The sequence below is a fragment of the Alteribacillus sp. YIM 98480 genome (assembly GCF_009765375.1).
GTDB lineage: Bacteria > Bacillota > Bacilli > Bacillales > Marinococcaceae > Alteribacillus.
Window position 1 is genome coordinate 1 of the sequence record NZ_VTOK01000023.1, and the last position, 45,001, is coordinate 45,001.

The 45,001-nt window shown below is 39.4% G+C and carries 39 protein-coding genes, 7 tRNA genes and 2 rRNA genes; 14 read left to right on the top strand and 34 right to left on the bottom strand.

The window, feature by feature from the left end; all coding sequences use genetic code 11:
- Positions 1-387: 387 nt before the first annotated feature.
- From FZF09_RS20635 to sigW, 7 genes are all read right to left on the bottom strand, one after another.
- On the bottom strand, positions 388-681 hold the full coding sequence (locus FZF09_RS20635) for a hypothetical protein (RefSeq protein ID WP_158738452.1): 294 nt from the start codon (positions 679-681) through the stop codon (positions 388-390).
- Between the two features lie 459 nt (positions 682-1,140).
- Positions 1,141-2,943, bottom strand: coding sequence for a glutamine--fructose-6-phosphate transaminase (isomerizing) (gene glmS, locus FZF09_RS20640; protein ID WP_158738483.1), 1,803 nt, complete (start codon positions 2,941-2,943; stop codon positions 1,141-1,143).
- A gap of 495 nt (positions 2,944-3,438) precedes the next feature.
- Positions 3,439-4,785 (bottom strand): phosphoglucosamine mutase, encoded by a 1,347-nt coding sequence (gene glmM / locus FZF09_RS20645; protein ID WP_158738453.1) that lies wholly within the window; start codon positions 4,783-4,785, stop codon positions 3,439-3,441.
- Between the two features lie 105 nt (positions 4,786-4,890).
- Positions 4,891-6,177, bottom strand: a complete 1,287-nt coding sequence (locus FZF09_RS20650) for a CdaR family protein (RefSeq protein WP_158738454.1) — start codon at positions 6,175-6,177, stop codon at positions 4,891-4,893.
- Positions 6,170-6,991 carry a diadenylate cyclase CdaA gene (cdaA, locus tag FZF09_RS20655; RefSeq protein ID WP_304503076.1) on the bottom strand — a complete coding sequence of 274 codons (822 nt, stop codon included), beginning with the start codon at positions 6,989-6,991 and terminating at the stop codon, positions 6,170-6,172. The genes FZF09_RS20650 and cdaA overlap by 8 nt, the downstream gene beginning before the upstream one ends.
- Positions 6,992-7,377: 386 nt before the next feature.
- Positions 7,378-8,016: an anti-sigma factor family protein gene (locus FZF09_RS20660; protein WP_158738455.1), complete on the bottom strand. Its 639-nt coding sequence runs from the start codon at positions 8,014-8,016 to the stop codon at positions 7,378-7,380.
- Positions 8,017-8,033: 17 nt separating this feature from the next.
- Positions 8,034-8,600, bottom strand: a complete 567-nt coding sequence (gene sigW / locus FZF09_RS20665; RefSeq protein WP_158738456.1) for an RNA polymerase sigma factor SigW — start codon at positions 8,598-8,600, stop codon at positions 8,034-8,036.
- Between the two features lie 326 nt (positions 8,601-8,926).
- On the opposite strand from sigW, the gene FZF09_RS20670 reads away from it, so the two are divergent.
- Together FZF09_RS20670 and FZF09_RS20675 are read left to right on the top strand one after the other, a co-directional pair.
- Positions 8,927-9,091 carry an aspartyl-phosphate phosphatase Spo0E family protein gene (locus FZF09_RS20670; RefSeq protein ID WP_158738457.1) on the top strand — a complete coding sequence of 55 codons (165 nt, stop codon included), beginning with the start codon at positions 8,927-8,929 and terminating at the stop codon, positions 9,089-9,091.
- Positions 9,092-9,201: 110 nt separating this feature from the next.
- Positions 9,202-10,221: an aromatic acid exporter family protein gene (locus tag FZF09_RS20675; protein ID WP_158738458.1), complete on the top strand. Its 1,020-nt coding sequence runs from the start codon at positions 9,202-9,204 to the stop codon at positions 10,219-10,221.
- 145 nt (positions 10,222-10,366) lie between these two features.
- Here FZF09_RS20675 and FZF09_RS20680 read toward each other — a convergent pair.
- The 9 genes from FZF09_RS20680 to FZF09_RS20720 all read right to left on the bottom strand — a co-directional run bounded on the left by FZF09_RS20680 (position 10,367) and on the right by FZF09_RS20720 (position 15,199).
- Positions 10,367-10,442, bottom strand: a tRNA-Ala gene (locus FZF09_RS20680).
- A 14-nt stretch (positions 10,443-10,456) separates the two neighbouring features.
- Positions 10,457-10,530: transfer RNA gene (locus FZF09_RS20685), tRNA-Gly, on the bottom strand.
- 4 nt (positions 10,531-10,534) lie between these two features.
- Positions 10,535-10,609: transfer RNA gene (locus tag FZF09_RS20690), tRNA-Gly, on the bottom strand.
- A gap of 36 nt (positions 10,610-10,645) precedes the next feature.
- Positions 10,646-10,721, bottom strand: a tRNA-Lys gene (locus FZF09_RS20695).
- A 184-nt stretch (positions 10,722-10,905) separates the two neighbouring features.
- Positions 10,906-10,991: transfer RNA gene (locus FZF09_RS20700), tRNA-Tyr, on the bottom strand.
- A 76-nt stretch (positions 10,992-11,067) separates the two neighbouring features.
- Positions 11,068-11,142, bottom strand: a tRNA-Glu gene (locus FZF09_RS20705).
- Between the two features lie 474 nt (positions 11,143-11,616).
- Entirely contained in the window at positions 11,617-12,819 is a 1,203-nt protein-coding gene (locus FZF09_RS20710) for a D-alanine--D-alanine ligase family protein (RefSeq protein WP_158738459.1), read from the bottom strand.
- Positions 12,820-12,839: 20 nt separating this feature from the next.
- The gene (locus FZF09_RS20715) at positions 12,840-14,426 is read right to left on the bottom strand and encodes a UDP-N-acetylmuramoyl-tripeptide--D-alanyl-D-alanine ligase (RefSeq protein WP_158738460.1); all 1,587 of its coding nucleotides are present in this window, start codon (positions 14,424-14,426) and stop codon (positions 12,840-12,842) included.
- Positions 14,423-15,199: an alpha/beta fold hydrolase gene (locus tag FZF09_RS20720; RefSeq protein WP_158738461.1), complete on the bottom strand. Its 777-nt coding sequence runs from the start codon at positions 15,197-15,199 to the stop codon at positions 14,423-14,425. Before FZF09_RS20720 ends, FZF09_RS20715 begins: the two co-directional genes overlap by 4 nt.
- Positions 15,200-15,479: 280 nt before the next feature.
- On the opposite strand from FZF09_RS20720, the gene FZF09_RS20725 reads away from it, so the two are divergent.
- From FZF09_RS20725 to FZF09_RS20735, 4 genes are all read left to right on the top strand, one after another.
- Complete coding sequence (locus tag FZF09_RS20725; protein ID WP_370514515.1) at positions 15,480-16,832, top strand: cytochrome ubiquinol oxidase subunit I; 1,353 nt, start codon at positions 15,480-15,482, stop codon at positions 16,830-16,832.
- On the top strand, positions 16,829-17,842 hold the full coding sequence (locus FZF09_RS20730) for a cytochrome d ubiquinol oxidase subunit II (protein WP_158738462.1): 1,014 nt from the start codon (positions 16,829-16,831) through the stop codon (positions 17,840-17,842). Before FZF09_RS20725 ends, FZF09_RS20730 begins: the two co-directional genes overlap by 4 nt.
- A gap of 16 nt (positions 17,843-17,858) precedes the next feature.
- Positions 17,859-17,987 carry a cytochrome bd oxidase small subunit CydS family protein gene (gene cydS, locus FZF09_RS23185; protein ID WP_255450615.1) on the top strand — a complete coding sequence of 43 codons (129 nt, stop codon included), beginning with the start codon at positions 17,859-17,861 and terminating at the stop codon, positions 17,985-17,987.
- A gap of 723 nt (positions 17,988-18,710) precedes the next feature.
- Complete coding sequence (locus tag FZF09_RS20735) at positions 18,711-20,141, top strand: MFS transporter (protein WP_233269583.1); 1,431 nt, start codon at positions 18,711-18,713, stop codon at positions 20,139-20,141.
- Between the two features lie 178 nt (positions 20,142-20,319).
- On the opposite strand, the gene FZF09_RS20740 is transcribed toward FZF09_RS20735, so the two are convergent.
- The 4 genes from FZF09_RS20740 to FZF09_RS20755 all read right to left on the bottom strand — a co-directional run bounded on the left by FZF09_RS20740 (position 20,320) and on the right by FZF09_RS20755 (position 25,809).
- Positions 20,320-21,705 (bottom strand): short-chain fatty acid transporter, encoded by a 1,386-nt coding sequence (locus FZF09_RS20740; RefSeq protein ID WP_158738463.1) that lies wholly within the window; start codon positions 21,703-21,705, stop codon positions 20,320-20,322.
- Positions 21,706-21,725: 20 nt separating this feature from the next.
- On the bottom strand, positions 21,726-22,490 hold the full coding sequence (locus FZF09_RS20745; RefSeq protein WP_158738464.1) for an SDR family NAD(P)-dependent oxidoreductase: 765 nt from the start codon (positions 22,488-22,490) through the stop codon (positions 21,726-21,728).
- 45 nt (positions 22,491-22,535) lie between these two features.
- Complete coding sequence (locus FZF09_RS20750) at positions 22,536-24,116, bottom strand: class I adenylate-forming enzyme family protein (protein WP_158738465.1); 1,581 nt, start codon at positions 24,114-24,116, stop codon at positions 22,536-22,538.
- Between the two features lie 223 nt (positions 24,117-24,339).
- Positions 24,340-25,809 carry a sigma-54 interaction domain-containing protein gene (locus FZF09_RS20755; RefSeq protein ID WP_158738466.1) on the bottom strand — a complete coding sequence of 490 codons (1,470 nt, stop codon included), beginning with the start codon at positions 25,807-25,809 and terminating at the stop codon, positions 24,340-24,342.
- Between the two features lie 100 nt (positions 25,810-25,909).
- On the opposite strand from FZF09_RS20755, the gene FZF09_RS20760 reads away from it, so the two are divergent.
- Positions 25,910-27,103 carry an acyl-CoA dehydrogenase family protein gene (locus tag FZF09_RS20760; protein WP_158738467.1) on the top strand — a complete coding sequence of 398 codons (1,194 nt, stop codon included), beginning with the start codon at positions 25,910-25,912 and terminating at the stop codon, positions 27,101-27,103.
- On the top strand, positions 27,100-28,155 hold the full coding sequence (locus FZF09_RS20765) for a phosphotransferase family protein (RefSeq protein ID WP_233269585.1): 1,056 nt from the start codon (positions 27,100-27,102) through the stop codon (positions 28,153-28,155). The genes FZF09_RS20760 and FZF09_RS20765 overlap by 4 nt, the downstream gene beginning before the upstream one ends.
- A 359-nt stretch (positions 28,156-28,514) precedes the next feature.
- On the opposite strand, the gene FZF09_RS20770 is transcribed toward FZF09_RS20765, so the two are convergent.
- From FZF09_RS20770 to FZF09_RS20780, 3 genes are all read right to left on the bottom strand, one after another.
- Positions 28,515-29,312 (bottom strand): M15 family metallopeptidase, encoded by a 798-nt coding sequence (locus FZF09_RS20770; RefSeq protein ID WP_233269586.1) that lies wholly within the window; start codon positions 29,310-29,312, stop codon positions 28,515-28,517.
- Positions 29,313-29,426: 114 nt separating this feature from the next.
- Positions 29,427-30,512: an ethanolamine utilization protein EutH gene (gene eutH, locus FZF09_RS20775; protein WP_158738469.1), complete on the bottom strand. Its 1,086-nt coding sequence runs from the start codon at positions 30,510-30,512 to the stop codon at positions 29,427-29,429.
- Between the two features lie 20 nt (positions 30,513-30,532).
- Positions 30,533-31,360 (bottom strand): MBL fold metallo-hydrolase, encoded by an 828-nt coding sequence (locus FZF09_RS20780; RefSeq protein ID WP_158738470.1) that lies wholly within the window; start codon positions 31,358-31,360, stop codon positions 30,533-30,535.
- 150 nt (positions 31,361-31,510) lie between these two features.
- On the opposite strand from FZF09_RS20780, the gene FZF09_RS20785 reads away from it, so the two are divergent.
- The 3 genes from FZF09_RS20785 to FZF09_RS20795 all read left to right on the top strand — a co-directional run bounded on the left by FZF09_RS20785 (position 31,511) and on the right by FZF09_RS20795 (position 33,980).
- The gene (locus FZF09_RS20785; RefSeq protein ID WP_233269587.1) at positions 31,511-32,359 is read left to right on the top strand and encodes a thermonuclease family protein; all 849 of its coding nucleotides are present in this window, start codon (positions 31,511-31,513) and stop codon (positions 32,357-32,359) included.
- A gap of 133 nt (positions 32,360-32,492) precedes the next feature.
- The gene (locus tag FZF09_RS20790; RefSeq protein WP_158738471.1) at positions 32,493-33,503 is read left to right on the top strand and encodes an acyltransferase family protein; all 1,011 of its coding nucleotides are present in this window, start codon (positions 32,493-32,495) and stop codon (positions 33,501-33,503) included.
- Between the two features lie 333 nt (positions 33,504-33,836).
- Positions 33,837-33,980, top strand: a complete 144-nt coding sequence (locus tag FZF09_RS20795) for a helix-turn-helix domain-containing protein (RefSeq protein WP_158738472.1) — start codon at positions 33,837-33,839, stop codon at positions 33,978-33,980.
- A gap of 710 nt (positions 33,981-34,690) precedes the next feature.
- Here FZF09_RS20795 and FZF09_RS20800 read toward each other — a convergent pair.
- The 8 genes from FZF09_RS20800 to FZF09_RS20835 all read right to left on the bottom strand — a co-directional run bounded on the left by FZF09_RS20800 (position 34,691) and on the right by FZF09_RS20835 (position 42,478).
- Positions 34,691-36,262: a BCCT family transporter gene (locus FZF09_RS20800; RefSeq protein WP_255450616.1), complete on the bottom strand. Its 1,572-nt coding sequence runs from the start codon at positions 36,260-36,262 to the stop codon at positions 34,691-34,693.
- Positions 36,263-36,418: 156 nt separating this feature from the next.
- A complete protein-coding gene (locus FZF09_RS20805) occupies positions 36,419-36,577 on the bottom strand; it encodes a hypothetical protein (protein WP_158738474.1) in 159 nt (52 codons plus the stop codon).
- A 131-nt stretch (positions 36,578-36,708) separates the two neighbouring features.
- A complete protein-coding gene (locus FZF09_RS20810; protein ID WP_158738475.1) occupies positions 36,709-37,707 on the bottom strand; it encodes a 3,4-dihydroxy-2-butanone-4-phosphate synthase in 999 nt (332 codons plus the stop codon).
- Positions 37,708-37,747: 40 nt separating this feature from the next.
- The gene (locus FZF09_RS20815) at positions 37,748-39,232 is read right to left on the bottom strand and encodes an aldehyde dehydrogenase (protein ID WP_233269588.1); all 1,485 of its coding nucleotides are present in this window, start codon (positions 39,230-39,232) and stop codon (positions 37,748-37,750) included.
- 20 nt (positions 39,233-39,252) lie between these two features.
- Complete coding sequence (locus FZF09_RS20820; RefSeq protein ID WP_158738476.1) at positions 39,253-40,047, bottom strand: alpha/beta fold hydrolase; 795 nt, start codon at positions 40,045-40,047, stop codon at positions 39,253-39,255.
- Positions 40,047-40,625 (bottom strand): amino acid synthesis family protein, encoded by a 579-nt coding sequence (locus FZF09_RS20825; protein ID WP_158738477.1) that lies wholly within the window; start codon positions 40,623-40,625, stop codon positions 40,047-40,049. Before FZF09_RS20825 ends, FZF09_RS20820 begins: the two co-directional genes overlap by 1 nt.
- Before the next feature lie 19 nt (positions 40,626-40,644).
- Positions 40,645-41,799, bottom strand: a complete 1,155-nt coding sequence (locus tag FZF09_RS20830; RefSeq protein WP_158738478.1) for an LLM class flavin-dependent oxidoreductase — start codon at positions 41,797-41,799, stop codon at positions 40,645-40,647.
- Positions 41,800-41,803: 4 nt separating this feature from the next.
- The gene (locus FZF09_RS20835) at positions 41,804-42,478 is read right to left on the bottom strand and encodes a GntR family transcriptional regulator (RefSeq protein WP_158738479.1); all 675 of its coding nucleotides are present in this window, start codon (positions 42,476-42,478) and stop codon (positions 41,804-41,806) included.
- Between the two features lie 786 nt (positions 42,479-43,264).
- Between FZF09_RS20835 and FZF09_RS20840 the strand changes: the two genes are divergently transcribed.
- The 3 genes from FZF09_RS20840 to FZF09_RS20850 are packed head-to-tail and all read left to right on the top strand — an operon-like array spanning position 43,265 to position 44,464.
- Positions 43,265-43,402, top strand: coding sequence for a hypothetical protein (locus tag FZF09_RS20840; protein ID WP_158738480.1), 138 nt, complete (start codon positions 43,265-43,267; stop codon positions 43,400-43,402).
- Positions 43,353-43,883 (top strand): tyrosine-type recombinase/integrase, encoded by a 531-nt coding sequence (locus FZF09_RS20845; protein ID WP_158738481.1) that lies wholly within the window; start codon positions 43,353-43,355, stop codon positions 43,881-43,883. Before FZF09_RS20840 ends, FZF09_RS20845 begins: the two co-directional genes overlap by 50 nt.
- Entirely contained in the window at positions 43,853-44,464 is a 612-nt protein-coding gene (locus FZF09_RS20850; RefSeq protein ID WP_158738482.1) for a site-specific integrase, read from the top strand. Before FZF09_RS20845 ends, FZF09_RS20850 begins: the two co-directional genes overlap by 31 nt.
- A 90-nt stretch (positions 44,465-44,554) precedes the next feature.
- Here FZF09_RS20850 and FZF09_RS20855 read toward each other — a convergent pair.
- The 3 genes from FZF09_RS20855 to FZF09_RS20865 all read right to left on the bottom strand — a co-directional run.
- Positions 44,555-44,630, bottom strand: a tRNA-Thr gene (locus FZF09_RS20855).
- A gap of 23 nt (positions 44,631-44,653) precedes the next feature.
- A 5S ribosomal RNA gene (rrf, locus tag FZF09_RS20860) occupies positions 44,654-44,770 on the bottom strand.
- Positions 44,771-44,896: 126 nt separating this feature from the next.
- Positions 44,897-45,001, bottom strand: a 23S ribosomal RNA gene (locus FZF09_RS20865); the annotation flags it as partial.

A 45,001-nucleotide genomic window follows, 5' to 3' on the forward strand; every position in this document is an offset into this window, starting at 1 on the left:
TTCCGATTATCAAAAAACGATAATCGGAATCTTTTTTACTATTTCGGGCTAGTTATGTCCCAGCCCCTAAAATAAAGTTGTTTAACTTTTGGTGCAATTAACGAATAACAATCCATAGATGTAACAATAAAGTCGTTTAAATTGATGGTTGTTCAACAATCGGACCATTATATAAGCGCCCGGTTGCAGAAGATTTATAAGCTCCACTCTATTTAAACTAACGCACCCGCTCGTAATATAAGATTAGCCAGATTTTTCTGGTTGACCTTATATTACGAACGGGTGCAATAGTGGAACAAGGAGTTGTCGATTCGGCAGCTCCTATTGTGTTAAAGGGCAGAATAAAGGAGAAACAAAAACCCCAACTAAGCTGAATATGAATTTTGCTTAGTTGAGGTTCTTTGGTTCTACAGGTTTGTCATCTGGCAGTGGCATGCCATCTATATTTAATTTATCTTCAGAATTTGGTAGGGGTAAAAGTGCATTAGGCTTGGCTTCCTTATCGAGGAATTTTTCCAATTCCTTTTCCTGATGTCGCTCTTCTTCTTCAGAAAGTTGGTTGTGATATATATTTCCGTCAATTCTGTTGTTCCATTTTTGACTACTGTCTTCAACATGTTCAGAAATCCCAGTAAAGGCAGTTAGAATGACGCCCAGAAAGACTAATGCCAGGTTTCTCATATTTCCACCACCCTTTTCTTAATTATCCTATGCAAAGCCAATGTATTTTTAACAGGCACTACTATACATTTTCTAGAGAAACCATTATATCCCTTTTATCATAACAGTTAACTGTTTCTCCATAAACGGGCGCAATCCTGGAGTAGGACTGCGCTCTTTCTTTATAAAGAGACAGATTGTCGGAATACTTATTGTACGTATGGGGAGGGTTGGGATGCGTTGCAAAAAAACAAAAGGTGACATATAACTGAAGTTGACCGAAAAAAGACGTCCAAAGGACAAACTCCTTTAGACGCCTTAACTGGTTGCCAACTTTTTTGTAACTGAACAAATCATAACATATTTATTAGGAAAGATCTTTTAAGTTAAAGAAAGATCTTTTGGGTAAAGGAAAGAACTTTTTCGTAAAAGAAAGATCTTTCACGTCAAATAACAATCACAAAACTCTGCTTTCTCTACTTATTCCACCGTTACACTTTTTGCTAGGTTTCTAGGCTTATCTACGTCGCAGCCTCTGTGCAGTGCTGCATAATATGCGATGAGCTGCAGCGGTACAACGGATACTAGCGGGGTCATCAGTTCATGGATGTCTGGTAATACAATCTGGTCGCCTTCTTCTTTTGTAGAATCGGTACTTATAATGCAGGCTTTCGCACCGCGGGCTACTACCTCTTGGACATTACCGCGAATATTCAAATTCACATGTTTTTGAGTCGTAACCGCGACAATTGGCGTACCATCCTCAATCAAGGCAATAGTGCCGTGCTTCAGTTCTCCACCGGCAAATCCTTCTGCCTGAATATAGGAAATTTCTTTTAACTTCAGCGCGCCTTCTTGAACTACGTGGTAATCAAGGGCACGGCCTATAAAGAAGCAATTTCTTGTTTCAAACATATAATCTCGTGCAATTTGTTCCAATTTATCTTTCTGATCGCAAAGTACTTCCATTGCATTGGCAATTAAACCAAGTTCTTGCATCGCATCAAAATCCGTGTTTATTCCTTGTGCATACGCACTATCCATCGCAAGAATAGAGAAAACAGCCATTTGTGCTGTGTAGGCTTTTGTGGAAGCCACTGCAATTTCTGGACCAGCATACGTGTGAAGGGTGAAATCTGCTTCACGAGATAAAGTGGAACCAGGAACGTTGGTAATAGTTAACGAATTATACCCCTGTTTTTTAACATTCACTAATACACCGCGGCAATCTGCGGTTTCACCGCTTTGCGAAATAAAGATAAAGAGCGGTTTCTCGGAAAGCATTGGTTCATTATATAAAAACTCGCTGGCAATATGCACTTCTACCGGTTTTTTTGCTACCTTCTCCATAAGTTCTTTTCCTACAAGACCTGCATGGTAGCTCGTTCCGGCTGCGATAACATAAACACGATCCGCATCATTAATGGCTGATCGAATATCTTGATCCAGCTTAATCTTTCCATTCGCATTTTGGTATTTTTGGATGATATTACGAATAACAAATGGCTGTTCATCAATTTCTTTTAACATAAAGTGATTGTAGGTACCTTTTTCTGTGTCACTTTCGTCAATATCAGTCGTAAACGAATCTCGAGCCACGTTTGTACCGTCGAGGTTTTTCACTTGAACACTGTCTTTTTTCACGATGACTACTTCTTGGTCCATGATTTCAATGAATTCTTTTGTAATATGAAGCATTGCCATCGCGTCGGACGCTACCACGTTAACTCCGTCTCCAATACCGACTAGAAGCGGGCTTTTGTTTTTGCCGACATATATTGTATCGTTGTCCTGATTATCTACCAAAGCGATGGCATAGGATCCGTGCAATAAAGAAAGTGTGCGGCGAAAAGCCTCTTCTGTACTTAGACCATTTTCTGCAAATGTTTCGATGAGCTGTACAATAACTTCTGTATCAGTTTCACTTACAAGCTTTACGTTCTGAAGGTGCTCACGCTTTAGCTGTTGGTAGTTTTCAATTACGCCGTTGTGAACGAGAGTAAATCGTTTGGACACACTTTGGTGCGGGTGCGCATTTTCTTTGCTAGGCGCGCCATGTGTTGCCCAGCGTGTGTGTCCAATCCCCGTCATACCAGCGGCTTCTTTTCCGATTGTCTTTTCCAGTTCAGCAATGCGGCCTTTTTCTTTATATAATTCTAATCCATTATCACCGACAAGAGCGATACCAGCAGAGTCATAGCCTCTGTACTCCAGCTTATGCAGCCCTTTGATGAGAATATCTTTTGCTTGTTCATTTCCGATATATCCTACAATTCCACACATACTGTCATGACCTCCCCAGCGGGGCCATGGCATGCTGCGGGGCATACCACGCCCCGCTCTTATCTTTATTAATTTATTAATCGAGGACGTCAATATTCAAGTTTTTGTTCACAGAGTCACCTCAATGTTTTAACCTGAATTTACGGTTGTGACGTGCAACCGGGAGGCATCCGCCGATGTATCGATGAACCTCCTCCTCGTCAACTGCTCTTTCGTTCCGTCCATAAACAAGCAGTCCGGGCGCTTTAAAGTATGAAGTTTTTGCGATCCTCCTTATCTTTCCTTTAGAATCTTGATTTATCTTACTACAGGCTGCTTCGTTAAGCAATCATTATCTGCTAAGATTTCTTTGAAGGTTTACCCTTTGTGTAACTTCTTCAAACTTCCCCTATATATTATGTTTTTATAAGGGATTTGTTCTATAAAAAATGGTTCATTATCAAACTATGCACAGCCTGCTATGACAGTGCAAGCTGTGCACATACTACATTGTATTTACTCTTTTTTCCCCATATGCTTTTCCACAACAGAAGCTATTTCCTGTACATATTTATCGCAAAGTATTTCTGACTCTGCTTCTGCCATGACACGAACAAGAGGTTCAGTACCTGAAGGACGAACCAATATACGTCCGTTCCCTCCCATATCCGCTTCTACTCTGTCGATAGCCTCTTTAACATAAGAATTGGAGGTAACTTCATACTTATCCGTTACTCGTACATTTACAAGTTTTTGCGGAAATTTCTCCATCTCTCCTGCTAATTCAGATAATGGTTTCCCTGAAGCTTTTATAATATCAACGAGCTGCAGAGCGGTAAGCATACCGTCCCCTGTTTTCACATGATCAAGAAAAATAATATGCCCTGATTGTTCACCGCCAATACTATATCCGCCTTGACGCATCTCTTCCATCACGTACCGATCGCCAACTGCTGTCTTTTTTGCAGCTATGCCGAGTCTTTCAAGAGCCTTATACAGACCAAGATTACTCATAACCGTCGTTACAACCGTATTGTGGGCAAGCATCGCTTCCTGTTTAAGATGCTTAGCGCAAATGTACATGATCTTGTCCCCATCAACATACTGACCTTTTTCGTCAACTGCAATCAATCGATCAGCATCTCCGTCAAATGCCAGCCCAACATCTGCATCTTTTTCTTTCACAAAAGCTGCCAGTGCTTCAGGATGTGTAGAACCTACCCCTGCGTTAATATTAATACCGTCAGGATTATTACCAATTGTAGAAATGTCAGCATCTAAATCTGCAAATAGATGTGGAGCTAACGAAGATGCAGCCCCATGAGCACAGTCAAGCGCAATGTGAAGACCAGAAAAGTCTTCACTTACCGTTTGTTTCAAAAAATGAAGATATTTTTGACCGCCTTCAAAATAATCATTAACAACTCCTATGTTTTTTCCAGTCGGGCGGGGCATTGTATCTTCCTGATCCAATAATGCTTCAATTTCAGCTTCCTGGTCCTCTGAGAGCTTAAATCCATCAGAACCAAAAAATTTAATACCATTATCTTCTACTGGATTATGTGAAGCAGAAATCATCACCCCAGCTTGCGCACTCATTGCCTTTGTAAGATATGACACACCTGGAGTTGATATGACTCCTAAACGCATTACTTCTGCTCCCATTGATAATAACCCGGAAATAAGAGCTCCTTCTAACATTTCTCCTGAGATTCTTGTATCCCTTCCAATAAGAATTTTCGGTTGATCGGCTTCTTTGGTTAGAATATACCCCCCGGCACGGCCGAGACGAAAAGCAAGTTCCGGTGTCAGCTCTGTATTGGCAATACCGCGCACCCCGTCCGTTCCAAAATACTTACCCATACTCCATCTCTCCTTCAGTTCAACAAGATGTACTGGCATGTTCAGAAGTTCCATCTGCTTTTAAAAAATCTTCTTTGTAAATTTCTTCAAATGTTTCTCTAAAGTTTAATCTGCCTCTTCTGTTTCTTCAACGGTGTCTGTCCCCTCATTGTCCTCCGCTTGGGACCATTCAACCTCAATTTCATGAACTTCTGGTTCAATATTGACTTCAGATGGCCCGGAGCTCAAAACAGGCAGTGTTTGCAAGTTCCCTTCTTCCTCTCCATCTTCCCAATCAGCAATTAAAGTAATGTCTTCTTTATTTATGTTCTCTAAAACAGCAGAAGATCCGTAAATCGTTACATCTGAAACACCTTGATCAGGATCTGTAATTTCAAAGGAATAATCTTCTGGAATGTTTTCTACTTCTATCGGAATTTCTTCAAAAGCGGTTTCTTCTCTCTCTCCAACCTCTACTTCCACTTCAACTGTTTCGGGTTGAATGTGTTCTACTCCTTCAGGATATATCAAATCTACTTCTATTAATCCATCACCTTCAATTTCCGATAAATCTAGAATAGCTTCAACATTACTTATGTCTTTAATATCAGGCAGCGGTCCAAAAATTGTTGTTTCTGTTGGATCCATATTAAGCGCTTCTATGCTTAGATTATCAGGCAGTGTTCCTTCCCTCGATAAATTTATCGGTACTTTTTGAAAAGGACTGGTGATTGGCACTTCTACTTCTACAGTTTCTGGATTAATGGGTACATCCAGCTCATTTCCATTTTGATCGTAAGCTACTACCTCAGATTCTGACTCAACCCGCTCATCTGCTCCTTCCGCATCGACAAAAGCTTTCAATGATGCAATTTGATCATGAACAGACGGGGAAGCCTTTACGTCCACTTCAGAAGGAGTAACTTTTGCCCCTCCCAAAGTATAACCTTCAGCTGTTTCCTCTTTATTCATCACCTCTGCCTCTACCGGGTACGAAACTGTTTCTAACTGCTGAAGTTCCACACTTACAAAACGAGGTGTAATAGAAACATCAAGATCAGCAGGAAAGTCACGATATTCCAATCGTACATTATGTACGCCGGCACCTCTGTCTTCAAGATCTACATAAACTTCATAGGCCGGTCTTGATAATTGAAACAGCATAATAGAGGTTTGAGGGCCTCTTAGCTCTACATCAACGGTTTCTTCCAGCTCAACTACTTCATAGTTCTCCTCATCATAGTAAGCATTTACTTCTACATCTTTAATAGTATATGAACTATCATCGTTGTTGTCTGGAAGCACACCTGGCTGATTGCTTATATTATTCATATTTACCATCATATAAAGCATAACCGCAATCAGCAAGGAGACAAATTTGACAAACCAGTGATTATTGAATAATTTATCCATCTTTTTTGCCTCCCCAATGCCACAGCCCCGAGGTATTTTTGACATCAGCAATTAACTCTCGTTCGAGCATAGCCCGTAACGTTTCTTCATCCAGATCTCTATGTAAATCTCCATTTTTAGTTGCAGAAATGCTGCCGGTTTCTTCAGAAACAATAATTGTTAAACAATCCGTCACTTCACTAATCCCTAGGGCAGCTCTGTGGCGTGTTCCCAGCTCTTTTGAAATAAACGGATTTTCCGATAATGGAAGATAACAGGCAGCAGCCGCAATCTCTTGATTTCGTAAAATGACAGCTCCATCATGAAGCGGCGTATTCGGTATAAACGTATTAATTAACAATTCTGATGTAACGGTAGCGTTCATTGGAATACCTGTTTCTACATAATCATTCATACCGGTTTCTCTTTCAATGGATAACAGTGCACCGATACGGCGTTTTGCCATATACTTTACTGATTTCATAATAGCTTCTACTGTTTTAACGGTATCTTCTTCTTCTGGTATAGTTGAGCGCCCAAATAGCCGTCCTCTTCCTAATTGCTCAAGAGCACGCCGTAATTCAGGCTGAAAAATGATAATGATTGCTAAAAGACCGTAAGTAACGGCTTGTGACATGATATACTGTAATGTACGCAGTCCAAAAAAGCTGCTTAAAAACCAAACAGCTAAAATGACAGTAATACCCTTTAACAGCTGTACAGCCCGCGTTCCGCGAATAACAGTTATGAGTTTATAAATAACATACGCAACCAGCGTAATATCTATAACGGTTCCTAACACGCTTAAAAATTGAAAGTCTTCTCCAGGCAACATCGCGCTTCCTCCAATTAGCTCTTGCAAGAAAAAGAAAACAATACACTCATTATAGCATATTTTATTTTCTGCTCGCTTATAGGTCAATTCTATTTATTAGTTTAATCTGATTTATACTGTTAGCGATTTCTTAACAGAAGTAAGAAAAGCGCAAGCGCCCTGGTCAGCCGCGACAGGTTCTGGAGCTTTCGCGCAGGGTCGCCTGCGGCCCGGAGTCGAAAGGGAAGAAACCCCGAGCGGCTGGGCGCTAAGCTAGACATGTAAAACGCCAAATATTTATAATTTCTTACCTTTTAAAAAAGACACCTAGGAAATAGTCGACCTAGGTATCTTCTTTGTTACACAATACCTTTTGTAAAAGTATGTGAAACCTTAATTCTGTATTATTATTCATTATTTTTTTCTTCCCCAAAAGAAAAAACATCAGAAGTTATGCGCTTAGTATGATACCATATCCATTCTAATGCCTGATCGACTTCTTCGATTTCTCCAGACACATTCCCCGCCGATGCTAAGTACTGTTCACCGTTAATGACAGTAAGGTCACCTGTAATTTCTCCTTCGACTTCTACACGCCCGTTTTTAACAAAAAGGTCCCCTTCAACGATTTCTCCTTCTGGTACAATGACCATTCCATTCTCACGATCGATTTTAACATCTTGACTACCAATCACAGTAAGTTCTTCACCTGATTGATCCACCCAAACAGATAGCAGGCTGGAAGTCATTAGAAAAACAAATAATGAAGCAGCTATCAAGATAGGATGCTGTCTCATCCACTTTTTCCAATGTTTTCTTTTCTTTTTTACAGGAAGTCTATCCATCACAGATTCTGTAAAACCTTCTGGCGCTTCAATATGGGAGGAGCTTTGCACAAGCATAACTGCTTTCTTTAATTCTTTATAATGGGCTGCACACTCCTCACATGCATCTAAGTGATTGTAGAACTCCGTACGTTCTGACTCAATCATTTCCCCATCCAAGTATTTGTGCAGTTGGGTTTCGTACTTTTTATTGCAAGCCATTTTTAATTCCTCCCTCCCTACGCATCTTTAAGCCGTTTGCGCAAGGCTTCCCGGCCTCGATGTATGTGTGTCTTAACCGTATTAGCCGGAAGATCTAATATTTCACTAATTTGTTTTATAGGCAAACCTTCTATGTATCGTAATATAATAGCCGATCGGTGCTTTGGAGGCAAGTAGGAAATTTCTCTTTGTACCCATTCCTGCATTTCCATCGTAACTACCTGTTCCTCAGGCAGCTTCTCTGAAGCTGCTACTTGCGAATATCCAGTCAGACCCTCGGTTCCTTGCAATTCGGCGTCTAATGAATAATCGGGCTTTTTTTTCCGCAGGCGGTCAATACATAAATTTGTTGTAATGCGAAATAACCAAGTAGAAAATTTTCTCTTCTCATCGTAGCTTTCTAAATTCGCATACGCTCTTAAAAAGGATTCTTGTGCCATATCCTGTGCTTCATAGCTGTTTCCTGTCATCCGGTATGCAATTTGAAAAACTTTATCTTTATATAAATCTACTAACTCTGCAAATGCATCCTGGTCCTCTTCTTTTTTAATTGCTCTTATCAGCCGTTTAACTACCGCATCCATATCTAAACCTCCACCCATTTGCGGGTATCTTTCTTACGTATTTTCCACTTCATTCGTTTCAAGTTTTAAAAAAATTTCTTTATTATTTTGCTGTTATTTCTTCATGCAAAAATGAACAACCCATTGACCGAGTCGTTCATATTTTATTAATAAATTCAATCAAACGATTGATTTACATTTTTTTCTATGATATTAATTGTAACATGAACATTCATTCATTAGGATGAGGAAATTACAATTCTGTGAAACTGACATTAATTTTGTTTTCAAATCTTTGAAATTGGATAAAAATAAAATTAAATATCATCCACTCGGGGGTGAAAAAAGTGTCTGAGCAGTCTTTGCTGCATGAAATTGAAACGAAACGAGAAAAGTTGAATAGCATCGCATGGAATAAACCTCTGTTTTCTGATGAAGTCGTTCGTTTAAGCAGAGAACTTGATCAACTATTAAATAAATATGACAGTACATTATCTGCAACTAAAGCTTAATAAGCTTAGATGCAAAAAGGGTCTGACTTTTATTTAGAGTCAGACCCTTCCTGCTAATGTGAAAATAACATACAAAGAGCTCTATACACATATGAAGGTGAGAAAGAGATATGAAACGATTACCATTTGCTGGAAATCGAGTGATCAAAACAGGTGTAGCTATTTTAATCACCGCATGGATTTGTCAATTATTAAACTGGCCGCCAGTTTTTGCTGTGATTACCGCTATTGTTACTTTAGAACCTACTGTTTCCGATTCTATCAAAAAAGGAATCATACGTTTACCAGCTTCTGCTCTCGGTTCATTTTATGCCGTGCTTTTTATTTATTTCTTTGATCATTCTCCACTAACTTATGCCCTTGCCGCCGTATTTACCATTGCTACTTGTGTTAAACTAAAACTGCACGCCGGCCTGCTAGTTGCTACTCTTACTGCTGTAGCTATGGTAGAAGTTCTTCACGACAATTACTTTATTTCTTTTTTAATAAGGCTTGGAACCACTACGATCGGCTTATTAGTGTCCACTGCCGTAAATATGTTTATTTTACCCCCAGATTATACACAGGATATTATTCAAAACATTAATAAAATGGCGCAAAATACAGGAACTGCTATCGATAAGGTTTTTAGAAAAGCTCTAGAAAAAGATCAAAAGGACGTCAGCAGCCAAAAAGAATTAATGGATCAATTAGATAAAAAATTACATAAAACAGAATCATTGGTCCGCTATCAAAAAGAAGAATCCAAATTTCATCCTCTGGCGAGCAATGAAAGAGATTTGTTCCACCTTGCCCAGTATCAATTAATTCGACTGCGTTTAATTCGTTACCACATGGACAATTTACTTAATACACCGCTAGAAACCATTTCTTGGTCAGCTGAAGAAAGAACGGTGATTATGCAAGCGGTTCGTCATTTAGCAGAAAGTATGAAAAGCGATACTTATTACGATCAGCCGATTCATCACAAACAAGTACGTCACTTAATGGAATTGTTTTGGGAAGAAAATGAGGAAATTACAAAAAATAACAATCAGCACCCCACCCATTTTCCGCCAGAACTAATTGTTCTATATGAATTGGTATCGATTTACGAACAAGTCGAAGCATTTTATAGGAATATGCGTTAGGCCCTTAAGACTTGGCATTCGACCAAGTCTTAAGGCATAAACTGTCTTTTATCCTTAACATCTTGCCTGCATGATGCAAAACAATTTAACCACAAAAAAACACAGTTTCCGCACTGTGATTTAAATATAAACTATAAACTATTAATGGTGGAGCCTAGCGGGATCGAACCGCTGACCTCCTGCGTGCAAGGCAGGCGCTCTCCCAGCTGAGCTAAGGCCCCAAATATGTATGGTATGGAGCGGGTGATGGGAATCGAACCCACGACATCAGCTTGGAAGGCTGAGGTTTTACCACTAAACTACACCCGCATAATGGAGCGGAAGACGGGATTCGAACCCGCGACCCCTACCTTGGCAAGGTAGTGTTCTACCACTGAACTACTTCCGCGTCCGAAAAAGGTTATATTATGTAATTTACAGTTAATGGTGAGCCATGGAGGATTCGAACCTCCGACCCTCTGATTAAAAGTCAGATGCTCTACCAACTGAGCTAATGGCTCTTATTTAATTCAGTACTTTACTTTGTTAGTACTTTTTCGCCGATATTTTGTGCTCGTCGCTCATGCATTGCTTCTGCTCCTCGCAAACCTACAGAAATGATATTCATTAACGTTTACGGTTCGCTAATAAGCAACTAAAGAGTATTGTACAATAATTTGTCCTGTAATACAAATTTTAAACAAATGGTGGAGGGGGACGGACTCGAACCGCCGAACCCAGAGGGAGCAGATTTACAGTCTGCCGCGTTTGGCCAACTTCGCTACCCCTCCAATTAAGTAAGGCACCGTTCTATTTAAACAAACCATTAGAACTTTGTCAATGGTTTTCGGTATGTAAGAGAAATAATGGTGACCCGTAGGGGATTCGAACCCCTGTTACCGCCGTGAAAGGGCGGTGTCTTAACCACTTGACCAACGGGCCACATTTGCAAGAAAGAAGAGCCTCTCTTGCTGACATATGATATTATATCTTAATGCAGTAAATTGTTGCAAGGTTTTTTTAGATTTTTTTTGAATTATTTTAGAAAACTCTGCTTGCCACCGAATTTTTATGGAAGCCGCACCTTATACTTTAATCCTTTAGCAAAGACAAACTTTCCTAAAGTAAAAAAATTTATTTCTGCAGAGTAAGAAAAATCATTTGTCTTTAAACGAATGTCCTTCAACTTTAAGATAATGTTATGAATGCCACAGGAGACATATGCTTTCAGGCACAGGTCAAAGGATCTTCTGTTACGTTCGTAAACTCCCACTCCGGTCGTAGAAGTCACCACATCGTGCGGAACTACGTTCTGTCGGTTGAATCTTGTCATTTGTCCTTCCTGTATACGAAAAAAACAGTGCAATGAAGAAACCGCCCCTGTCGTTTCGGGACGGTTTCTCTTAAGTCGATACATTATGGTTTATTCGACTTAGATCCGCCTTTTACTCCTTCTGCGCTTTGCAGAGAGAAAAGGTTAGAGTCAATCGAGAATGTTAGCTTATCTCGTTCGCGCTTTCGTTTCAAAGCGAGTTGAATTAGCTGGTGAGTTAATTGTGTATAATTTTTGCCTGCTGGATCCCATAGATAAAAAGACAAGGACCCGGGAATAGTATTAATTTCATTAACGTAAACCTTATTTTTCGTTTGATCAATTAAAAAATCAATACGAGACACTCCACTGCAGCCAAGAATTTGAAACGTGTCTTTTGCGAGTTCCTGCACTTCCGTCGCAGTCTTATCATCAAGAGGGGCAGGAATGACACGATCTGTACTCTCCATTCCTTTTGCTGCATCTCCGCCTTTTCCACCGCCTTGATATTTATCCTGATAACTTAATATTTCCTCTGATTTCAATACTTCTTCAAGCACAGAAGCTTCCACTTCTTCATAATCTCCAAGAACAGAGCAGTTAACTTCTTTCATATCTTGAACCATATATTCTACTAAAATTTTTGACGCAAAGGACATTGCTTCTTCTACTGCTTCTTCAAGTTCCTCACGAGTTTGTGCTTTATTAATCCCAACACTAGAGCCCAAATTTGCTGGCTTTACAACGACTGGAAAATCGAGACGTTCTTCGATCATATTTATAATATCTTCACTATCGTCTGTCCAATGACTGCTGTAAAACCAAACATAATCTAAAACAGGAAGGTTGGAATCTCTAAGTATTTGCTTCATCATCACTTTATCCATACCAGCGGCAGATGACATTACGTCACAGCCAACATAAGGAAGATCGTATAACTCAAAAAGACCCTGCAGAACTCCGTCCTCACCAAATGTTCCATGAACAATTGGAAAAGCGACATCGATTTCTGCAACAGAACGCTTACCGAACTTAGGAACCGGATCTTTTTGCAATATTACGCTTCCGTTATCCGATTTAGTTACCGAGACTTTTTGAGCGTTTTCTAAAAGCCGCTTTAAATCTTTATATGCTTCAATTTCAAGGAGCTTATCCCCGGTGTACCAGTTTCTATCCTTGCTGATGTAAATAGGAACTGCCTCATATTGGCTGTCATCCATTGCTTTGATTGCTTGAAGAGCAGAGATAACGGACACCTCATGCTCGACAGAAACTCCGCCAAAAAATACACCCACTCTGGTTTTCATTACGGTTTTCCCTCTCTTCCTCACTCATTAAAAGTATCCGGTAAATCATTTTCCAACAGTACCACCGATTTTTGTACGGCCGCCTGGTTCATTTTATCCAATGCATCCTGAAGATTAGCCGCAACATAATATTGGTCTTCAGGGTATCCTTTTTCAACCAAACCATCCTGTAATGGACGAGTTTGTTTTTCCCCAACTAGAATGACAAAGTCACACACTTCTGCCGCATATTCAGCAAATGTTTTATTTAATTCATATTCTTTTTCCCCAAGCTCTATCATTCCAGGTGTAACTAACATTTTGTATTCAGGCATTTGCCCTAGTACTTCAAGAGCCATGCGAGACCCTACTGGGTTGGAATTAAAACTGTCATCAATAATGGTTATGTTTCCAGAAGGCTTTTTCAGTTCAAGACGATGCTCTACTGGCTGAACACTCTTAATCGCCCGTGCTATCTTTTCTAGCGGTATCCCTTTTTCCGACCCGATAGCAATGGCTGCTAAAATATTATAGATGTTATGACGTCCCAGCAGCTTCGTTTGAACCTGTACCGTGCTGCCGTCGTATTTGTATACCATGAATTCTGAACCTTTTGAGGAATATCGTATATCTGCTGCACGGTAATGAAGATCAGCTGCTTCAATACCATAAAAAATCGTCCGGCATTTGTTACGCTGGTTATAGGACATGATGTTTTGATCATCTTTATTTAGAAAAGCCGTCCCTTCATGCGGGAGAGTCTCTATTAATTCAAACTTTGTTTTTTTGATGTTTTCTAACGTCTTGAACGTTTCTAAATGCTGTTCACCAATCGCGGTTAGGATCCCATATTTTTGATGAACGAGTTCGCATATTTCTTGAATATCATGCTCTTGCTTTGCTCCCATTTCAGCAATAAAGATGTCATGGTATGGCTTAAGCATAGAACGAATGGTTCTAGTAACCCCCATTTTCGTATTATAGCTTTCTGGTGTCATTAACACGTTAAACTGCGAAGACAGCACAGTTTCTAAAATATGTTTTGTGCTTGTTTTGCCATAACTGCCTGTTATCCCAATAACTTCAAGATTAGGCATGGATTTAATAATTTTTTCTGCATCATGAAAATAGTATTGATTAATTTGATTTTCAATCGGCCAGTTCAATACATTAGCTGCCATCGTGTAAAAGTATGTCAGGATGGTTGCTGCAATGGTTAAAAGAACGAACCAAAAAAGAGAACGATCTTCTCCTGCTCCTAGCAGCAATCCGACACCTGCTGTGATTACGTACAGGATAGCAGTCGTAATAAATAAACGTTTTACTCTTGGTGTAATGACAAGCTTCTTTTTTTCCTGCTCTTCTTTCAATGTGTACGCCATTGCCCCGAAGATAACTGCTCCCAAAAGCAGTGCCCAAACGGAGCTTCCGAACAAAAATGGGAGCAGCGCTAGTGCAAGAAGGTAGTTGCGCGCAGGAAATACCCGGCTTGAGTTTGAAGTCATCCAATGCCAAAACCGTTCGTTTCGATAAGAATTTAATTGAAGCATATGCGCACTTTTCTTGATAAGCCTGGCTGTATAATAGCTCCAGGCAGCTAAAAAGATTATCGTTAAAATAGCTGTCATGAACTTTGCCCCTCCTTATCCTTTTGAAGGAAAGAATCGAGCACGATCAGAAATTGATTCAGTTTATCCAAATAGGCATAATGACCCGCCTTTTCTAAGATCACAAGACCAGCATCGGGAATCATTTCTTCCATCAATTGACCATCTGCTACAGGAGTTGCTTCATCATTTTCCCCCCACACAAGCAGCGTCGGCACATTAATATGAGGAAGATGGTGGCGTAAATCTTCATTTACTACCTTTACCATTGTCTGCTGCATCGTACCCGAGACATTTTTATAATCTGCTGAACCTAATTTCCCTTTAACTTTTGTTAAAATGACTTCTTCGTACCTATTAATAACTGGAAGCTTCAACAGTTTTTTAAAAGCTTTATAGGTATATACTTTGACGTAATACTTCAACTTTCGTCTTGGTTTAATACCGGCACTGTCCACTAACACCACTTTGCGAACAGTGTGCGAAGAAGCATATTTTATAGAGACTCTGCCTCCAAACGAATGTCCAACAAGAATTGGCTGATCAATTTCTAATTTGCTCAGGAACTTTCCAAGCATTTCTGTATAATCTCCTACCGTCCACGGTTCGGGTGGTTCTTCACTTTCCCCAAAACCCGGAAAGTCAATCGACCATACTTTAAAATGTTTTTCTAGCGATTGATGAACAGGGGCAAAAGCTTGAATATTAGCGCCCCATCCATGCAGAAGCACCACGTTCGCTCCTTCTCCGGAGACATGGTAATTTACTTTCACCCCGTCTATATCGATGTTCACAACATTAACGCTCCTATTCTTTTAAAGCTTCTATGTATTATTAAATGAAAAATCGATTGTTTTGTACACAATAACACCACTATATCTTATCATATCAGAAAGTAAACGAGAATTGTCTCTTTTGTCCTGTTTCATGAATCGATAAACGTTCATTAAATGCTCACCCTTTTTTATTTTCACTTTTGTTGGTTTGTGATATATTTCACATAATAATCCTATTTTACTGTAAGCAAAACACGGGTAGTATATATATACTGCATTCGTGAAGGGAGAATGCCTAATGTTTATGGAATATGATCCAGCAATGTACAGCAGGATATTAACAGGACTTACACTCGGTTTTCATATTATATTTGCTACAATCGGCGTCGGTATACCTTTAATGATTGCACTAGCAGAATGGATGGGAATTCGTAAAAATGACCCGCACTATCGTCTTCTTGCCCGTCGGTGGGCCAGAGGATTTGTCGTGACTGTAGCAGTAGGCGTAGTGACAGGTACAGCAATTGGGCTGCAGTTAAGTTTATTATGGCCGAACTTTATGCAGCTTGCCGGACAGACAATTTCGCTGCCATTGTTTATGGAAGTCTTTGCATTTTTCTTTGAAGCCATCTTTTTAGGTATCTACTTATATACTTGGGACCGGTTCAAAAGCAAAATGAAACACTTTTTGTTGATCATTCCTGTCGTCATTGGAGCATCTTTTTCCGCTTTTTTTATAACGACAGTTAATTCCTTTATGAACGCACCGCAAGGCTTTGAACTGGTGAATGGTGTCATTACCGACATTGATCCAATTGCAGCCATGTTTAATCCGGCAACCCCGACAAAAACTGCTCACGTCATTATCACTTGTTACTTAACTTCGGCTTTTGTACTTGGCATGATTGGGGCATTTAAGATATTAAAAGGCGATAGACATGTTTACCATAAAAAAGCTCTTCATTTAACAATGATGTCTGCCTTTGTGTTTTCAATTGCTACCGTGGTTATTGGCGACCTTTCCGGAAAATACTTAGCTGAGTACCAGCCGGAAAAATTAGCAGCAGCTGAATGGCATTTTGAGACAGAAGAAGAAGCCCCGCTTGTTCTCGGAGGTTACTTAGACAATAACGGAGAGATTAAGTATGCAATGGAAATCCCGTATGCATTAAGTATCCTTGCACATGGCACTCCTGGAGCAGAAGTAATTGGGCTGGACCAATTTCCAGAAGAAGATACCCCGCCTCTTATCATTCATTATTTTTTCGATGGGATGGTTTTCATAGGAATGTATCTTTCCTTTGTCTCAATGATTTATCTGCTCCTAAGCTGGAAAAAGCAGGAACTCATGCATAGTAAGGTTCTTTTGTGGAGCATTATTGCCGGTGGACCGCTTTCCATATTAGCAATTGAACTTGGCTGGGTGTTTGCTGAAATCGGGCGCCAGCCTTGGATTCTATATGGGATTATGCGTACTCCTGAAGGGGCAACGACATCTGATCACGTGGATGCTATGCTTTATCTCTTTATCGGGCTTTATGCCATCCTCGGTTTGTCTTGCTCCATTGTTCTTAAGAAAATGTTTAATAACAACCCAGCTGCACATGAACTAGAGCAAAGAGGACTTGAAGATCGAGGTGAGCGGACATGAGTTATGAAGTTATCGGAATCAGCGTCTTATGGTTTTTCTTATATGGCTACTTAATTGTTGCATCGGTTGATTTCGGCGCTGGTTTTTTTCACTTTTACAACAAGGTGTCCCATAAAAATTATCAAGTGAACAAATTGATTCAACGTTACCTTTCACCAGTTTGGGAAGTTACGAATGTCTTTTTAGTTTTCTTTTTTGTCGGGATCATTGGTTTTTTCCCCGACACTGCTTATTATTACGGAACCGCTCTGTTGGTTCCAGGAAGCATTTCGATCGTTCTCATTGCCATACGCGGGTCGTATTATGCCTTTAATACGTATGGTTCAAAAGACAGCAAAATTTATTCTTTTCTTTATGGAATGAGCGGATTGTTGATCCCCGCTTCTTTTACGATTGTGCTCACGATTTCCGAAGGAAGTTATCTCGATATTTCAAATGGTAATGTCACCTTAATGCTTGGAGAACTTTTAACAAGCGCGTACTCTTGGAGTGTTGTTTTTTTAGCGATTGTCAGCGTACTGTTTATTTCTGCTTCTTTTTTAACTTATTATGCTTATAAAGCAGGTGATGTTCCATCTTATTATCTTTTCCGGCGCTACACAATGTTTTGGTCGATCCCAACAATACTCGCAAGTGTGTTAATTTTCTTTGCAATACGTCATCACAACCCTGAACATTTTAGCAGTATGCTTGATCTCAGCTGGATGTTTATTTTATCCCTGTTGTTTTTTCTGACAGCTGTGTTTTTCATATATAAAAAAAGACACCTGGGTGCAGCTTTTATTCTAGTCATGCTGCAATTTTTCAGTGCATGGTTCGGATATGGGGCTTCTCATCTTCCGTATTTGTTATATCCTCACCTCACCATTTATGACGGCTTTGTAAATGAAACGATGGCTATAGCATTAATTATGGCTTTTCTTGCCGGACTGCTTTTATTGATACCTTCCCTTTACCTGTTAATGCGGTTGTTTTTGTTTGATGCGGACTACATTCAAGGGAATAAATAAAAAGGAGCTGTTAAAAATGTTTAACCTTGATTATATATTGATTATGATTGCTCCTCATTTGGTACTAGGTGCGGCTGTTCTAGGCGTTTTTCTATGGGGCGGCCGGCGAAAAGATTATTTTGAAGATAAATCAGCCGACGATTAGGAAAACTCGGCGTAGCGCCGTTTCCTATCGCTGAAGTCGTAGTTTTTAATTACACTTAAAGCATAAGAAAAAAGCAGTACGACCTTTTGAGTGTAAAGGACTGCTGCTTTTTTTACGTACAGTTATTAAAAAAACTCATCTTATCACATGTAAAAGAAACCTCTAAGAAAAGCGCAAGCACCTTAAAAGAAGGAAGTTCGGCTACGAGCGTCACGTCCTGTGACAACGCCGAACTGACTCCCATCCTGGGAGCCCGCGACAGGTTCTGGAGCTTTCGCGCAGGGTCGCCTGCTGCCCGGAGTCGAAAGGGAAGACATAAGACGTTCAGCTAATTTCAATGAACTTCTACTAAGATCCCACACGTCGACGCATAGGATGTGCTAATGTCGCCAATGCCACAGGACGTGGCGTTTTTTGGCGACGAGTGTGCAACGTAGAAGTCACCACATCGTGTGGAAGTGACAACGCTGAACTAGCTTGCACAGGAGATGTTAACTTTTGCGTTACGACAGGACGTTCGCGGTTTTAGCAAAAGTTCCTCTTTATCGTGTATGCCCGAGCGGCTGGGCGCTGAAGCTAGACATCAAAAACGCCAACTATTTATAATTTCTTACCTTGCAAAGAAAAGCACAAACTCCTTCCTTGAAAAAAGTCAATTTGATTGACTTTTTACTTCGAGTCCCGTAATATTTAAATGCTAACTTGAAAGAAAGAAGGGATAGGATGAGCTCTTCCGAAACTAGAAAAGAAACAAAAGATATGCAGCTTGATGAATTAACAAAAAAAAGGTTAATACGTCTAATATCTTTGATTCTCATTTTTGCCGTTATGAATGGCACAATGTTTAACGTCGCTATCCCTGACATTCAAAGTTATTTTGACCTTTCATCTTCAGAAGTAAGCTGGGTCCTGACTGGTTATATTATGGTATACGCGGTCGGCGCTCTTTTGTATGGCAAACTTGCCGACTATTATCCTATTAAGTCCATACTAACTTTTGGGATAACCTTATTTTCACTTGGATCGCTGCTTGGTTTTTTCTCGCCAAACTTTTTTACGTTGATTATTGCACGCATTCTCCAGGCTGCTGGAGGCGCCACTATTCCAGCGTTAGGGTTCGTCATTCCAGCCCGGTTTTTCCCGCAAGAGCGCGGTAAAATTTTTGGAGTTATTTCATCAACCGTTGCATTTGCTTCTGGAGCAGGCCCTATTGTAGGCGGAACAGTCGGCGGCTGGTTTGACTGGCGTTTTCTTTTTCTTTTCTCCGTTGCGTCTATCTTTGCACTTCCTTTCCTTCGCCGCTGGGTCCCTGAAGAAAACAGCAAAAAGGGATCGATTGATTTCATTGGAGCAGGTCTATTCAGTGGAGCTGCAGCCTCGCTGCTTTTATTTGTAACAACATTGGTTTATTGGCTTCCTTTCCTTTTTGCTGTATTTACAGGTTTGTTTATTTGGAGAACGATCAAAGCAAATGAACCTTTTATTCGTCCTGACATTTTAAAAAACAAATATTACACAGTCACCATACTTACTAGTTTTCTAGGTACAAGTGTATTATTTGGACTCCTTTTTGTAATTCCTATTATGTTGAGACAATTGTATGACATGAGCACTTTAGGGATTGGTATGGTTCTGTTCCCAGGAGCCATTATTGCTGGTTTTCTTGGCAGATTGGGCGGCGAACTCGTTGAACGCCGAGGTGGTGAATTTGTGGTTGTTCTTGCTTTATGCTTATTAGGGGGCGGATCATTTCTCATCTCCACCTTTGCCGGGTATGCGCCTTGGGTAGTTGCTCTTGCTCTTCTCGTCACTTACATTGGATTTCCGCTTATCCAAAGTTCCACAGCAAACATTTTATCCTCTATTCTTTCCCTGCGAGAAACAGGGGTTGGGATTGGAATTTTTAACTTGTTGAATTTTATGGCTGGAGCTGTCAGCAGTGCGGTATTTGGAGCTGTTCTAGAATTTAAAAATGTATCCCTCACCTTAAATCCCTTGTCAAAGCATGGTGATAATATTATTTTTTCCAACCTTTATATATGCTTAGTTTTGGTAGCCGCGGCAGCTCTCACGTTGTTTCTTATCACCTTTAAGAACCGGCCAGACACGTTCCACCGGGCAGCATCAAAGCCTGAACCTTCTGAAGTTCATTAATAGGTACTACCTCACAAGCTCTTAGGACAAAAGACACAATCTACTTCAAGTAGGTTTCAAATACGAACAGAAACAGATGTGTTATTCGATCAAAATGTTTTTTCGTCTACACAGAAAGGAACCACCCCTGGTTTTATGGGACAGTTCCTTTCTTGCTATAATTGTAAGCGTTATCATTTCAGGGCATGAAAAGCAATACGGCTGAAATAACAATCCCGGTATAAAGTAACGTAATGGTTGTAAAGCCCATAATATCCCTAATTTTCAATCCAGCGATAGCAAGCATTGGGATAGCCCAAAACGGCTGAATCATATTCGTCCATGCATCACCCCAGGCTACGGCCACAACTACTTTAGATGGATCGACTCCCATGTCAAGCGCTGCTGGCAATATGATTGGCGCTTGAATGGCCCATTGTCCTCCTCCAGAAGGTACAAACATATTTAATAGACCACTAGAAAGAAAGGCAAAAAACGGCAATGTGGTTTCATTAGCTAAACTAGCAATTCCACCAGAAATCCAAAGAGCCAGACCGGAAGCACTAATCATACCCATAATCCCTGCGTAAAAAGGGTACTGCAAAGCAAACTGCCCAACACTGCTTGAAGCTTTCATTAATCCATTTCCTAACTCTCTTACATTTCCATAGAGCAATAATGCTGCTGTTAGAAACATTAAGTTTACCGTGTTAAGATCTAGTGTAAATCCGTTTATTACAAAGTGATTTCCTAAATAGAAAAGTCCAAATAATCCCCCAAGCAGGACAATTCCTCTGCTTCTATCAAGCTTGTCATTAGGGCTCAATTGGTTAGAAGGTGTTTCATCTACTTGTACAGGGGTTTCTTTTAATAGTTCGGGATCTACTTGTATTCTTTGTTCCGGTTTCTTCGGGTGAATGAGTTTCATAATAAAAGGCAAAGTAATAAAGATAACTACGACTAACAGTATGTTCATGACAGAAAATAACGTATCAGAAGTAGGAATCAAGCCAACAGAGTCTTCAAAATTGTGACCAGAAGTTGCCACAAACAGCGCTGGAGAAGACGATAGGCCTCCTTCCCAAATAACAAAACCCGAATACCCAGCAGCAACCAGTACTCTGTAATCAACATCCGGTACTTTTCTACCAACCAGTTTCGCCATAATTCCTGCTACAACTAAACCCAGTCCCCAGCTGATTAAGGAAGCTGCTAATGCCGTGAATGTTACTACAATAATAGCTGTATTAGGTGTTTTACAAAGATCAGCCGCTTTTTCTAAAACTTTAGATACTGGTTTTGTCATAGCCAGTGCATAACTCATCACAAACGTCGTAATAATTTGAGCTGTAAATTCAAGTAATTGCCAAAACCCGTCTCCCCAATGAATAGCCATGTCATATGGCGTACTATCTGTGATAAAAATTCCGCCTAAAAATGTAACCAACGTTAATATAACGGCGAAAACAAATGCATCGGGCAGCCATTTTTCTGCTATCTTTGCAAAAAACATAGCTAGTTTCGAAATAAAATTGTTTTTTTCTTCCTTTCTAGTTTCAGGTTCAAGCTTTTTTGCAGGTTCCATTTGTGTTCACCTTCTTTTTATTATTTTGCTGTCCAGCCTCCATCTACATAAAGAATTTGTCCCGTTACATAACTAGCTGCTTCAGAGGCAAGAAAAACAACTGGTCCTTCTAAATCTTCCAGCTTCCCTACTCTTTTCATCATGGTTTTATCGACGATTTCATTGAACCGTTCCTCATCAGACAGCCACCCTTGTGTCATAGGTGTTTTTATATAAGCAGGTGCAATCGCATTCACATTTATTCCTTCCGGAGACAGTTCATCTGCCCAAACTTTTGTCAGTTGGTTAATACCTCCTTTACTTGCAGCATAACTTGTTTGAAAACTTCCTCCTATCCCGCCGAAAATAGATGAGATATTAATTATTTTTCCGCTTTTTTGTGTTCTCATTTGACGGGCAGCAGCTTGTCCAGTCAAAAAAATCCCTTTTAAGTTTGTATCAAGAACATTATTCCAATCGTCTTCCTCAATATCTACAAGTTTTTTTCTTATATTTCTGCCGGCGTTGTTTACAAGAATATCTAATGAACCAAACTCGCGGACCGTGAAATCTATAAGGTGGTTTACACTACCCTTATCTGTCACATCTGTCTGCTTTTGCTTTACAGTTGCTCCCAAAGAACGAATATCTTCTGCTGCTTTCTGAAGGTCTTCTTCACCCCTGCTGGCTATTACTATATTTGCTCCAGCCTTTCCAAGTGCTTTAGCCATACCAAGCCCTATTCCTTTACTTCCTCCTGTTATTAAAGCCGTTTTACCTGTAAGATTAAAAATTGGCAAACTCATAGATTACCCCTCCGCTATTTCAAATATTCAGATGATTTCGTTTCTTTAACCGTGCATTTGAACAAGCTTGTTTTTTAAAACCTTTCCTCCTGGATTTCGAGGCAGTTCTTGAACAAAGTCCACGTATTGAGGTACTTTATAATCTGCAATTCTTTCTTTTAAAAATCTCTTGATTTCTTCTTCATTTGACTTCACATTGTCTCTTGTTACCACATACGCTTTTACCTGCTCCCCAAATAATTTATCTGGAATTCCGACAATAGCTGCTTCTAATACAGATGGATGACCGTATAATACGCTTTCCACCTCAGCAGAAAAAATTTTTTCTCCTCCTCTATTAATCATGTCTTTCTTTCTGTCCATAATGTAAATAAAATCATCTTCATCTTTATAAGCCATGTCACCAGACTTCCAATATCCTTTATCAAATGACTTCTTGTCTGCTTCTTTATTTTTCCAATAACCTTGAACGACCATAGGTCCTTTTATCAAAAGCTCGCCAACTTCTCCATCACTAAGATCTTCCCCAGCTTCATCTACTATTTTTATGTCCCCAACCGGAACCGGCAGCCCAACAGAAGATAATTTTTTGTCGTCATATTCGACCGGCATAATGGTTGTTGGAGAAGAAGTTTCTGTAGCCCCGTATGCATTATGAAGTTTAATTCCTGGAAGCAGCTCTCTTAATTGTGCAATGGTAGCTTTAGATATCGGTGCACCACCATAAGCAATGGTCCTTAAATAAGGGTATGGTTGTTCATTAAATAAAGGATGAGACATCATCATGACGTAAATCGTCGGTACATTAAATAGGAAGGTAATATTTTCTTCAGTAAGTGCTTTAATAAAAGGCTCTGTTTGATACTTTTTCATCAAAACCGAAGTGCCGCCAATTAACACCATATAAAACATTTGTCCTATCAATCCTGTTACGTGAAACAGCGGAACTGCTATTAAAGTTCGGACCTTCTCTTTTTCCTGCAGGACCTCTCTATAATTGATGGCACTGTGAATGACCCCTGTATGACTTCCAATTGCTCCTTTAGGTGTTCCAGTTGTTCCCGATGTAAACATAATAAACAACGGATCTTCTTCTTGGACATTCACTCGTGTTCGATCAATGTTTAGAGGAGTGTTAATATAATCAATATAATTGGTATCCGCCGGTTCTCCATCAATCATTATCAGATCCCATGTTTTCTCCCATTGATATTTTGTGTTTAAATGAGAGATAGTATTGTAAAAAGAAGATTCACTAAATAATAAGGATACACTAGCGTGATTCAGCATATAAGCAAGTTCTTCTTCAGATAACCTCGTATTTAAAGGTACCGCAATAGCTCCAATACGTGCGCATGCAAATATAACATGAATAAATTCTGGCCTATTCCTCAATAATAAACCTACTCTATCCCCTTTTTGTATATTCGATACGACCTGCATCCGGCTCGCTAGCTGCTCCACTGTTTGATCAAGTTCACTGTACGTTTGACGATAATTCCCCATCACTACTGCTTCTTGGCGTGGGTATGTTTGAACTGTTTTTTTTAACATGTCATCGATAGTAGAGGGCCTGTCTTTATAAACCTGTACGCTTCTTCCAAACAATGTTTGTTTTGTTATCAATAGCATCACCTTTGGTTTAATTAGTCTAATAATTTTTAATTTTCTTTTTAAATTTGCAATAATTGTGCCAATAAAGCACAAAAGCGCAAGCACCCTGAAAAAGTTGATTGGAGAACGAATATTACCGTCTTCATTGATTCCAAATCGAATCACGATTCTTATTGTAATCGCTTACAATAATTTTGGGATATAACCGGCTGATAACTGAGAAGAAATCCCTTGTTCAGCCGGATATTCTCTTATTGTTCAAGATATCTTCTTTGGTCAGGTTTAGTTTTTTCATCTTTTTCACTAAAGCGGATTGACTTATGCCTAGTGATTGAGCAGTCTTTCGTGTCGTTAAATTTTTTACAAAGCGTTCTGTAATGACATTCTTTTCAAGTTCCATAACTAGATCTTTCAATTTATTTTCTTTTGTAAAAGGACTCTCTGTCTGATCACTTTTTTCATCACTCATTGCTTGTTCTACCAATTCTTCTGGAAAATCAAATAAACTGATTTCATTATGATCGGTTGTTACAGCTATACGCTCAATTAAATTTTCCATTTCTCTAATATTGCCTGGCCATCTATATTGCTGCATAAAGGATACCGCTTCAGGTTGAAATCTTTTCTTGAGATTGTACTTTTTATTTACTTTATTTATAAAATAATAAGCTAATGGGGCAATATCTGCTCTTCTTTCACGTAGCGGAGGAATTCTTATGGGAACAATATTTAATCGGTAATAGAGATCTTCCCTAAAAGCGCCCTTTTCTACTTGCCGCTCTAAATCTTTATTAGAAGCTGCGATGACTCTTACATCGATTTTCTTTACCTTTGTACTTCCGATCCGCATGACTTCAAATTCTTGAAGTACCCGCAATAGTTTTACTTGTAATTCTAATGGGATCTCACTAATTTCATCAAGAAAAATGGTGCCTCCATTTGCTTGCTCAAAGTACCCAGCTTTCCCATTTCGATCCGCTCCTGTAAAGCTTCCTTTTTCATATCCAAATAATTCAGACTCCAAAAGTTGAGAAGGAATCGCACCACAATTCACTTTTATATAAGGTTTGTGCGCACGCTGGCTTCCTGAGTGAATCATATTGGCAAACACTTCTTTCCCAACTCCGGATTCTCCCACCAAAATCACGGTAGAGTCAACATTTGAAACCTTCTGTGCAAGAGAGACTACTTTCATTATTTCTTGACTTTGTGCAATGACACCATCCAGCATCATTTTAATTTTTTCTTGATTTTTAAATGAATCTATTTCTTCTAATATCTTTTTTGTATAAGCCCTTGATTCATTCAGTTCTAGTTTTAAATTTGTTAGTTCCGTTAAGTCTCTGACATTTGTTACGACATGCGTAATATGATGATTTTCATCGTATACGGGGTTGCCCGTTACTATAACTTCTACACCATTCACTTTTTGCATAATTGTAATCGGTTTCTTTTCTTTCAATACTTTAAAGGTCACCGATTCTGATACGATACCTTCCTTGACTACTTCACGCATATTTTTACCTAACAACTGCTCGGGCTGCACATTCGTTATTCTCGTATAAGCTTCGTTTACCTTTAAACCATTCCCTTGTGCATCTGCAACATAAATCCCGTCATAACTGGACTGAATAATGGAATCTAATAATTTATTATTTTGTATCATTTTATTTACAGAATTAGTGTTATGGGCCACTCTTTTCATCCCCCTCTTCTTAGATGATTGTATTTTTTATTTTATCATAATTTTGGAACAATTTTTGCATTATTAATGATAGTAATTATCAGTAAAGGAGTCGTTGTCCATGTTTGATTTTAAACCATCAGAAGAACAACAGCACATCATTGATACAGCTAGTCAATTTATGAAAGAGCACGTTTATCCCAATGAGAAGTATATCGTTCCGCATCGCGGTTTACCTGATGATATACTAAAGCCTTTACAGCAAAAAGTAAAAGACCTGGGATTGTGGGCTGGCCATCTTCCTAAAGATGTAGGAGGGATGGGTACAGGCTTTGTCACGTTAGGATTGTTATCAGAAGTCATCGGCAGAAGCCCTATCGCTCCTTATATATTTGGCTCTATGGCACCTGACGCCGGAAACGGTGAAATTCTCGTTCATGCTGCAACAGAAACACAAAAAGAAAAATATCTGCTTCCGTTGGCAAATGGCGATATTCGCTCTTGCTTTGCAATGACAGAACCGGAAGTTTCCGGATCTGACCCTAGAACGCTTCAAGCGACAGCAGAGAAAGAAGGCGATGAATGGGTCATTAATGCTCATAAGTGGTTCACTACTGGTGCAGTTGGATCATCTTTTTCCATCGTAATGGCTGTTACCGATCCTGATGCTGAGCCTCATAAAAAAACAAGCTTATTTATCGTAGAAAACGATAATTCTGGATTTGAAATTGTAAGAGAAGTGCCTGTCATTGGGGACCATTTTGCCGGCGGTCATTGTGAAGTCCGCTATATGAACTGCCGTGTTTCTGAAGAAAATATGCTCGGACATCGCGGGGAAGGTTTTAAGTTAGCTCAGCTCCGCCTTGGTCCGGGAAGAATTACCCACGCAATGCGCTGGTTAGGAGTTTGTCACCGCAGTATGGATTTAATGCTTGATTACGCTCTGAAACGGGAAACGAGGGGAAAGACACTCGGTCAGTTTCAAAGCATTCAAAATTTTATTGCTGATTCTGCTGCTGAAATGCAAGCAGCCCGGTTAATGACTCTTCATGCCGCATGGTTAATGGATCAAGGAGATGAAGCAAGAAAAGATGTGTCTTTAATAAAATTCTATGGAGCCAAAGTTCTCCATGATGTCATTGATCGTGCTATTCAAGTACACGGCGCTCTTGGAGTCACTGGTGACACACCGCTCGAAGGATTTTACCGGGAAGCACGTACAGCCAGAATATATGATGGGCCGGATGAAGTACACCGTTACGTCGTAGCTCGTACCCTCCTAAAAGCCTTCGAAAAAGGAGAGAAGTTATATTGAGTGTAGCTTTAAATGTAGAAACCCCTTCAGAGACAAAAATAAATTGGGAGCAGTTGATAGAAAAAATCAAAATTCAACTTCCAGACGTAGATACTTCTTCTTTAACTGTCAAACAATTTACCGCAGGTTATTCCAATTTAACATACTTACTATGTTTTCCAAATAAACAACTCGTGTTAAGGCGGCCTCCTTTCGGGGAAGTCCCTCCTCGAGCTCATGATATGAAAAGAGAACACAACACTTTAAGTAAGATTCACCCTGTTTTCCCTTTAGCTCCAAAACCTTATTTATATGAAGAAGATCAAAATGTAACGGATAAACATTATTATTTAATGGAGAAAAAAGAAGGTGTTGTTATTGATGGCAGCATGCCCGAAGAATGGAAGCATATCAAAAACGCTCCAAAAAAAGTTTCGCAAGCAGCTGTTGATACGTTAGGCAGCCTTCATAACATTGATATATATCAACACGGGCTCGACTCCTTAGGTAGGCCGGAAGGATATTTAAAAAGACAGATTGAAGGCTGGCTCAAACGCTATGAACGGTCTATCGTGGAGGGAAATGACACCGTACAAGAAATCATTCCATGGCTGCTCGCAAATATTCCATCTCATTCAGAGCACTCCATTGTGCACAATGATTTTAAGCTAAACAATATGATGTTTGCTAAAGATAACCCAGAAAAAGCTGTCGGCGTTTTTGACTGGGAATTATGTACTGTCGGTGATCCGCTTTCAGATGTTGCGGGAACACTGGCATATTGGAAAGAACCAGGTGACGCAGAAACAGGCCTCATATCTGTCACAGAAAAAGAAGGGTTTTATTCACGCCGTGATGCAGCAGAAGCTTATGCCAAAAAAACCGGTCGGAATATAGAAAATATACATTATTATGTTTGCTTTGCCTTTTTTAAAATTGCGGTTATTTTGCAGCAGATTTATTACCGCTGGCACAAAGGAGAAATATCGGATGCTAGATTTTCAAGATTAGGAATTGGGATCAGCAACTTACTAAATCAAGCCGTCAGGGCTAAAAATAAAGAAATCATCTAATGCATGCTATTTTTCAACGATAAGAAAAGCGCAAGCGCCTTGCTCACGAGCGACAAGTCCTGGAGGATCGGCATATGGAAAGCTGAACTTTGCTTTCCATTGACGAACCGAAGGAATCTCAGGCGAGTAGGGCTGGAGCTAGACATGTAAAACGCCAATTATTTATAATTTCTTACCTATTCAGAAAAACTCGGTTTTCCACCGAGCCTTATGGTGGAAAACGTCGTTTTACTTATACTTGATCCTTTACCAAAGTTAAACATTCTAAAGTACAAGAGAATAAATAACCAATCTAATTTTTCCATATAGTAAAAGAAGAAGGGACTGTCTCTTAAGCTCTCTAGAGACAGTCCCTTTTTTTACTCCTCAACACCATAATACTCTTCTAGTGTTTGATCCTTTTCATGCATCGTCTCAGCTGCTTCCTTGCCTACATAACGAAGGTGCCAAGGTTCATATTGAAAACCAGTAATGTCTGTTTTATCTTCTGGATAGCGAATAATAAACCCAAATCTGTGGGCATTGTCTTTGAGCCATTGACCTTCTGGTGTCTCGCCAAATTCATCAGTTAAGGCAAGATCAGCAGAAGGAGAACTTACATCCATTGCCAATCCGCTTTGGTGCTCACTTTGCCCTGGCTTTGCACTATACTGATTTGCTTCTTCTTCTCCATCTTCCGCTGCATTTGCAGCAAAAATAGCTTCCTGACGATCATAGGATCGATAGCCGGATATAGCGTACAATTGGAGACCTTCCTCACTTGCCTCGTCAAAGAGCTCTTCTAAAGGTTTAACTGCGGGTTCTCGTATTTGTTTTTTAGGATGATCTTCTTCAAACGGAAAAGGTATGTCCGGTACTGTCAAGTCGTCAGGTTCATATCCTTCAGGAAGACGATACTCTCTATTTACGAGAACCTGCTCACTTTCCGGCTTTGTAAGTTCCCCTTTTTCATTTAACTGTGGTGCTTCGACCGCTTGTTCTTCTGTATCTTCCTCTTTTTCTCTGCTCTCATTCTCATCCCCTGCCACAGGCTCCGCTGCTTCTTCCTCTGTAACTTCTTCTTCCTCTGTATTCTGTTTATCCTCGTTAAAGTCCGTATTAGAAGAACAGCCCGTTATGATTAAAGCTGAAGCAACCAACATAGTAATATTTTTCATTTGTAACATGCCTTCTTTCTAATGCTGCTTTCTAAGATGAATAATATCAGTACTAAATACTATTATATTTTTCACATAGAAAAAAGGCAAAGATATCTATTACTATTGTATGATTTATGGAGTCTTCTCTTTCTTTATCATCCAGTAAGCAACAGCCATCGCTGATATTCCTCCTGAGAATTTCCCAAGTAACATCGGAACGATCATATTTTTGTCCACTGCTGCGGTAAATGCTAAATGTCCTCCCAGAATGAACGCTCCGCTGACAGTAAAAGCAAAGTTCATCACTTTTCCTTCTTCTTTCATTTCTTCAACTAACGCAAACATCGGTATTACATGAGCAAAGGAAGAAACCCACCCTGAAAGAGCGGGTTCATTCATATGAAAGCGTTCTCCTAACCGGAGGCTTTGACCATTCCAGTGATACTTCACAAATTGAACGAGTGGAAACGCTCCTGCCAAAATGAAAGCAATTGACCCAACAACTAGGAGGCCTTCTTCTGATGGATTCATCCCTGGTATAAGGGCCCAGCCTGTTAAAGCTTCTATTATAACAATTGCCGTAGCAAGAGTTGTAAATGCCACCACAGCTTTTCCAAACCGTTGAAATCCACTTACCATTATTGTTGGTTTACGCCATAAACCGATAACAATAAGAAGAGAAAACAATATGATTGGTACAAGATCAGCTAACATATGTTGTAGGGAAAACCCTGCTGCTGCCCCTCCGATCAAAAGACCGATTGGAATGGTTGCAATTCCAGCCAGCATTCCTTTTGCCATTGCTTGTTGATCTTCTTTATTTATTATGGTCAAGGCTACAGGTATTGTGAATGTTAATGCAGGTCCTAACATTGTACCGAGCAAAATGCCGGCAAACTTAGCAGATTCTTCTGTTTCTGCCAATTCTCCTGCAAGGGCATACCCTCCCATATCAAGAGCTAGCACACTTGTGGCGAACATCGCTGGATCTGCACCAAGAAATCGAAAGATAGGAACTACTGCCGGACGAAGAATTTCTGCCAGCACAGGAGCAAGAGAAATCATGCCGATCATAACTACAGCAATCGGTCCTATCGAGGCAAATCCTCTTTCAAATGCTTCTCCATATCCGTAACGATTTCCCAATACTTTATCTACTGCACCGATTACCATAAAGACGGCGAGTAACCATAGTATTATCTCTTGTAGTTCCGGCATCGTTATAACCCTTCTTTTTTTTAGCTGTTCTGCTGTTCTTCTTTTCTCATTTGCAGAAGATTTTCTTGGTGCATTTCTCCTAGATATCGTGAAAAAGAAAAGCTATCAACGAATGCTTGCAGAACATCATAGCTTCCTGCTTCACTAATTTCTTTTCGCAAAGCTTCAATATACCATCTGGAATCTTCAAGTCTGTCCTTCATTTCCTTTATATCCGTCGTTGCTTTTCCATGTCCAGGAATGAGCAATTCTATCTCTTTTTCTCCAATGATCTTTTCAGCCTTATCAAGCGTTCTACTGTATGCTTCACTATTATGGTGTATAAATGGAAATTCTATATCACTCAAATAATCACCGGCAATAAACACATTTAAATTGTTTATAACAGCAAATACTCCATCAGCTTGGTGCCCCGGAGCCAAATAAAAGGTGACAGATGTTTCCCCTACATCAATGGTTTGTTCATCATAATCAATGATGATATCCACTTTTGGGTAATCAATTAGATAAGGACGTTGTATATAATATTGGTCGTCAAAATCTTTTATTTCCTGAATCGTTTCCTTTTTTCCAGACCGTACCGCAAAACCTCTCGAAGCAATCGTCACTGCCTCTGGGAAAGCATTATATCCAATAATATGATCGAAATCCGAGTGCGTAAAAAGCAAATATTTGCGCTGGCCATTATCTCTTTCATTTACATGTTTTTGAATCGCTTGGATTTCTTCAGGAAGCCATGTAGGGTCAACTATTACTATGACATCTTTCGTTACTGCAACCGTTGAAGTCGTTTGGTGCAATGCGCTTTCAAAAATAGTAACGGAATGATCTTCGTATTGAACAGACATTCTACCACCCTTTCTGCAAACCTGGTGACTCTTCTTGTAATATTCTAGAAAACCTTGCTAGATTCCTGCTTTGTCTAATTGGGAGAAGGTAGAAAGCTGTTGTCCCTTATGTACATATCTTTTATTATTGCGAGGGGGGGATAATAACAAATGCTGCTAATTTCTTTACATAAAATTGCTCATATGTACGTGCACTGGCGTTTATTTTTCGGATACAAGTTTTCTTCTTTCTTTATTGCTGCTTTGTTTATACTGACAGCATGTGCTGAGGAATCTACGATCGACCAGACACACGAAACCAAACAATCTGTGGAAGAAGAAATCCAGGATGAACAAATATCACTTCCTGAAGACACTATTTCTGCCACAGTAACGGAAGTGGTAGACGGAGATACGATAAAAGTAAATATGGAAGGAACAGAAGAAACGATTCGTCTTCTTCTCATCGACACGCCCGAAACAGTTCATCCCACGGAACCCGAACAGCCGTATGGAAAAGAAGCAAGTGCCTTTGCAAAAGAGCATCTTTCTGTTAATAAAGAAGTTGAAATTGAAATAGACACTTCTATCCGGGATAACTATGACCGCTTTTTAGCCTACGTTTGGGTCGAGGATGAAATGTATAACAAAATGATCTTAGAAGAAGGACTTGCACGAGTTGCTTACATCATTGAACCTAACACTCGATATGTCGATGAGTTTCGAGACATTGAGGAAGAAGCAAAAGAGAAAGAAAAAGGAATCTGGAGTGAAGATGGATACGTAACCGATGAAGGTTTTCACCCTGATGCTGTTCGTAATTCTGCAGAAAGGAAGCAAGAAAATTCACCTGAACAAAGGGATTGCGATAATCCTCAAATAAAAGGAAACCACAGTTCGAATGGTGATCTTATTTACCATACACCCGATGGGCAATATTACGATCAAACAAACGCAGAGGAAATGTTTTGTACAGAACAAGAAGCCCAGGAATCAGGATATCGTAAATCACAAAGATAGTAGAGCTCGATACTCTTTTTCCTATATTTCCTCAAAATTCACCCATAGTTTTACACAAGCTTTTGGGTTGCGGCAAGGGGTTGTGTCTGTCTATACTGGCCTAAGAGCTTTCGACAGAGGCAGGTGAATTATTTTGACGACTTCATCTTCCCCTTTTCATACGACTGGAAAGAGGGACTATTTTTTTGACAATGCCAAATTTATACTAATAGCTCTTGTTGTAATAAGCCATGCCATTACGCCTCTTATCGAATGGCATCAATTCAGCAGGGGATTATATTTACTCCTTTTTAGTTTTCATATGCCTTTATTTCTTTTTATTTCAGGATACTTTGCAAAAAAAGCGGTAGCACAGCATGAATTTGTGAAACCGATCCAAAAGCTGCTTGTGCCTTATATTATTTTTCAAGTTATTTATTCGTTTTTTTACCATGACATAATGGGGCAGCAACTGAACGTGCCAATTTTTGAGCCCCATTGGTCCCTATGGTTTCTACTCACGTTGTTTTCCTTTTATTTCATTATTCATTTATTTAAATTCAGCCCGTATATGATCGTTTTAGCCATTTTACTTGGTGTTGCTATTGGATTCGGTGAACCAACCACTTTGTTTAGTATATCTCGTACGATTGTATTCTTTCCTTTCTTTTTGGCAGGGTATTTCATAAAACGACATCACTTTGAGTTTTTACAACTCGCCAGATTAAAAATAATCGGAGCTGCAATCTTTATATTATCATTTGTTATTTTTTATTTTTATGCTTATGACATTCCATATGAGTTGTTTTATGGTAATGAATCGTATCAAGCAATGGGATTTGAACATGCAGCAGCCGGCGGCGCATACAGGCTGCTTGCTTACGTGGCTACTATTGCGATTTCAATTGCTTTTTTAGCATTCGTCCCCCAAGAAAAACAGCCAATGTCTATTTACGCTAAAAACACTCTTTATGTTTATTTGCTGCATGGCTTCATTTTTCGATACTTGCGTGAAACAGAATTTTATGATGGCATGGACACTGTATTTGAAGTATTTCTTCTGGCCTTAGGATGTATTATATTCACATTCATTTTGTCCTCTGCCATTGTAAAAAAAGTCACACAGCCATTGATTGAACCATTCTCCTATTTTTCAAAAAAATAAACTACAGAACAAAAAGCACCTGGCGCGGGTGCTTTTTGTTTTGCAGAAACTTTCTATTATAGCTTTACCAGTGAATTTAGCTTGACTAAAAGTATAAACATGTTTATTAACTAGTTAAAATAAAATTATCCACCTTTGCTAAACGTGATAAAAGGACCGGTATATATGGACTAAATAATGGTGATTTTTTTCAAACGTCCCAAAGATATTTTATCTGTAAAATTTGTTGTATTATAAATATAGGTATTTTTTTCTTACAACATAAACTCTAAGTGACACAAATATAATCGTTTCTCAAAAATAGATGATATAAATAATAAAGGAGTTGAAAGTATGATTGGTCAAAGAATAGTTCACTACCGAACGAGACAAGATATGGCCATTTCTGATTTAGTAAAAAGAACAGGTATTTCTAACACCCATCTTCAAAAAATAGAAGAGAATGAATATCTTTTACCCTTCTGTTCAATGTATTAAAAACATATCACATAAACTAAGTATCCCTGTTCAATCTTTGCTTGGACCTCAAACCGTGGATGAAAAACAGAATTAGACGAAGCTTGGCTTGAAGTAGTAAAGGAAACCATGGAATCCGGCATATCAAAAGAACGCTTCATAGCATTTTTAGAAGAGAAAAAAATGAAAAACATGAGGAACAGGCAAAAACATGATGAATTATAAACTGGCTGGTAGGCATGCAGTCCACCATATTCCATTGTTTTTTTCTATAACCTTTCACGTTTGAGCCTCTCCTATTAAAAGTAATCCACTAAAATATTTCATCTATCCCAAAATCTCAATGTCCTATAATAATGGTCAGTACAGTAAGTTCATACAGAAAGTGAAAAGTATTTATTACAAATATATTAGAAAACCCCAATGTCTCGAATATCTAACTTATTATTTATTCGGAGCCAACGAAGTCATGACCGATGTGAAATCGAAAAACCGTTTGCTGTTTTAGGGCAACCCATCTAAAGCTTACGCCTCACATAATAGAAATCAATAAAAAGACCTGCTGCTCCTTGTATACAACAGGCAAATAACTATAAAACTCTGTGTTTTCGATCCGAAATGGCGGGTGTGATACAACTATGGGCACTTTTGTATTTAATTTCTGCAACTTCTTCCCTTCCCATATTATTATGATATTTTAATTCTCTCCTTTTACTCGCATTAATCATTTCCTATAAATTTTCTACTTTTTCACTTACGTTGTTATTTGAATAACTTGTATTCCCTTTCTCGATAATCCCTTGCTCGATCGCCATTGTTTTAGCCAATTTTGGCGCTGTCCATAAAACCGGTAACATAATTATTGAAATAGGAACCGCCGTAACTACAATAAACGATTGTAAGGCACTAATGCTTCCTTCCCCGATATTGATTAAAATTACAGAAATGGCTCCCATTAAAACAGCCCAGAATATACGCACCCCTTTTGGCGGGTCTCCTTCCCCTGTCACTGCCATAGAAACCGAATAAGACATAGAGTCCGCCGTTGTAATCACAAAAGTAATGGTTAGCAAGAGAAAAATGACAGCCATTAATCCACCCATCGGCAACTGACCAGCAATAGCAATAATTGCTGCAGGAAGCCCATTTTCCATTAATGGCTCACTTACAGATCCAATATTTTGCAGTTCATAGAAGATACCGCTCCCTCCTAAAATACTGAACCACACATTGGATGATAATGCGGTTACAATTGACACTACAAAAAATACTTCTCTAATAGTTCGTCCTCTTGATATTCTCGCAACTAAAATAGCCATGAGAGGACCAAATCCGATAAACCAACCAAAGAAAAATAACATCCAAAAACCGAGCCAGCCATTATCCCCTCTAAATGTGTGAATATTCATAAATTCTTCCGCGTAGGTACCGTAGGATGATATAAATGTGTCAATGATAAAACCACCAGGACCAATAATTAACATAATTACACCGATAGCAATGGCAAACCAAACATTAAAACGGCTTAAAAGCTGAATTCCTTTCTCAATACCTGTCACTGTAGAAATCGTAACAAGGGTAATTAATCCTCCTACAGCTAGTATTTGCGTGAGCAATACATCAGGAATACCGAATAAATCATGCATCCAATAACTGAATTGGAATCCGAAAAATCCAATTGTTCCTATGGTCCCGGCTACTGCGCCAATAATACAAAACACATCGGTTGCAACGCCCCAGGCATTTTGTTCAACTTTTTTTCCGAATATAGGATATAAAAGCGTACGAGGCTTTAAAGATAATCCTTTGTTATAGTGAGCATACATTATTACAATGGCGGTAATCGCTCCGTATACAGCCCAAGCAGTAAACCCCCAAGACATGAAACTTTGTGCCATAGCTACACCCGTTGCCTCTTCCGTACCAGCAGTGATCCCATTATGCATGGGCGGTACTTCCGTGAAGTAATACATCGGTTCTGCTGCAGCCCAAAATACCCCTCCTGCTCCTAATCCGGAAACAGTTATTATAGAAGCCCATTTGAAAAAACTCATACCAGGCTTCCTTGTATTTCCGAGTCGTACTTTTCCGTACTTCGAAATAGCTAACACTGCTCCTACAGCAAAGGTAGCCAGTAATAAAACTTGCCAAAAAGCTCCAAAGTAAGTGACCGACTTATCAAATCCCCAATTAACTAAGGCAGCTACTTCATCCGTAAACAAGAAGGACATGACAACAAACAACACTAACAGTCCTCCGCTAATAATAAATACAGTCCAATTAATCCTATCTTTCCAATTAATATTTTGCACTGCTTCTCCTCCTCCAATTACTTAATTTAGATACATATCATTCTTGGCCGAGTTAACCGGCATCACCAACGTTTAATTCAAGGAGGCAGTTTAAAAATTTCATCAATGTGCCATGTACCATACAAGTCAAAAGTAAGGTGAATCACCTTATATCTTCAGCGAAGAGATACTGACTACTATTCTCTTTTCTTGTTTATCAAAATATGCTTGGAGAGTTCTTTTTACTCCACCGTCTCCAAACTTAATCTCGTGAGAAGAATGACTTAAATCTTCTAAATAATCCACTATCAGTTTTCGTCTTTTCACTATATCTACCACCCCTTTTTATAAAACCATCCATCAATGACGTTAAATATTCCTCTATTAACGCCATAATGCACATTACAAAACTTAACGAACTTAAATTCCGGATAATTAAATTTCTTTCATGATTCTTTTCATAACACGAAACTTCCTTCTATTCTGTCATGATAGATTAAATAAAAGTATTTTCTTACCTGTTCGTTATCCTTTTTATACATGACAACTAAATCATCAATCGACGAGGAAGAGAAAAACTTAAGCGGTCTTAAAAAGAAATTCACTTCGATAAAAACCGTTTTATTAGCCAATCTCTGCGACAAAGAGCTTTCTATATACATATCAAAAACTTTTCCGCTTTTTGTTCCTTCTGTTTCATTCACATGCATGATGCCTATGTCTGTCTGTTGGTCACATGTTACTCGTATGCCATAGACACCTGAGCGAAGTGGTGGAGAATATTTTTTCAGATTTAAATTAATATTCGGAAAACCGATGGCGTGGTTAATATAGGGTATCTTAATAGTTTCAGCTGTAAATCTGGTTAAAGAGTGATTCCCTTGCTTTTTTAATATGGTGCTCATTGATACATGACAAAGCTCATAGGTTTGACAAAAAGATGTTACTTCATGATAATTCGCGATTTCCCCCTTGTTATTTAGTAGTTCACATATAAACGTATTCACTAAACTCCCATGTTTTCCAGCTACCTCCGCAGCCGCTTCAAAAACACTCCGGCGTTCTAACAGCCCATTCTCAGCATAAACAACGGGAAATACATGGCCGGGTCTAATAAAGTGTTCCGGCCTTGCTAACTCCATGTTCAATGCTTTTAAGGTGACTGCTCTTTCATTAACAGAAATCCCCGTAGAGGATGAGTGGTGGTCTACGGATACTGTACTCCCATTCCACCATCCATCACCAGCCATGATAGGAAGCTCGAGTCTTTCTGCCTGGTTTTTGTTAATACCTGCATAAATTAGTCCTTTTCCGAACCTAATCATAAAATTAACTTGTTCCGGATTCACTTTATCAAGGAGCCCCGTTAAATAACTTACATTGTGGTTTAGATCATCCACTAAAACGATAAGACGTCCTGTTTGCAGCTCATCGTATGCTGTTTTGAAAGACGACATATCATATCACACTCTTTCTACTCATTCTGACTCCTATTTATTATCTCATTACGAATGGATCAGCCATTGTTTCAGAAGAAGTGTTTATCCAAACAGTCTTCTTTTGAGTGTACTCATGCACCGACTCCAGCCCACCTTCTCGACCATAGCCGCTAAGCTTGGAACCTCCGATAGGGGCAATTGGTGAAATGGCTCGATACGTATTAACCCAGACAATGCCTGCACGTACACGTTTAGAGATCCGGTGTGCTTTTGCGATGTCATTCGTCCAAATACCAGCAGCTAAACCGTAATCTGTACTATTGGCTAAGTTGATCACTTCGGTTTCTTCTTTAAATTTCATCACACTCAGCACCGGGCCAAATATTTCTTCTTTCATAATACAGGAGCAGTGATCGGAATGTTCAAAGACTGTCGGCTCAAAGTACCAGCCGTTTTTCATGTAAGTTGGTCTTTTACCGCCCGTTAACAGCTTCGCGCCTTCTTTTTTCCCTAAATCTACATATCTTTCAATATTTTGAAGCTGTTGATGAGTAGCTACTGGACCAATTTCCGATGCAGCTGACATCGGATCACCAATTTTTATTTTATCTACACGAGACAAAAGAATATCCATAAACTCTTCATAAGCATTTTCGTGGATAAAAACCCGCGATCCCGCCACACAACTTTGGCCGGTAGCTCCGAATATTCCAGCAATTGCTCCCATGGCGGCGTTATATAAATTCGCATCATCAAAAACGATGTTTGGGGATTTTCCTCCTAACTCCAATGATAATTGTGCAAAGTTATTTGAGGAATTTTTAACTATATTTCGTGCAGTTTTCTCTCCACCAGTAAAAGCGATTCGACTAACAAGCGGGTGTGAAGTTAAAGGATCGCCAACGTCTTTGCCAAATCCAGTTATTACATTGACAACGCCTGCCGGAAAGCCTGCTTTTTCAACTAATTTTACGAATTCAAGGATGGAAGCAGAGGTGTACTCAGAAGGCTTAACAACAATTGTGTTTCCAGCAACTAATGCCGGCGCCAGCTTGATGAAAGTGAGGTAAAGTGGAGAATTCCATGGAGTAATGGCTGCGACAACCCCTAAAGGTTCTCTTTCCGAAAAAACAAACATATTCTTTTTGTCAATGGGCAGCGTTTCCCCTTGAATTTTATCCGCCAGCCCTGCATAGTAATATAGAAATTCAGGCATGTAATGTAATTGGCCTTTCATTTCGCGAATCAACTTACCGTTATCCCTTGTTTCATATACGGCAAGTTCATTTACATGTTCCGTTAGTAAATCAGCCAATTTTCTTAGTAAATGACCTCGTTCTGTGTATGTCATATCGGCCCATTTGGTACTAAAAAATGCATCGTGAGCTGCTTTTACCGCTTTCTCTACATCTTCTTTTGTTCCCTGAGCAACCTGGCTCCACGGTTCACCGGTTGCAGGGTCAAAACTTTCAAAGTATTGATGATTCGATGAAGGAATCCATTCTCCACCGATATACATGTTATATTTCTTTAATTCGCTCACCTTTATCCCCCTTTGTAGTCTTAACTATTTCGTTGAATAAACGTGTGAAGGGCTTTATTCACCGTTTCACTTCCCTCTATTGGAAGCATGTGCTTGTATTCCGGTACAATGATTAGTTCAGACTTTGCAAGTTTCTCATGCATTTCTTCTGCCATTTGTGGTGTGGAGCCGACGTCCTCTTTCCCCGTCATAATTAAGGCAGGGATAGTGATTTTGCTTAACAGCGGCCAAAGTTCTTGATCAGCGGTCGCGAACACTTTATACGCTTTTAAGTAAGAAAATGGATCGTTGTTTTCCAACCGTTGTCTTACTTTTTCGATCACTTCTGGATGATTCTGTCTGTAACTCTCATTGAACCAGCGTGTTATCGCTGCGTAAATCGGTGCTTGATGTCCTTTCTGCTCCACCTGTTTTACCCGGCTCCATACTGCTTGCTGCTGCTCTTTGGTACGGTTGGCAACAGTGTTCATAAACGTAAGTGTCTTCGCTTTATCGGGACAGTGAATGCCGAATAACTGAGCCACTAGTCCCCCCATGGAAAATCCTATAATATGAGCCTTGTTAATCGATAAATGTTCCATTAATTCTCGAAGCTGATTGACAAAATCAATGAGTTTGTATTCTTTGCACGGTTTTTCGGATAATCCGTGTCCGAGCATGTCGTATACAATGACACGGTAATAGGATGACAAATAATCAGATTGCTCTTCCCACATGGTATGGTCCATTCCCACACCATGTAAGAAGATGACCGGCTCTCCTTTTCCTGTTTCTTTCCAGTTTGTTTTTATGCTATTCAAGACTTGAACCGGCATTAAGTGAGCCCCATTTCCTTCATATCGGTATGTCTGTCACCAGTCCGTGGATGTGGACGGCTTCCTGTTGATGCTCCAATCACAATGACGATTTCATCTGAGCGTGGGGCATCTGGAATCATTGTCTCAAAAGTAATGTAATGGGATCGTTTTGATTCATCGTTTTTATGAACCATTGGAATAGTGATTGATGTACCAGCTCCACCTCGCTTATTCGTAAAACTTAAAATGCTTTTCCCTTTTACAGCATCTCTATACTTATTACCAAATTTCAATGTATGAATGAAAGCAGATGCATGCTCAATTTCTCCATCTACGCCCACAACTCCCGCCTTTCCGAAAGCTTCTACACTATCCGGAGAACCTACTGCATTCAACAGTTCATCGACTAATAGCTCTCCAAGCTCCGGTGCATATTCATCAATTTCCGGCTTTAAATCCTCTACAAAACCTCGGCCGGCCCATGGATTTTTTATGACTGCCATCGAAGCGACAATTTTAATTGGGGTGTTGAGTTTTTTTCCACCTTCCATATGTGTCTCCTCAATTGCTGTATATACCTTTCTTACTTCTAACATGTTATTTCCCCCTTTTGTTTTAAATATTGCTGCTTGAAATTGTTTCTTGTTTGAATTTTGGCATAACTTCTTCCGTGAAAAGTTTTAAACTTCTCATCTTTTTCTCGTGGTCGAGTCCATTGTGGTCCACCCATAACAACAGATGCTGCAAATTTAATTCTTCTTTTAATTCTTGAATTTTTTCTACAATATATTCAGGTGTACCAAACAATAAATTACGAGGATGGAGAAAATCATAGGTTAATTCCTGACCAGGTTTCAATTCTTCCCCAGGGTCTAGTAAATTACCCAGGCCTCTCCAATGACAAACCCAGCGGTAATTGTTTAATACGGCTTCTCCTGCTTCTTTCCTTGCTTGCTCCATTGAGTCGGCTACGTAAACATCTCTGACTAGCGCTATTCCTTCCCCAAGCGGTACGTCTTGTCCTCGCGCCTCAGAGGCAGTGTCTTTATACAATTGGAATCGATTTTTTAACTCTTTTACGGCAGGCATCCAAAAAATTCCACTGTTTCCAATTTTCGCTGCCGACTGGATGGAGCGCGGCGAGTCAATCGTTTGCCAGAACGGCGGGTGTGGTGTTTGGACGGGACTCGGAATAACAGATATTTTATTGATTTCTCCTTTATCCATATCCATAAATTTTTCGGACGGCGGGCTCATTGGATGACTCCATTTTAGTCCAGAAGGCGGGAACTCATAGAAGTCTCCTTGATGGGAAAAAAATTTGTTTGACAGCGCTTTCTTTAATACGTCAAACGTTTCTTCAAACAACTTTCGATTTAACTCTTGATTAGAAGGGTCAGCATTAATATTTAGATTAGCAGCCTCTCTTCCATACAGTCCGCGAGCTAACCCTATATCCAGTCGACCTCCGCTCAGCTGATCCAACATAGCTAAATCTTCTGCTAAACGAAGCGGATGCCAAAAAGTGATGACATTTGCTGCTTGACCAATTCTAATATTTTTCGTCCTAGCAGCAGTATCGGCCCCCATTAGTATAGGGTTTGGTATTAACTCATTCCCTTCATGGCCAAAGTGATGCTCCGTATACCAAATAGAATCATAACCGTTTTCATCACAATAAACCGCTTGTTCTCTTGCTTCTTCTAAAACCTTGTTAAACTCATTCAATCTCCCTTTTCCTGTCAAGTTGGCAAATATTCCGAATTTCATTAAATCACCCCTTTATTAGTTTTTGAGCTATACCTTCTTTTAATTGCTTGCCACTTGCCTCAACGTGAGCTCTCATCATTTCTTCCGCTTCTTTCGGATTTCCTTTCCGCAGGGCAGCCAGTACCTTTTTGTGTTCCAAAAAAGACTGTTCTAAACGATTAGGCACCTCAATACTTAGATAGACATATCGTTGATACGGCATTTGATTGAGTAGAAGTTCCAATAAATAACTTAGCTTTGAATTATCAGCCCCTTCTAATATAACTTCATGGAAATCTTTATTCGATTTCACAAATAAATCATGATCTTTTGTTTCTACAGCTTTTTCCATTTGATTTACTGCTTCTTCGATAGCATCAATTTTGCTTACTTCCTGATTCGCAGCTAATAAACCAGCTGCAAGTCCTTCTAAAGAGGCTTTGACAGTGAATAATTCATTTAGTTCTTTTTCTGTTGGTTTGGTCACACGGGTACCGACTCTAGGACTGATTTCTACTAATCCTTCTCTTTCTAATTGCTTTAAGGCTTCTCTTACAGGTGTGCGGCTAACACCATAATGTTTTGACAGCGCTGATTCGGAAAGCTTTTTTCCTGGCTCATATTCTCCTTTGACAATCTCATTTCTAATTTCCTTTGTTACTTGTGTAGTAATACTTGCTGTTGAAATTGTTATTTTCATGCACCTCTTTCATTCATACTCTCATGGTATCAACCAAATATTGCCCGTACTTTCACTGCTTTTAATCCATTGATGAACTCAGTAAAACTCTTCTGTCATCCAAAGTAAAGGGGGGAACTATATGTTCTCGTGATAATTCCCATTTGGCGTCTTATTATCATCATAATTCATACTTAATTTTTTTATTGCCGGTGTACTGCCTCTTTGTAATCTAGTTTCTCAGGTTCGCCCGCTTATTCCACAACCAAATTTTTCAGAGCATCCCCTAACTGCCATGTACCATACAAGAAACAACTTTGTAAAACTTGTATATTGAATGTACCATACAAGTTAATATAAAAATAACTGACTATTAAGAATTTGTCAATAATATTATTTAAATATTTCGCATTTTTAATCATCGGTTTTCCTTTACAATCCCTAGTTGCGTCAACAGAACTTTTGTGTAAAAAAGTTTTGAACCCGGCAAGAATGAAGATGATTTATATCTTCTTCAAGCTTTCCCTATCCACTAAAACGAGTCGGAGGAATTATTAGGTTTGAAGTTGTCTGATATAGATACGCATTAGAAAAACTCGACTTACTCCAAGTCTTTTTGGCGAAAGACGTACTTTGAAACTTTAATAAATTTAAACTTTCAATTTCATAAAGTAAAAAAAAGAAGTTCGCGTGGTTCATTCTCGACCTCATGTAGAAGTTCCATCTATAGTTGTGTTAAGAAGTTTTTAAAACATCCAAAACGATAACGTTTGTTCGTTTTAATGTTAAAAAAGGGGGGTCTTTAGTATGGAAAAGGAAATAATTGTAGTGGAGAGAATGCCTAAAAAGATGATTATTGAAACAGAAAACGCTATTATTGTAGGAGGTAGTGACGATGAAAGGGAGCATTGTAAAGAAAGGGAAAAAGTATTACATCGTCGTTGATGTAGGAGAAAAAGGGAATCGCAGGCAGAAATGGTTTAGTGGATACACGTCAAGTAAGGATGCAGAGAAAGACCTTCCGCATATCGTGGCAAAATTACAAGAAGGAACATTTATCGAGCCGACCAAAACAACAATGGCTGAGTACCTAAAAGAATGGCTAGACCTGAAAGAGACAGACCTAGCCAAGAATACGTTTGATTCCTATTATAGACAGATACACAACCATATTATTCCTTCAATTGGAAAAATACCACTGTCTAAATTAAAAGTTATGCACATTCAAAAGATGTATGGAGAATTGGAAAAGAAAAATCTTTCCAAAACAAGTATACACAAAGCGCACAGTGTTTTAAAGGCTTCTTTGAAATATGCGTATAAAACAGACTTGATCCCTGTAAATTTTGCGGATAAACTCGACAATCCCAAGAAAGAAGAAAAGGAAATGGGATATTGGACGAAAGAAGAAGGAAAGTATTTTTAGAAGCTGCCAAAAAGGAAGATGATTTATATATATTCTTCCACCTTGCGTTATCCACTGGAATGCGGCCGGGGGAAATATTAGGTTTGAAATGGTCGGATATTGATCCGCATAAAAAAGTAGTGCGTGTTGTTCGTTCTCTTACTCGTCAAATGGAGTTTAAAGCACCTAAGACGGGTACAGGGAAACGATATATTACCTTAGATGACGAAACCATATCACAATTAAAAAGCCATCGCACACGGCAGAAAGAAAAAATAATGAGAGCCGGAAAAGCATATGACAAGAAAAGTGATTTGGTTATCGCTACAAGATTAGGTAATCCAGTTAATCAGCGTAATGTTTTACGGACGTGGTACAGAATAACAGAGCCATTAGTAGAACAATGGAAGGTTAATCAAATTCGTATGTATGATTTAAGGCATACACACGCCAGTATGATGTTAAGTGAAGGCGTGCACCCAAAAGTAGTAAGTGAACGTTTGGGCCATGCTTCTGTTCGGACAACCTTAGATATTTATTCGCACATTACCCCGGGTTTACAGCAAGAAGCAGCTCAGAAAATAGGTGCTTTACTGGACTAAAGGCTAGAAGTTTGTTAGAAGTTGACCGCATCCCAAAAACAAGAGCAGTGTTCCTAATTGCTGGAACCTGCTCTATTATCGTATTTTTTATGGAGCTTCCTAGCGGGCTCGAACCGCTGACCTCATCCTTACCATGGATGCGCTCTGCCTGCTGAGCTAAGGAAGCCTATGTAAAATATAAAAAATTAAGCCTGGCAACGTCCTACTTTCACAAAGGGTTGCCCCTTCATTATCATCGGCGCTGAAGAGCTTAACTTCCGTGTTCGGCATGGGAACGGGTGGAACCTCTTCGCTATCGTCACCAGGCTTTGAATGGAGTCGTTTGATCATTGTCTCATGGAGACAATATCTCAACGATCCTTTTCTTATTAGGGATTGCTCCCTCAAAACTGCATAACGAATGTTCGAGCCTGCGAGGCGCTTTCCTTTGTATTGGATAAGCCCTCGACCGATTAGTATCTGTCAGCTTCACGTGTCACCACGCTTCCACCTCAGACCTATCAACCTTGTCATCTGCAAGGGGTCTTACTAGCTTGG

Bases quoted from the DNA above. Each gene is read 5' to 3' on its own strand.
- cydS (WP_255450615.1), top strand. From the start codon at position 17,859: ATGTTTAACCTTGATTATATATTGATTATGATTGCTCCTCATTTGGTA.
- FZF09_RS20735 (WP_233269583.1), top strand. From the start codon at position 18,711: ATGAGCTCTTCCGAAACTAGAAAAGAAACAAAAGATATGCAGCTTGAT.
- FZF09_RS20825 (WP_158738477.1), bottom strand. From the start codon at position 40,625: ATGTTAGAAGTAAGAAAGGTATATACAGCAATTGAGGAGACACATATG.
- FZF09_RS20650 (WP_158738454.1), bottom strand. From the start codon at position 6,177: ATGGATAAATTATTCAATAATCACTGGTTTGTCAAATTTGTCTCCTTG.
- FZF09_RS20820 (WP_158738476.1), bottom strand. From the start codon at position 40,047: ATGCCGGTTCAAGTCTTGAATAGCATAAAAACAAACTGGAAAGAAACA.
- FZF09_RS20785 (WP_233269587.1), top strand. From the start codon at position 31,511: ATGCTGCTAATTTCTTTACATAAAATTGCTCATATGTACGTGCACTGG.
- FZF09_RS20770 (WP_233269586.1), bottom strand. From the start codon at position 29,312: ATGAAAAATATTACTATGTTGGTTGCTTCAGCTTTAATCATAACGGGC.
- FZF09_RS20810 (WP_158738475.1), bottom strand. From the start codon at position 37,707: ATGTCGTCTTTCAAAACAGCATACGATGAGCTGCAAACAGGACGTCTT.
- cdaA (WP_304503076.1), bottom strand. From the start codon at position 6,991: ATGTTGCCTGGAGAAGACTTTCAATTTTTAAGCGTGTTAGGAACCGTT.
- FZF09_RS20635 (WP_158738452.1), bottom strand. From the start codon at position 681: ATGAGAAACCTGGCATTAGTCTTTCTGGGCGTCATTCTAACTGCCTTT.
- FZF09_RS20755 (WP_158738466.1), bottom strand. From the start codon at position 25,809: ATGAAAAGAGTGGCCCATAACACTAATTCTGTAAATAAAATGATACAA.
- FZF09_RS20730 (WP_158738462.1), top strand. From the start codon at position 16,829: ATGAGTTATGAAGTTATCGGAATCAGCGTCTTATGGTTTTTCTTATAT.
- FZF09_RS20845 (WP_158738481.1), top strand. From the start codon at position 43,353: ATGAAAGGGAGCATTGTAAAGAAAGGGAAAAAGTATTACATCGTCGTT.
- FZF09_RS20675 (WP_158738458.1), top strand. From the start codon at position 9,202: ATGAAACGATTACCATTTGCTGGAAATCGAGTGATCAAAACAGGTGTA.
- FZF09_RS20715 (WP_158738460.1), bottom strand. From the start codon at position 14,426: ATGACAGCTATTTTAACGATAATCTTTTTAGCTGCCTGGAGCTATTAT.
- FZF09_RS20745 (WP_158738464.1), bottom strand. From the start codon at position 22,490: ATGAGTTTGCCAATTTTTAATCTTACAGGTAAAACGGCTTTAATAACA.
- FZF09_RS20710 (WP_158738459.1), bottom strand. From the start codon at position 12,819: ATGAAAACCAGAGTGGGTGTATTTTTTGGCGGAGTTTCTGTCGAGCAT.
- FZF09_RS20660 (WP_158738455.1), bottom strand. From the start codon at position 8,016: ATGGCTTGCAATAAAAAGTACGAAACCCAACTGCACAAATACTTGGAT.
- glmM (WP_158738453.1), bottom strand. From the start codon at position 4,785: ATGGGTAAGTATTTTGGAACGGACGGGGTGCGCGGTATTGCCAATACA.
- FZF09_RS20760 (WP_158738467.1), top strand. From the start codon at position 25,910: ATGTTTGATTTTAAACCATCAGAAGAACAACAGCACATCATTGATACA.
- eutH (WP_158738469.1), bottom strand. From the start codon at position 30,512: ATGCCGGAACTACAAGAGATAATACTATGGTTACTCGCCGTCTTTATG.
- FZF09_RS20830 (WP_158738478.1), bottom strand. From the start codon at position 41,799: ATGAAATTCGGAATATTTGCCAACTTGACAGGAAAAGGGAGATTGAAT.
- FZF09_RS20840 (WP_158738480.1), top strand. From the start codon at position 43,265: ATGGAAAAGGAAATAATTGTAGTGGAGAGAATGCCTAAAAAGATGATT.
- sigW (WP_158738456.1), bottom strand. From the start codon at position 8,600: ATGGATGCGGTAGTTAAACGGCTGATAAGAGCAATTAAAAAAGAAGAG.
- FZF09_RS20780 (WP_158738470.1), bottom strand. From the start codon at position 31,360: ATGTCTGTTCAATACGAAGATCATTCCGTTACTATTTTTGAAAGCGCA.
- FZF09_RS20740 (WP_158738463.1), bottom strand. From the start codon at position 21,705: ATGGAACCTGCAAAAAAGCTTGAACCTGAAACTAGAAAGGAAGAAAAA.
- FZF09_RS20835 (WP_158738479.1), bottom strand. From the start codon at position 42,478: ATGAAAATAACAATTTCAACAGCAAGTATTACTACACAAGTAACAAAG.
- FZF09_RS20795 (WP_158738472.1), top strand. From the start codon at position 33,837: ATGATTGGTCAAAGAATAGTTCACTACCGAACGAGACAAGATATGGCC.
- FZF09_RS20725 (WP_370514515.1), top strand. From the start codon at position 15,480: ATGTTTATGGAATATGATCCAGCAATGTACAGCAGGATATTAACAGGA.
- glmS (WP_158738483.1), bottom strand. From the start codon at position 2,943: ATGTGTGGAATTGTAGGATATATCGGAAATGAACAAGCAAAAGATATT.